Source organism: Sphingomonas sp. SFZ2018-12 (assembly GCF_022496715.1).
Lineage (GTDB): Bacteria > Pseudomonadota > Alphaproteobacteria > Sphingomonadales > Sphingomonadaceae > Sphingomonas.
In genome coordinates this window covers 1-41,331 of the sequence record NZ_WTFM01000009.1, presented here as the reverse complement: position 1 = coordinate 41,331, position 41,331 = coordinate 1, and the positions used below count along the sequence as shown (strand labels likewise).

Annotated in this window: 45 protein-coding genes; 28 read left to right on the top strand and 17 right to left on the bottom strand. The window is 66.6% G+C overall.

The window, feature by feature from the left end; translation table 11 throughout:
• Window positions 1-187: 187 nt before the first annotated feature.
• Window positions 188-1,306 carry a CaiB/BaiF CoA-transferase family protein gene (locus GO308_RS18220; protein ID WP_203311540.1) on the bottom strand — a complete coding sequence of 373 codons (1,119 nt, stop codon included), beginning with the start codon at window positions 1,304-1,306 and terminating at the stop codon, window positions 188-190.
• 237 nt (window positions 1,307-1,543) lie between these two features.
• Here GO308_RS18220 and GO308_RS18215 point away from each other — a divergent pair, with 237 nt between their 5' ends.
• The 6 genes from GO308_RS18215 (at window position 1,544) to GO308_RS18190 (ending at window position 9,603) form a co-directional block, all read left to right on the top strand.
• Window positions 1,544-3,091 carry an AMP-binding protein gene (locus tag GO308_RS18215; RefSeq protein ID WP_205492644.1) on the top strand — a complete coding sequence of 516 codons (1,548 nt, stop codon included), beginning with the start codon at window positions 1,544-1,546 and terminating at the stop codon, window positions 3,089-3,091.
• Window positions 3,088-3,927, top strand: coding sequence for an enoyl-CoA hydratase/isomerase family protein (locus GO308_RS18210; protein ID WP_238941211.1), 840 nt, complete (start codon window positions 3,088-3,090; stop codon window positions 3,925-3,927). The genes GO308_RS18215 and GO308_RS18210 overlap by 4 nt, the downstream gene beginning before the upstream one ends.
• Window positions 3,924-5,162, top strand: coding sequence for a thiolase family protein (locus GO308_RS18205; RefSeq protein WP_203311539.1), 1,239 nt, complete (start codon window positions 3,924-3,926; stop codon window positions 5,160-5,162). Before GO308_RS18210 ends, GO308_RS18205 begins: the two co-directional genes overlap by 4 nt.
• Before the next feature lie 12 nt (window positions 5,163-5,174).
• Window positions 5,175-6,320, top strand: a complete 1,146-nt coding sequence (locus GO308_RS18200; protein WP_203311538.1) for an acyl-CoA dehydrogenase family protein — start codon at window positions 5,175-5,177, stop codon at window positions 6,318-6,320.
• Between the two features lie 13 nt (window positions 6,321-6,333).
• Window positions 6,334-7,230: an SDR family oxidoreductase gene (locus GO308_RS18195; RefSeq protein WP_203311537.1), complete on the top strand. Its 897-nt coding sequence runs from the start codon at window positions 6,334-6,336 to the stop codon at window positions 7,228-7,230.
• Window positions 7,231-7,344: 114 nt separating this feature from the next.
• Window positions 7,345-9,603 carry a TonB-dependent receptor gene (locus GO308_RS18190; protein WP_238941210.1) on the top strand — a complete coding sequence of 753 codons (2,259 nt, stop codon included), beginning with the start codon at window positions 7,345-7,347 and terminating at the stop codon, window positions 9,601-9,603.
• Here GO308_RS18190 and GO308_RS18185 read toward each other — a convergent pair.
• Window positions 9,600-10,529: a LysR family transcriptional regulator gene (locus tag GO308_RS18185; RefSeq protein ID WP_203311536.1), complete on the bottom strand. Its 930-nt coding sequence runs from the start codon at window positions 10,527-10,529 to the stop codon at window positions 9,600-9,602. The two genes, GO308_RS18190 and GO308_RS18185, sit on opposite strands and share 4 nt — an antisense overlap.
• 154 nt (window positions 10,530-10,683) lie before the next feature.
• Here GO308_RS18185 and GO308_RS18180 point away from each other — a divergent pair, with 154 nt between their 5' ends.
• The 4 genes from GO308_RS18180 to GO308_RS18165 all read left to right on the top strand — a co-directional run bounded on the left by GO308_RS18180 (window position 10,684) and on the right by GO308_RS18165 (window position 14,490).
• On the top strand, window positions 10,684-11,586 hold the full coding sequence (locus GO308_RS18180) for a LysR family transcriptional regulator (RefSeq protein ID WP_203311535.1): 903 nt from the start codon (window positions 10,684-10,686) through the stop codon (window positions 11,584-11,586).
• 140 nt (window positions 11,587-11,726) lie between these two features.
• Complete coding sequence (locus GO308_RS18175) at window positions 11,727-13,196, top strand: aldehyde dehydrogenase family protein (RefSeq protein ID WP_203311534.1); 1,470 nt, start codon at window positions 11,727-11,729, stop codon at window positions 13,194-13,196.
• Between the two features lie 114 nt (window positions 13,197-13,310).
• Window positions 13,311-13,499 carry a hypothetical protein gene (locus tag GO308_RS18170; protein ID WP_203311533.1) on the top strand — a complete coding sequence of 63 codons (189 nt, stop codon included), beginning with the start codon at window positions 13,311-13,313 and terminating at the stop codon, window positions 13,497-13,499.
• 25 nt (window positions 13,500-13,524) lie between these two features.
• Window positions 13,525-14,490, top strand: coding sequence for a Dyp-type peroxidase (locus GO308_RS18165; protein WP_203311532.1), 966 nt, complete (start codon window positions 13,525-13,527; stop codon window positions 14,488-14,490).
• On the opposite strand, the gene GO308_RS18160 is transcribed toward GO308_RS18165, so the two are convergent.
• Window positions 14,487-14,912, bottom strand: a complete 426-nt coding sequence (locus tag GO308_RS18160; RefSeq protein ID WP_203311531.1) for a hypothetical protein — start codon at window positions 14,910-14,912, stop codon at window positions 14,487-14,489. The two genes, GO308_RS18165 and GO308_RS18160, sit on opposite strands and share 4 nt — an antisense overlap.
• 27 nt (window positions 14,913-14,939) lie before the next feature.
• Window positions 14,940-15,437: a phospholipase D-like domain-containing protein gene (locus tag GO308_RS18155; RefSeq protein ID WP_203311530.1), complete on the bottom strand. Its 498-nt coding sequence runs from the start codon at window positions 15,435-15,437 to the stop codon at window positions 14,940-14,942.
• A 116-nt stretch (window positions 15,438-15,553) separates the two neighbouring features.
• Between GO308_RS18155 and GO308_RS18150 the strand changes: the two genes are divergently transcribed.
• The 6 genes from GO308_RS18150 to GO308_RS18125 all read left to right on the top strand — a co-directional run bounded on the left by GO308_RS18150 (window position 15,554) and on the right by GO308_RS18125 (window position 19,281).
• Window positions 15,554-16,444 (top strand): prolyl oligopeptidase family serine peptidase, encoded by an 891-nt coding sequence (locus GO308_RS18150; protein WP_203311529.1) that lies wholly within the window; start codon window positions 15,554-15,556, stop codon window positions 16,442-16,444.
• Window positions 16,445-16,485: 41 nt separating this feature from the next.
• A complete protein-coding gene (locus GO308_RS18145; protein WP_203311528.1) occupies window positions 16,486-16,899 on the top strand; it encodes a hypothetical protein in 414 nt (137 codons plus the stop codon).
• Window positions 16,900-17,001: 102 nt separating this feature from the next.
• Window positions 17,002-17,526, top strand: coding sequence for a hypothetical protein (locus GO308_RS18140; RefSeq protein WP_085811202.1), 525 nt, complete (start codon window positions 17,002-17,004; stop codon window positions 17,524-17,526).
• A 176-nt stretch (window positions 17,527-17,702) separates the two neighbouring features.
• The gene (locus GO308_RS18135; protein WP_018251376.1) at window positions 17,703-17,978 is read left to right on the top strand and encodes a metal/formaldehyde-sensitive transcriptional repressor; all 276 of its coding nucleotides are present in this window, start codon (window positions 17,703-17,705) and stop codon (window positions 17,976-17,978) included.
• 11 nt (window positions 17,979-17,989) lie between these two features.
• Window positions 17,990-18,931 carry a CDF family Co(II)/Ni(II) efflux transporter DmeF gene (gene dmeF, locus GO308_RS18130; protein WP_018251375.1) on the top strand — a complete coding sequence of 314 codons (942 nt, stop codon included), beginning with the start codon at window positions 17,990-17,992 and terminating at the stop codon, window positions 18,929-18,931.
• A complete protein-coding gene (locus GO308_RS18125; RefSeq protein WP_018251374.1) occupies window positions 18,931-19,281 on the top strand; it encodes a DUF3147 family protein in 351 nt (116 codons plus the stop codon). The genes dmeF and GO308_RS18125 overlap by 1 nt, the downstream gene beginning before the upstream one ends.
• On the opposite strand, the gene chrA is transcribed toward GO308_RS18125, so the two are convergent.
• Window positions 19,278-20,681 (bottom strand): chromate efflux transporter, encoded by a 1,404-nt coding sequence (gene chrA, locus GO308_RS18120; RefSeq protein ID WP_037477237.1) that lies wholly within the window; start codon window positions 20,679-20,681, stop codon window positions 19,278-19,280. The two genes, GO308_RS18125 and chrA, sit on opposite strands and share 4 nt — an antisense overlap.
• A gap of 2 nt (window positions 20,682-20,683) precedes the next feature.
• Window positions 20,684-21,634 (bottom strand): chromate resistance protein ChrB domain-containing protein, encoded by a 951-nt coding sequence (locus GO308_RS18115; RefSeq protein WP_018251372.1) that lies wholly within the window; start codon window positions 21,632-21,634, stop codon window positions 20,684-20,686.
• Window positions 21,635-21,728: 94 nt separating this feature from the next.
• Between GO308_RS18115 and GO308_RS18690 the strand changes: the two genes are divergently transcribed.
• From GO308_RS18690 to GO308_RS18105, 3 genes are all read left to right on the top strand, one after another.
• Window positions 21,729-21,851 carry a hypothetical protein gene (locus tag GO308_RS18690; protein WP_267903937.1) on the top strand — a complete coding sequence of 41 codons (123 nt, stop codon included), beginning with the start codon at window positions 21,729-21,731 and terminating at the stop codon, window positions 21,849-21,851.
• Window positions 21,852-21,867: 16 nt separating this feature from the next.
• Complete coding sequence (locus GO308_RS18110; RefSeq protein WP_018251370.1) at window positions 21,868-22,767, top strand: DUF1259 domain-containing protein; 900 nt, start codon at window positions 21,868-21,870, stop codon at window positions 22,765-22,767.
• Window positions 22,768-22,988: 221 nt separating this feature from the next.
• Window positions 22,989-23,360 carry a Rap1a/Tai family immunity protein gene (locus GO308_RS18105; RefSeq protein WP_126002749.1) on the top strand — a complete coding sequence of 124 codons (372 nt, stop codon included), beginning with the start codon at window positions 22,989-22,991 and terminating at the stop codon, window positions 23,358-23,360.
• A gap of 285 nt (window positions 23,361-23,645) precedes the next feature.
• On the opposite strand, the gene GO308_RS18100 is transcribed toward GO308_RS18105, so the two are convergent.
• From GO308_RS18100 to traA, 5 genes are read right to left on the bottom strand one after another with little or no spacing between them, the layout of a single operon-like run.
• Window positions 23,646-24,479 (bottom strand): Eco29kI family restriction endonuclease, encoded by an 834-nt coding sequence (locus GO308_RS18100; protein ID WP_018251380.1) that lies wholly within the window; start codon window positions 24,477-24,479, stop codon window positions 23,646-23,648.
• Window positions 24,476-25,663, bottom strand: a complete 1,188-nt coding sequence (locus GO308_RS18095; RefSeq protein WP_229668350.1) for a DNA cytosine methyltransferase — start codon at window positions 25,661-25,663, stop codon at window positions 24,476-24,478. The genes GO308_RS18100 and GO308_RS18095 overlap by 4 nt, the downstream gene beginning before the upstream one ends.
• Window positions 25,629-26,072: a DNA mismatch endonuclease Vsr gene (vsr, locus tag GO308_RS18090; RefSeq protein WP_020493517.1), complete on the bottom strand. Its 444-nt coding sequence runs from the start codon at window positions 26,070-26,072 to the stop codon at window positions 25,629-25,631. The genes GO308_RS18095 and vsr overlap by 35 nt, the downstream gene beginning before the upstream one ends.
• Before the next feature lies 1 nt (window position 26,073).
• Window positions 26,074-26,772 (bottom strand): DUF6118 family protein, encoded by a 699-nt coding sequence (locus GO308_RS18085; protein ID WP_018251383.1) that lies wholly within the window; start codon window positions 26,770-26,772, stop codon window positions 26,074-26,076.
• 12 nt (window positions 26,773-26,784) lie between these two features.
• Window positions 26,785-29,697: a Ti-type conjugative transfer relaxase TraA gene (traA, locus tag GO308_RS18080; RefSeq protein ID WP_026189171.1), complete on the bottom strand. Its 2,913-nt coding sequence runs from the start codon at window positions 29,695-29,697 to the stop codon at window positions 26,785-26,787.
• A 171-nt stretch (window positions 29,698-29,868) separates the two neighbouring features.
• On the opposite strand from traA, the gene traD reads away from it, so the two are divergent.
• Genes traD through GO308_RS18060 form a run of 4 tightly spaced genes read left to right on the top strand, consistent with a single transcriptional unit; the run spans window position 29,869 to window position 32,267 of the window.
• Entirely contained in the window at window positions 29,869-30,195 is a 327-nt protein-coding gene (traD, locus tag GO308_RS18075; protein ID WP_081614895.1) for a conjugal transfer protein TraD, read from the top strand.
• Between the two features lie 16 nt (window positions 30,196-30,211).
• A complete protein-coding gene (locus tag GO308_RS18070) occupies window positions 30,212-30,439 on the top strand; it encodes a conjugal transfer protein TraD (RefSeq protein WP_026189172.1) in 228 nt (75 codons plus the stop codon).
• Window positions 30,436-30,720, top strand: a complete 285-nt coding sequence (locus GO308_RS18065; RefSeq protein ID WP_018251386.1) for a hypothetical protein — start codon at window positions 30,436-30,438, stop codon at window positions 30,718-30,720. Before GO308_RS18070 ends, GO308_RS18065 begins: the two co-directional genes overlap by 4 nt.
• Window positions 30,720-32,267, top strand: coding sequence for a type IV secretory system conjugative DNA transfer family protein (locus GO308_RS18060; protein ID WP_133497067.1), 1,548 nt, complete (start codon window positions 30,720-30,722; stop codon window positions 32,265-32,267). The genes GO308_RS18065 and GO308_RS18060 overlap by 1 nt, the downstream gene beginning before the upstream one ends.
• A 526-nt stretch (window positions 32,268-32,793) precedes the next feature.
• On the opposite strand, the gene GO308_RS18055 is transcribed toward GO308_RS18060, so the two are convergent.
• The 5 genes from GO308_RS18055 to GO308_RS18035 are packed head-to-tail and all read right to left on the bottom strand — an operon-like array spanning window position 32,794 to window position 36,048.
• Window positions 32,794-33,747 (bottom strand): replication initiator protein A, encoded by a 954-nt coding sequence (locus GO308_RS18055; RefSeq protein ID WP_018251363.1) that lies wholly within the window; start codon window positions 33,745-33,747, stop codon window positions 32,794-32,796.
• Window positions 33,748-33,801: 54 nt separating this feature from the next.
• Window positions 33,802-34,098: a ribbon-helix-helix domain-containing protein gene (locus GO308_RS18050; protein ID WP_126002747.1), complete on the bottom strand. Its 297-nt coding sequence runs from the start codon at window positions 34,096-34,098 to the stop codon at window positions 33,802-33,804.
• 2 nt (window positions 34,099-34,100) lie between these two features.
• Window positions 34,101-34,748 carry a ParA family protein gene (locus GO308_RS18045; protein WP_018251365.1) on the bottom strand — a complete coding sequence of 216 codons (648 nt, stop codon included), beginning with the start codon at window positions 34,746-34,748 and terminating at the stop codon, window positions 34,101-34,103.
• A 44-nt stretch (window positions 34,749-34,792) separates the two neighbouring features.
• A complete protein-coding gene (locus tag GO308_RS18040; RefSeq protein ID WP_018251366.1) occupies window positions 34,793-35,434 on the bottom strand; it encodes a histidine phosphatase family protein in 642 nt (213 codons plus the stop codon).
• Window positions 35,431-36,048, bottom strand: coding sequence for a recombinase family protein (locus tag GO308_RS18035; protein ID WP_018251367.1), 618 nt, complete (start codon window positions 36,046-36,048; stop codon window positions 35,431-35,433). Before GO308_RS18035 ends, GO308_RS18040 begins: the two co-directional genes overlap by 4 nt.
• Before the next feature lie 248 nt (window positions 36,049-36,296).
• Here GO308_RS18035 and GO308_RS18030 point away from each other — a divergent pair, with 248 nt between their 5' ends.
• A complete protein-coding gene (locus GO308_RS18030) occupies window positions 36,297-37,460 on the top strand; it encodes a transposase (protein ID WP_240886401.1) in 1,164 nt (387 codons plus the stop codon).
• Complete coding sequence (locus tag GO308_RS18025) at window positions 37,400-37,669, top strand: transposase (protein ID WP_240886400.1); 270 nt, start codon at window positions 37,400-37,402, stop codon at window positions 37,667-37,669. The genes GO308_RS18030 and GO308_RS18025 overlap by 61 nt, the downstream gene beginning before the upstream one ends.
• 6 nt (window positions 37,670-37,675) lie before the next feature.
• Here GO308_RS18025 and GO308_RS18020 read toward each other — a convergent pair whose 3' ends face one another.
• The gene (locus GO308_RS18020) at window positions 37,676-38,242 is read right to left on the bottom strand and encodes a recombinase family protein (RefSeq protein ID WP_004212894.1); all 567 of its coding nucleotides are present in this window, start codon (window positions 38,240-38,242) and stop codon (window positions 37,676-37,678) included.
• A gap of 224 nt (window positions 38,243-38,466) precedes the next feature.
• On the opposite strand from GO308_RS18020, the gene GO308_RS18015 reads away from it, so the two are divergent.
• The 3 genes from GO308_RS18015 to GO308_RS18005 all read left to right on the top strand — a co-directional run bounded on the left by GO308_RS18015 (window position 38,467) and on the right by GO308_RS18005 (window position 41,288).
• Window positions 38,467-39,087: a TetR/AcrR family transcriptional regulator gene (locus GO308_RS18015; protein ID WP_062623214.1), complete on the top strand. Its 621-nt coding sequence runs from the start codon at window positions 38,467-38,469 to the stop codon at window positions 39,085-39,087.
• 81 nt (window positions 39,088-39,168) lie between these two features.
• Window positions 39,169-40,764 carry an FAD-dependent monooxygenase gene (locus GO308_RS18010; RefSeq protein ID WP_240886399.1) on the top strand — a complete coding sequence of 532 codons (1,596 nt, stop codon included), beginning with the start codon at window positions 39,169-39,171 and terminating at the stop codon, window positions 40,762-40,764.
• Window positions 40,765-40,793: 29 nt separating this feature from the next.
• Window positions 40,794-41,288, top strand: a complete 495-nt coding sequence (locus tag GO308_RS18005) for a hypothetical protein (protein ID WP_203311541.1) — start codon at window positions 40,794-40,796, stop codon at window positions 41,286-41,288.
• The last annotated feature ends 43 nt before the right edge of the window (window positions 41,289-41,331 follow it).

Sequence of the window (41,331 nt, the reverse complement as noted above, 5' to 3'; positions counted from 1 at the left end):
GGCGGGATCGGCGCGCATGGCCCCGACGCCGCGCCCGCCACATCGGGCGCGCCACCGCCGTGTCCCGTTCATCGCAGAACCTGACGAGGTTCCGGACACGCGAGAATCGCGCCTCGCTCCCCCCCCCAAGCGCGCTTTCCGCAACGCGGGACCATAGGCAGCCAGCAGCCGGCCGCCCTCGAAGCCGTCAGGGTCGGCTCCGCAGATCCCGCCATTCACGTATGATTGCACCCGGCCGGGACTCGCTGACGGAACGTGTGCTTGACATGGCAGATGTCGTCACCGAAAACCGTGGCGCGGGCACTGCCTGGAGCACGCCGTCGATGCTCCGGTAGATCTGCCGACCGGCCATATGGGCATGAGATGCGGCCTCGTCCGGGTCGAGCACGGGCGCGAAGCAGGCGTCGGTTCCTTCCAGCAGCGCCGACCATTCATCACGGGTGCGTTGCCGGAACAGCGCCTCGAAACGCCGCCTGAGATCGGGCCAGCGCGCCGGATCGTAACCATCGGCGAAATCGGCATCGTCGGCGAGTCCCAGCTTCTCACGGAGCAGCGCATGGAATTTCGGTTCGAGCGAGCCGACCGAGACGAACCGGTCGTCCGCGCAGCGATAGGTCGCGTACCAGTGCGGCCCGTCGAGGATGCTGCGGCCCCGCTCGCTGACGAAATGGCCCGCCGCCTTCAGGCTGAGCAGCAGGTTCATCAGATGGGCGCTGCCGTCGACGATCGCGGCATCGACCACCTGTCCCCGGCCGGTCGAACGCGCGCTCAGGATCGCGGCGAGCAGGCCGACCGCGAGATAGAGCGCGCCGCCACCGAGATCGCCGACCAGGCTGGGAGGGGCCACCGGCGGCGTGCCGGGCTGGCCGGCGTACCAGAGCGCGCCTGACAGCGCGATATAGTTGATGTCGTGCCCGGCGGCCTGCGCCAGCGGACCGTCCTGTCCCCAGCCCGTCATCCGCCCGAACACCAGCGCCGGATTGCGGGCGAGGCAGACGTCGGGACCGAGGCCCAGCCGTTCCATCACCCCGGGCCGCATCCCCTCGATCAGGGCGTCGCCATGCTCGATGAGGTCGAGGACCGCTGCCACGCCGTCGGGCTGTTTCAGGTCGAGCTGGATGAACCGCTTGCCGCGGTCGAGAATCGACGCGCTGCCGAGATCGAGTGCGTCGGGATCGGGCGCGGGCCGGCCCACGACGACGACGTCGGCACCAAGATCGGCAAGCAGCATGCCGCAGAACGGCGCGGGACCGATCCCGGCAATCTCGACGATCCGCACGCCCGCGAGCGGCCCGTGATCCCTCATGCGCCATCCTCTCCCTTGATAGGCTCCAGGCCGGATCGTGGCACGATTCCGTGTCGGCCGAACATGAAGAACAGGAATATCGCGCGACCGAAATGCATTGGACAAGTCGGCCGCGCTTTCCGATCTACGCTCAATAAAATGCCGGTTACGGCGTGCGTGGAGAGGCCCGATGGCGCATATCCTGACCTGCCCGATCTGCCGTGTGCAACCCCGCGCCGCTGCCGCTCGGGAGCATGGATGATGGAGCTGCGCACCCAGCTTCGACGCGCGGCCGCCTATTTCGCGAACCGCGAGGCGCTGGTCCACGGCGATCGTCGCTTCACCTTCGCCGAAGCGTGGTCGCGCGGGGTGCGGCTGGCGAACGCGCTGGCCGATGCCGGCCTCCAGCCCGGCGACAGGGTCGCGACGCTCGAGAAGAATTCGGTCGAGGCGGTCGATATCTTTCTTGCCGCGGCGATCGGCAACTTCGTTCGTGTGCCGCTTTATGCGCGAAACCGGCGCGAGTCCCACGATCACATGATGCGTCACACCGGATGCCGCGTGGCGCTGGTCGACGAGGCGCTGTTGCCTGAGATCGCCGGGCTGGACTCGGAGGTGCCGGGCCTCGACCGCCTGATCGTGCGTGATGCGCGCTACGAAAACTGGCTCGCGCAGGCATCGGACATCGATCCCGATCCGGCGATCGCGCCCGACGACATCCTTGTCATCCGTCACACCGGCGGCACCACTGGCGCGCCGAAGGGCGTAGCCTATACCCATCGTTCCTGGATGACGATCTGCGGCGGATTCCAGGCGGTCGGCCCACGACCGGAACCGGGCGCGACGGTATTGCACGTAGGCCCGCTGTCGCACGCCTCGGGCTTCATGTTCTCGCCCTATTGGGCGATCGGCGGGCGCAACGTCATGATGGAGGCGTTCGACCCTGAAGGCTTCCTCGATATTCTACAGCGGGAGGAGGTCGGTTACGCATTCGTCGCCCCGACGATGCTCAACGCCGTCGTCCATCACGGCAACCCGCATGGGCATGCCTTTCCGAAGCTGAAGTGCCTGCTCAGCGCCTCAGCCCCGATCTCGGAGGCGACGCTACGCAAGTCTTGCGAGATCTTCGGCGACGAGGTGCTACACTCGGCGTACGGACAGACCGAGATATTGCCCGTCACGTCACTCGGGCCGAGAGAATGGTTCGGCCGGACCGAAGGGTCGACACCGCTTCAGTCGGTGGGTCGGGCGATGCCGTTCGTCGATCTGGAGATCCGCGATGCGGACGGGCGCGTGCTCGGACCCGACGAGCCGGGAGAGATCGTCGCAAGGTTCGAGAACGGCCAGATGCAGGGCTTCTGGAACGATCCCGAGGAGACCGCGCAGCGCATGGTCGACGGCTGGGTGAAGACCGGCGACGTCGGCCGGATCGACGCCAACGGCTTCCTCTATCTGCTCGATCGCGCCAACGACCTGATCGTGTCGGGCGGGTACAATATCTACCCCGCCGAGATCGAGAACGTGATCGCCGATCACCCGCTGGTGATCGCCGCCGCCGTGTTCGGCATCCCGCACGAGAAATGGGGGGAGACGCCGCTCGCGCGGGTCGTCGTCGCGCCGGGCACGGTGATCTCCGAACAGGAGATCACCGATCTCGTCAGCCGGCGGCTGGGGTCGTTCAAGAAGCCCGGGCAGGTCGTCTTCACCACCGATCCTCTGCCGCTGAGCAACGTCGGCAAGGTGCTGAGGTCGAAGCTGCGCGAGCCCTATTGGGCCGGCCATGCCAGCCGGATTTCGGGCGCATGACCGCCGACCGTCCCGCCGCATCCCCCGTCACCCCCATGGAACATGCCATCCCGTTCGAGACCATTGTCGTCGAAAAGCGCGGCCCCGCCTGCTGGGTGTGGCTCAACCGCCCGGCGGCGCTGAACAGCCTGACGCTCGAAATGGCGCATGAGCTGGAGGCGGCGATCACGGCCGCCGAGGCCGACCCGGCGGTGCGATCGGTAGTGGTCACCGGGGCAGGACGCGCATTCTGCGCGGGTGCCGATCTTGCGGCGCTCCATGCGCATGGCGGATCGATCGCCGCGCCGCTGGGCGACTTTCTCGCCGAGCTGGGCCGTGTCTTCACGCGGATCGAAGCCTCGCCCCTGCCGACGATCGCATTGGTCAACGGGCTGGCGCTGGCCGGCGGACTGGAACTCGTCCTGTGCTGCGATCTCGTGGTCGCCGCCGACAGCGCGCGATTTGGCGATGCTCACGCGAACTACGGACTGCTGCCCGGCGGCGGCGGCTCGATCCGCCTGCCGCGCAAGATCGGCCCGGCGCGCGCGGCCTGGTTGATGATGACGGGGGAGTTCTTGCCCGCGGCGGACATGGAGCGCGCGGGGCTGGTGAGCCGGATCGTGCCGGGCGACGCGCTGGTCGAGACGGCGCAATCCTTGGTCGAGACGCTCGCCACCAAGAGCTCGCTCGGGCTGGCACGCATGAAGGAACTGGCCGCGATCGCCGACGGCTGTTCGCTGGAGGAAGGCCTGCGCCGCGAACTGGAGATCGTCGCCGACTACGCCACCTCGCACGACCTGCAGGAGGGGCTGACGGCCTTCGCTGAAAAGCGCCAACCGGAGTTCACGGGACAATGAGCGACATCTTCATCGCCGGCGTCGGCATGACGCAGTTCGGCAAGCAGCTCGATCGCAGCCTGAAAGGTCTGTCGGGCGATGCCGTGGCGCAGGCGTTCGCCGATGCCGGCTGCGGGCCGGCGGATATCGACGCGGTGTTCTTCGGCAATTGCGTCCAGGGCCATATGGAAGGGCAGGACATGATCCGCGGCGAGCTGGTGGCGCGCGCGGTCGGCATCCAGGGCGTGCCCGTCGTCAACGTCGAGAACGCCTGCGCCACCGCCTCGACCGCGGTGCACATGGCGAGTGCCTATGTCCGCTCGGGCGCGGTCGATGTCGTGCTGGCGCTGGGCGCGGAAAAGATGTGCTCGCCCGACAAGGCGCTGATGTTCAGCGCGTTCGACGGCGCGTGGGACGTGCATGAGACGGCGCGCAACCGCGATATCCTGCTGGCGATGGGAGAAGGCGTCGCCGTGCCGGAGGGATCGGTATCGACGCAGCCCTACAGCGTCTTCATGGACATCTATGCCGCGATGTCGCGCGCGCACATGAAGACCTACGGCTCGACGCAGGCGCAGATCGCGGCGGTCTCCGCGAAGAACCACATGCATTCGGTCAGCAACCCGCTGGCGCAGTACCGGATACCCTACACCGTGGAGGCGGTGCTGGCGGCGCCGCCGATCGTCTTTCCGCTGACGCTGCCGATGTGCTCGCCGATCAGCGACGGGGCGGCGGCCGCGGTGATCTGCAACGCCGCCGGGCTGCGCAAGCTGACCGCTTCCGGCGGGCGGGCGATCCGCATCCTCGCCTCGGTGTTGCAGACGAGCTCGGAACGCAGCCCGTATGATTACGACCGGCACGTCACCCGGCTCGCCGCCACGCGCGCCTATGCGGCGGCGGGGGTCGATCCGGCGGATGTCGATGTCGCGGAAGTGCACGACGCGACCGCGATGGGCGAGATCATCGAGATCGAGGCGCTGGGCCTCGTGCCACCCGGCGAGGGCGGCGTCGCGGCGGAGCGCGGCGATACCGTCATCGGCGGCCGCATTCCGGTGAACCCGTCGGGTGGCCTCGAATGCAAGGGCCACCCGATCGGCGCGACCGGCCTCGGCCAGATCTACGAACTGGTCGCGCAATTGCGCGGCGAGGCGGGCGCGCGGCAGGTGGACGGCGCCCGGATCGCGGTCGCGCAGAACGGCGGCGGGGTGCTGGGGGTGGAGGAGGCCGTGGTCGCGGTCACCGTCCTCGGCCGATAGGGAGCGAAGAGCATGGATTTCCTGCCCGGTGACGAACAGCGGATGGCCGTCGAGAGCGTCCGCCGCTTCCTCGACGACAAGCTCGAACCCGAGATCCGCGCGCATGGCCCCGGCTTCATCCCGCGCGACCTGATGCGGCGATGGACCGGCGAGCTGACCCGGTTCGGCCACATCGCGGCGCCGCACGACGAGGAATGGGGCGGCCTCGACATGGGGTGGCTGACGCATCTCATGATCTTCGAGGAAATCGTCTATTCCTCGCTCGACGTCGCCATTCCGGGCTTCATCAACGCGGTCGGTGCCGAGCTGATCCGGCGCAGCGCCTCGCCCGAACTCCAGCGGCGCTACCTGCCCGGCCTGATCGCGGGCGAGCTGTTCGTCTCGATGGGCATTTCCGAACCCGATGTCGGCTCGGACGTGGCGGCCGTGAAGACGCGCGCGGTGCGCGACGGCGACCATTGGGTCATCAACGGCGAGAAGACGTGGATCACCAACGGCGCCTATTCGGACGTGCTCGTCTGCACCTGCCGCACCGGCGAAAACGAGATCAGCCATATCCTGATCGACCGCGCCGAAAGCCCGTACGAGGTGCGCGACATCGAGAAGATGGCGCTGAACGGCCAGTCGACCGCGCAGATCTTCCTCACCGACTGCCGCGTGCCGGTCGGCAACATGCTGGGCCAGCCCGGCGACGGGCTGCGCAACACGCTGAAGGTGTTCGAGATCGCGCGCTGCCACATGGCGATGTGGAGCATCGGCATCGCCCGTCGCGCGCTGGACGAGGCGATCGCCTACGCGAAGGAGCGCACGCAGCATGGCCGCAAGATCGCCGGGCATCAGCTCATCGCCGAGAAGCTCGCCACCATGGCGACGCAGATCGACGCCGCGCGGCTGCTGACGCACCGCGCGATCTCGCTGGTCGATGCCGGCGTCCGTGCGGAAACCGAATGCGCCATGGCCAAATGGTATGCGACCGAAATGGCGATCGGCGTGACCCGCGACGCGCTCCAGATCCACGGCGGCAACGGCGTGACGCGCGAGTTCATCGTCGAGCGGCTGGTGCGGGAGGCGATCATCTGCCCGATCCCCGACGGCACGACCGAGATCCAGAAGCTCATCATCTCGCGCGCGCTGACCGGCGTCGGCGCGTTCCGCTGACGGGAGCACGATCATGACCGAAGAACTTCGCTACGACGGCCGCGTCGTGATCGTCACCGGGGCGGGCGGCGGGCTGGGGCGCCAGCATGCGCTGATGTTCGGCGCGCGGGGTGCGCGCGTCGTCGTCAACGATCTGGGCGGGGGACAAACCGGCGGCGGAGGTTCGTCCGCCGCCGCCGACAAGGTGGTGGAGGAAATCCGCGCCGCCGGGGGAGAGGCGGTCGCGAACCACGATTCCGTCACCGATGGCGCGCGTGTCGTCGCGACCGCGCTCGACGCGTTCGGCACGGTCGATGTCGTCGTCAACAACGCCGGCATCCTGCGCGACGTCAGCTTCCACAAGATGACCGATCAGGACTGGGAGCTGCTGCAGGACATCCACCTGAACGGCACGTGCGCCGTCACCCGGGCGGCGTGGCCGGTGCTGCGCGAGAAGGGCTATGGCCGGATCGTGATGACCACCTCGGCGGCGGGCATCTACGGCAATTTCGGCCAGGCGAACTATGCGGCGGCGAAGCTCGGCATCGTCGGCCTCGCCAACGCGCTGGCGGAGGAGGGGCGAGCCAAAAACATCCATGTCAACACGATCGCGCCGATCGCGGCGTCGCGGATGACCGAGACGGTGTTCCCGAAGGAACTGCTCGATCGTCTGCGACCCGAAGCGATCAGCCCGCTGGTCGGCTGGCTGGCACATGAGGCCTGCGCGGAAACCAAGGGCCTGTTCGAGGTCGGTGCCGGCTATATCGCGAAGCTGCGCTGGGAGCGTTCGCACGGCCATCGTTTCGGTGGCACGACCGATTTCACACCCGACGATGTGGCGCGTCACTGGGCCGGGATCACCGACTTTACCGACGCCGAGCACCCAACCACGATGAACGAAAGCCTGACCGCCGTTCAGCGGACGGCATGACGACGATCCAGGACATGAGCCGAGGGAATAGATCGCCCGCGCATTGAATTGGACGGCGCGCACGAGGCAGGTGATCCTGCCTCGACAAAAATACAGACAATATGGAGAGGGGCTATGAAATACTGGCTGCTGACGTCTGCCGCCTTGGTTTCGGCAGGGCCGGCACATGCGCAAGAGGCGCCGGCACCGACTGCCGCCGAAGCCGGACCACAGGGGCAAGCGCCTGCGCAGACCGGGGCCGATGCTCCCGCGCCACCGGCGGCCCGGACGCCTGCACCGGCGGGAACCGCAGCGCCTGCATCGAGCGCCACCGAAGCACTGTCCGAAGACATCGTCGTGACCGCCACCAAGAAGGGTTATGGGGAGAGCGTGCAGAACGTGCCGGTCGCGGTGACGGCGTTCGGCGAGGCTCAGCTCGACGCGAAGTTCGTCCAGAACCTTCAGAGCCTCAGCTACGACGTGCCCAACGTGCAGCTCGACGGCGTTGGGACCGCGCCGGGATATGCCAATTTCACCATTCGCGGTCTCGGCATCAACAGCACCATCCCGTCTATTGATCCCACCGTCGGCGTCTTCGTCGACGGCATCTATCTGGGCATCAACGCGGGCGTCGTGCTCGATAACTTCGACCTCGAGGGGGTGGAGGTGTTGCGCGGACCGCAGGGGCTGCTGTTCGGCCGCAACGTGACGGGCGGCGCGGTGGTGATGCGTACGACACGTCCGAGCTTCACGTTCCGCGCCAACGCCAAGGCTTCGGTCGAGACCGGCCTGAAGAAGACCGTCAGCGGTATGGTGACGGGGCCGCTGATCGACGACGTGCTGGCGGCCAAGCTGGCGGTCTATTACAGCGACGACGACGGCTGGTTCCGTAATCGCTTCGACGGTCGGAGTTTTGGCAGGTCGCGCGACATCATTGTCCGCCCCGCGCTCTCCGTCAAAGGCGGGGACGATTTCCGCATGGACATCCGCTACGAACACGGCGACGTCGATGGAGACGGGGCGCCGGTCCAGAGTCACGCGGTACTCCCGCGTGACACGTTCGCGCTGTCGATTGATTTTCCGGGCTTCTACAAGGCGATCTGGAACCAGGCGATCGTCGAAACCAATGTCGATGTCGGCTTTGGCGACGGTGTCATCACGAACATCTCGGGCTACCGCCAGTTCCGCTCGAGAACCGCGACCGACATCGATGGCACGCCGCAGTCATTCTTCAACGGTTTCTTCAACATCGCTCAGAAACAGCTCAGTAACGAGCTGCGCTATGCCGGTAAGTTCGGCTCTGTGGAAGTGACGACCGGCCTGTATTATTTTACACAGGATCTGGCCTATGCCGAGCGGCGCAACCTTCTCGGCAACAGCCGCATCGTTTCGGGGGGCGGGACTCAGGACCAGACGACATGGGGCATCTTTGCGTCCGCCGACTGGCATTTCGCGGACACGCTGACGTTCAATCTCGGTGGTCGCTATAGCTGGGAGCGCAAGGCCGTGCGCATCTCGACCCTGCGTGCCGACGGCTGCGACCTCGACACGCTGCGCTGCGCGACGAACTTCGTCGACAGCAACGACTGGAAGAGCTTCACACCGAAGGTCGGGCTGCAATGGAAGCCCGATGACCAGACGCAGGTCTATGGCTTGTATACGCGTGGCTTCCGCAGCGGTGGCTATAACCTGCGCAACACCGATCTTGGCGTGCCGCCCGGCCCCTTCGATCAGGAGGTCCAGGACAGTTTCGAGATCGGGACGAAGAAGCAGTTCGGACGCAGCCGGCTGAACCTGGCAGCCTTTCATAACCGGATGAAGGACCTCCAGCGCGAGATCAACCTGCCCGGCCCGCTGGGCGTCAGCCAGGTGATCCGCAACACCGCCGACGCGACGATCCAGGGCGTGGAGGCGGAGGGTCAGTTCTTCATCCTGCCCAACCTCGTCCTGTCCGGGCAGCTCGGCTATGTTCACGGCCAGTATCGCAACGTCCGCTTCGACATCAGCGGCGACGGCGTCATCAACGGCATCGATCGCGACCTGAAGCTGCCGCGGCTGTCACCCTGGACTTATGGCGCCGGGCTGACCTACGATCAGGCGCTGGGCGCGCTGGGGAGCGCGACCGCACGCGTGGATTTCACCCATCGCGACACCGCCCGGTTCACCGACAACAATGTCGGCTTTCTGCCTGCTGCGGACATGCTCGATGCGAGCCTCACCTATAACGCCGCGAGCCGCAAATGGCGCCTCTCGGCCTACGCCCGCAACTTGCTGAACGAAGTGACTTATGGTGGCGATACGCCGCTCACCGTCGCGTTCGGCGGACCGGGCGCCAGCCTGTCGCCGCTTAACAAGGGGAGGGTCATCGGCGGCGAGTTCGCGCTGAACTTCTAGCCGTTCGTCGCCGGCGCCTCGCTCCGCGGCGCCGGCGTCCAGGCCTCGCGGACGCGGGCGATCAGATCCCGCGCTGCCGGCTTGATCGGCCAGCGCGCGCGGGCGGCATAGGCCAGCACCAGCGGCTCCAGCAGTCCGGTATCGGGCAGCGCGACGAACCCATCGCGGAACCAGCGGCCGGCGGTGAAGGCTTTGGCCACCAGCCCGACGGTGTCGGTCGCGGCGACGATCTGCCGCGCCAGCGGGAAATAGTCGGTCATGTGCACCCGATCCTCCGGGCGCTGACCGTCCTGCTCGTAGAGTTGCTGGATGATCGGCGTATAGGGTTCGGACGACGACGGCACGACGAAATCGAACTGCGTCAGCGCCCGCTTGTCGATCGAATGCCTTGTCAGGATCGGGTGCTCCCTGCGCACGAACGGAAGGATCTCGATCGTCGCGATGCGATCGCACTTGAACTGCGGCCAGCCGGAAAACGCGGCCTCCAGCCCGAATGCGACGTCGATGTCACCGCGCGACAGCAACTGCACCGCCCGCTCGCTGTTACCGGAGACGGTTTCGAAGCGCACGCCGGCATGTCGTTTCAGGAGCGCGATCGCCGGCCCCGTCATCAGCCAGTCGATCGATCCGGGGAAAAGGCCGATGCGAAGCTGCCCCGCGAACGGGTCGGCGCCCCGGTCGCGCTCGCCGAACAGGTCTGCGGCATCCGCCAGCAGCCGTGCCGCCCGGTCGATGAAATCGCGACCCTCCGGCGTCATCGCCACGCCGCGCGACGTCCGGTTGAAGATCGCGAAGCCGAGTTGCTGCTCCAGATCGGCGACGCTCTTGGTGATCGCCGACTGCGTAACCCCGACCGCCTTGGACGCACCCGAGAAAGACCCGACGCGGGCCACGGCCACCGCATATCTCAGACGGGAATCCAGCACGGACGGATTCTACGCCGGCCCCGTCTCGTCGCGCAACAGGTCGACACCGTGGCCGGCGCCCCGAAGCGTCGTCGCCGTGCAACGCCGCGCCCCAGGCCGGTGCCCGGGATGATCGGAACATGGCCACGCCGCGGGATTGCCTTAGACTGGCGTGATGCGCGATCTGACCCCGCTCATCATCTTCGCCCGCGTCGCCGATATGGCGAGCTTCACCAGGGCCGCCGAAAGCCTCGGAATGCACAAGGGGCGTGTGTCCACCGCGGTGCGTGACCTGGAAGCGACGGTCGGCGTCCGGTTGCTCCATCGCACCACGCGTGCGGTTCATCTGACCGACGACGGTCGCGCTTTCCATGCGCGTGCCATGGAATTGCTCGCCGAGGCGGAAGGTCTGGACGCCATGTTCACGCAGCACGGCGGCACGGTGCGCGGCCGGTTGCGCGTCGATGTGCCGACCGAACTGGCCCGCGCGATGCTGATCCCGGCGCTGCCGGCGCTGCTCGCCGCCCATCCCGGACTGGAACTTGAAATATCCAGCACCGATCGGCGCGTCGATATCGTGCAGGAAGGGTTCGATGGCGTGTTGCGGGTCGGGACGATCGGCGACGACAATCTGATCGCACGGCCGCTCGGCGCGCTGCGCATGGTGAACGCCGCCAGTCCCGCCTATCTCGCGCGATATGGCACACCCCTGACGCCGGACGATCTCGTCCGTCAGGGCCATCGGATCGTGCATTATGCACCAGCTCTGGGGACGAGGAGCTTCGGTTGGGAATATCCCGACGGCGACGGCTATGCGACCCTCGGCCTGCCGGGTGACGTCAGCGTCAACAATGTCCAGACGTATCATGCCGCCGGGCTGGCGGGCATCGGGCTGATCCAGGCGGGTCTCGCAGCGATGCAGCCGCTCTTCGACAGTGGCGAGATGGTCGAAATCCTGTCTGCCTATCCGCCGGAACCGTTGCCGGTCTGGTTCGTGGTGGCCCACCGCCGCAATCTGTCGGCCAAGATGCGCGCGTTTCTGGTCTGGGTCGAAACCACGATGCAGCCCTACCTCTGACCGGATTGTTTCTGGCATCAATAACAGTGCGTTTTTCGTCCGCCGGTTTATCGCGAAGGCGGGGAACAGTATTTCCTTCGTCACGGCAGGATCCGATCGGTTCGATCGACGGCGTCCGCCAGACGGAAGGAAACGGTTTCATGGCCATCAACCACCAACAGCTGCTGATCGCTGGCGCATGGACGCCGGCGTCGGACGGCGCGACCTATGAATCGCTTGACCCCTATTCGGGCGAACCGGCGACCCGTGCCGCCGCCGCGACCGTCGCGGATGTCGATCGCGCCGCCGACGCCGCGCACAAGGCGTTCGCCGGCTGGGCCGCGCTGCCGCCCAGCCGGCGCCGCGCCTATCTGCTCGCCGCCGCCGACGCGCTGGAAGCGCGCAAGGACGAGATCAGCGCCGCCGTCACCGCCGAGATGGGCGGCCCGGCCGCCTGGGGCGAATACAATGCCCGGATCATGGAGGAGAAGCTGCGCTACGCCGCCGGCGCCGCCTATGAGGGGCTGACCGGCGAGGTGATCCCGTCGGAAAATACGAACCGCACCAGCGTCGCGATCCGCAAGCCGGCCGGCGTCGTGGTCAGCATCGTGCCGTGGAACGCGCCGGTTCTCCTGATGGCCGCCTCGGTCCCCGCCGCACTGATCCTCGGCAACACCGTCGTCATCAAGGCGTCGGAGCAGACCCCGCGCACCCACGGCCTGGTCGCCCAGTGCTTCGAGGATGCGGGCTTCCCGGCCGGCGTCGTCAATTTCATCACCAACGCGCCCAAGGACGGGCCGGCGATCGTCGATGCGCTGATCGCGCACCCGGCCGTGCGGCGCATCCACTTCACGGGATCGACCAGGGTCGGCAAGATCATCGCGGAGAAAGCGGCGAAATATCTGAAGCGGGTGGTGCTGGAACTGGGCGGCAAGGCGCCGTTCATCGTCCTGAAGGACGCCGACCTCGATCGCGCGGTCAATGCCGCGGTGTTCGGCTCGTTCGCCAATTCGGGCCAGGGCTGCATGTCGACCGAGCGGATCATCGTCGAGCGTCCCATCGCCGAGGAGTTCACCCGCCGGCTGGCGGCCGCGGCAAAGAAGCTCAAGGTCGGCGACCCGCGCGCGAGCGACACCATCCTCGGCCCCGTCATCAACGATGCGTCGGTCGGGCACCTGACCGGGCTGGTCGACGACGCGGTGGCCAAGGGTGCCGGGCTGCTCGCCGGCGGCACCGTGCAGGGCCGCTGCTTCGCCGCCACCGTGCTGGCCGGCGTGACCGCGGACATGCGCGTCTTCCGCGAGGAATCGTTCGGTCCGTTCGCCTCGATCGTCACGGTCGATAGCGCGGAGGAGGCGCTGCGCGTCGCCAACGACAACGATTACGGCCTGACCGGCGCGATCTTCAGCCGCGACGTGACGTTGGCACTCGACATGGCGAAGCGGCTCGACACCGGCATGGCGCACATCAACGCGGTGACGCTCGACGACGAAGCGCAGGCGCCGTTCGGCGGCGTGAAGGACAGCGGCTACGGTCGATCGGGTGCGATGGTCGGGCTGGAGGAACTGACCGAGATCCAGTGGATCACGATCGAAGGAACGCAGGCACCGCGCTATCCGTTCGGGGAATAGCTCGAACGCTTGCGACCCCTTCCGCGCCGGCGCATCTCTTGCCAACGCGCATGGCGGGATCGATACCGGCCCTCAAGGCAATGGCGCACGCGCGGCATATTCGGGAGACGTCACATGGCGAAACCGGCAATCGTTCCCGCTCACGGCTTCCGGGGCGAAGCGGCGCCTTGGGCCAACCCGGAAATGTCGGGCCGGATGGACGCGCGCAAGACCATCCGCCTCGACGCGAGCCATGCTTCGCTGGCCTTTCGGCGCGACGCGGTGACGGGCCTGATCGACGATGCCGCCAGCGCCTTGTCCTGACACACAAGCGACGAATGGACGAACGATGACCGGACAGACCTGGGAGCGTGTGCCGATCGACGCGCAGAGCGTCGAGGCGCCGCTGTCGCAGGCGGCAGTGTTCCTCGTGGTGGCGGTCGAGCCGGACGATCGGGCGCTGGCGCACGTGCGCGAGACGCTGGCGACGGTCGACGACCTCATCAAGACGGTGGGCTTTCGCGATCTGGCCGGCCGGTTGTCGTGCGTGGTCGGCGTGGGCCATGACATCTGGAGGCGACTTGCGAAGACCGCACAGATGCCGGCGGAGCTGCATCCGTTCAAACCGATCGTGGGCGCCAAGCATCAGGCTCCCGCCACGCCGGGCGATCTGTTGTTCCATATCCGCGCTGAGCGGGTCGATCTGTGTTTCGAGTTCGAACGGCTGCTGCTGGCGGCGCTCGGTGAGGCGGTGCGGGTCGTGGATGCTGTGTCCGGGTTCCGCTATTTCGACGCACGCGACCTGCTCGGTTTCGTCGATGGCACCGCCAATCCCGCCGGTCACGACATTCCGGCCGCCGCGCTGGTAGGCGAGGAAGACCCGGATTTCGCCGGCGGCAGCTATGTCGTGGTGCAGAAATACCTGCACGACATGACGGGCTGGAACGCGGCGGGAGCAAGCGCACAGGAAGAGATCATCGGCCGGACCAAGGTCGATAACGTCGAGCTCCCCGATGCCGGCGCGGACGCGCAGAAATCGCACAAGACCCTCAGCACGATCGTCGATGAGGATGGCACCGAGCACGACATCCTGCGCGACAACATGCCGTACGGCGATCCCGCGCGCGGCGAGTTCGGCACCTATTTCATCGGCTATTCGCGACGCCTTTGGGTGATCGAGAAGATGCTCGAGCGGATGTTCGTCGGCGATCCGCCCGGCCGCCATGACCGGCTGCTGGACTTTTCCACGCCGAAGACGGGGACGACATTCTTCGCGCCGTCGCGGCGTGTCCTCACCGGGCTGTGCGGCGGCTAACCGCGATGGTCGGCGACGATCGCCTCGCCTAGCGTCAGGGTTTCGGCGATCAGTGCTGGCGCGACGGGCGGCGCACCTGTCGTGTCCGCCATCCCGATGATGGTCTTGCACAGCGTGTGAAAGCGCACGATCCGCTCGGCATCCTGTTCGTCGAGACTGCCCAGATGCGCGCTCAGCGCGTCGTAAACCGCCGCCAGTTCGCCGTGATAGGTGAGCGGAAAGATCGCGATGGGGCCGTCCGCTGTGCCGGCCTTGCCGAACTGCAGGTCGAGCAGATGGCGAAGCACGGCGACCTCGGCGACCAGGCCGGTCATCATCGCGCGCCGCGTTTGACGCGACGAGCGCCGGGCGAGCAGGTAATGCCCCACGCCGCCCGCCAGCGATCCCACCAGCGCCGCGACGATCGCCGTTACGTTCACCATCGACCGGTCTCTCTTGCACCCGCCACGTCAGAACACCGCCGCGATCATCGTCAGCAGATTATCGACGAACCGTCGCGGCAGCGAACGCGCCGCGATGCCGCCGTGGTCGATCTCGATCGCATCCGCGAGCCACGCGCGCTGATGCGCGGCGACCCGTTCGGCGAGGTCGGTTGAATCGAACAGGATGTTGTTCTCGAAATTGAGGTCGAGGCTGCGGCGGTCCATGTTGGCGGAACCGACCAGCCCGAGCGATCCGTCGGCGATCAGCGTCTTGGCGTGGAGCAGGCCGCCGCGATATTCGAAGATGCGCACGCCGGCCTTCGCCAGCACCGGGTAATAGGCTCGGCTGATCGCGCCGACGATGCGGTTGTCGTTGCGGCGGGGGAAGATGATACGCAGCGCGACCCCCCGCCGCGCCGCCGCCACGATTGCGCCGATCAGCGGCGGATCGGGGGCGAAATAGGGCGTGGTGATCGTCACCGTCTCGCGCGCAGCCGCCAGCACGGCGACGAACAGATCGGTCATGGTCCCGCGCGACGACAGAGGCCCCGTCCCGACCGCGATGGCCGGAAAGCCGTCGGGCAGCGGCGACGGCGGCGGCTTACATTCCGCACGCCGACCACCGGGTCGAGGCGGTCGAGGTGCGGTTCGGCGATACCACCGTGCCCGGCTGGTTCCACCTGCCCCCCGGCTATGCCGAGGGCACTAAGCTGCCCTGCCTCGTCATGGTCAGCGGCATGGACGCGTTCAAGGAGTTGCAGATCGGCGGCTCGGCCGACCGCTTCCTGCGCCGCGGCTTTGCGATTCTGATGCTCGACGGCCCCGGCCAGGGCACGTGCCTCACCCGCGGCATCTGGTACGATCCCGACCGTCAGGGCGCGCTGGGCACGAGCGCGTTCGACGCCGCGGCGGCTCGGCCGGAGGTGGACCCCGAGCGGATCATGATGTGGGGCCTGTCGTTCGGTAGTTTCTGGGCGACGCAGATGGCGGCGGCGGAGCCGCGCTTCGCGGCACTGGCGGTGATGTACACCAACTTCCAGCCGCGCAACTGGGCGATCTTCCAGATGGCGGCGCCCACGTTCCGGCAGCGCTTCATGTACATGACGGGCTCCGCCGACGAGGAGGCGCTGGAGCGGATCATGGACCGGATGGACGTGTTCCGGATCAGCCGCGAGCTCAAGATGCCGTGTTTCGTCATGTCGGGCGAGGACGACTCGCTGACCGATGCGGCCTGCACGATCGAGCATCTGAACAACGTCCCGGGGCCCAAGACGCTGGTGATGTATGCTGGCGAGGAGCACGGCATGGGCGGCTCGCGCTCATCGCAGCTCGGCACGCCGTTCTTCCCGCTGATCGCCGACTGGCTCGCCGACCGCGCCGCGGGCAAGCCGCTGGAGTCGACCTACAACGTCGTCGATACGCTGGGGCAGATGCACTCAGAGCCTTGGGGCGAAGCCCGCGTCCACCAGCATGGCGCGCCGCTCGGCGTCGACCAGCTCTGGTCCGACGAGCCGCCGGTCGGACTGGCCTAAGCTAGCGCTTTCCGTACCGCCAGCATCGGGAGAGAACCGCCATGACCATTCGCGTCCTGCAAACCGGCCTTCATCCGGAGCGCGTCGATTTCGATACGCCCGAGTTCAAGCGATTCGAGGGGTTGACTGAGGACAAGCTGCGGCAGGCGAACGACGGCAACGTCGCCATGCTGCGCCAGGCGGGCTTCGAGGTCGTCAACGTCCTCATCAGGAACGGCGATACGCCCGAGGATGTCGTCGGCAGGGCCGTGGAACAGGGACCGTTCGACGCCCTGCTGATCGGCGCGGGGGTGCGGCTCGTCGCCGACAACACGCTGCTGTTCGAGGGGCTGGTGAACCTACTCCACGCCGCTTACCCGAACGCACGTTTCGTGTTCAACCAGGCGGCGGTCACATCGCCCGACGATATAAACCGCTGGTTCGAAGGCCCCGAAGCCAAAGCGCCGTTGCGTTAGCCGTTCCCACAACAGCGTGTTTGGGTGAGTTTCGGGAACGGGTTCTCTTTCCCGATCAACCATCGTTTGCGAGACCCTTGATCGGCAGTTACGATCGCAGCGATGGTCAATGTCTGGCTGCTCTTCCCACTTAGTGCTCTCGCGATGGCCGGCTGCTCGCCCGACCCTGCTCCCCAACAAAGGGTCACGGGAAGTGACGCTGCGGTAGCTGGTTGGCCGCATCAACCGACCCATGGCCGGTTCCTTATCGAGAATTGCTGCACGCTTCGGCTCGCTGCCGATGCCCGGTTCACTCAGGGGCAGGGCATTGACTCCATCATCCACGATGTATCGGGGCCAGGTTACGTGCTGAGTATCGTCTTCGGCCCGTATGATAGCGGCAAACCCCTGCTCGGCTATCAGGTTGAGAGTAAGCGCATCATTGATGGCGTAGAACTGAGCGCCTTCCGATGGGCTGATCCAACGCGTGATCCCCCAGAGGGGAAGTTGCTTTGGCTTGCGCAGGTGGGCGGGGGAATCGTCGGCGGTGTGGAACACACGCCTTGGGGCTTAAGGATGAAGGCCGATTGCACAACTCCGACCGCTTGCGGTGACAGCGCGGCGCTGGTTGGGACGATCCGCTTCTAACCTTCCCGCTTCTTGATCCCATGCGAGACGGGATCGCAAGACCTTAGGGTGTCATTCCGCCCTCAACCGTACCCGGCCGCGAGCGGCGCATTTTTCAACAGCCCCGGCCGTTTTCTGAACAGCGGTAATGCGCCGGGTTGTTCTTGCGATCTGCCCGGCATAGGGGAGGGGGGTATATGGCTCATCTCTCCGGTTCCAACGCCGACCTGATCGCACGCGTGCGTCGTATCGCCGGCCAAGTCGGGGCCGTCGAACGCGGCCTCACGTCAGGCGACTCCTGCGCGACGGTTCTGCACTTGGTCGCGGCCGTCCGCGGCGCGGTGAACGGGCTGATGGACGAAATTATCGCCGAACACCTGGAAGCGCACGTTGCTCGGTCGGGGCTGACGGACGAGGAGCGCGCCCACGGAGCCGACGAGCTGCTGGCGGTGATCCGCCGTTACGCCAAGTAGGATTGTGCTCGATGCCTACCGCTTCCGAAATCGACCGCTTTGCCCACGATCACGTTTTCCTGGGCAGCTCGCACGACGAGAACGCCCGCCGAACCCTGTGGGTGGTCGCACTCACAGCCGTGATGATGGTCGGCGAAATCATCGCCGGATACCTGACCGGCTCGATGGCGCTGCTCGCGGACGGGTTCCACATGGCGACGCACGCCGGCGCGCTCTCGGTCGCTGCGGCGGCTTATGCGTATGCCAAGCGTCACGCGCGCAACCCGGCCTATAGCTTCGGCACCGGCAAGGTTGGCGACCTCGCCGGTTTCGCCTCGGCCATGGTGCTCGGCCTGATCGCGCTCGGGATCGGGGTGGAATCGGTGCTGCGCCTGTTTCAGCCCATCACGGTCGCATTCGGGGAGGCCACGATCATTGCCGTCGTCGGCCTAGGTGTGAACATCGCCAGCGCCTTTCTGCTCTCGAGCGGTCACCACCATCACGGGCACGGGCCCGGGCACGATCATCACCACGGGCACGATCATGCGCACGCCCACGGCTCTCACGGCGGCGACAACAACCTCCGCTCGGCCTATGTTCATGTCCTCGCCGACGCGCTCACCTCGGTCCTCGCCATCGCGGCGCTGCTCGCCGGCCGGTATCTCGGCTGGGTCTGGATGGACCCGGTCATGGGGATCGTCGGCGCGGTCGTCATCGCCCGCTGGTCATGGAGCCTGATGCGCGACACGGCCGCCGTCCTGCTCGATCGCACCGACGCGCATGTCGCCGACGAGGTGCGCGAGCTGGTCGAAGCTCCCGGCGACGCCCGAGTGACCGACCTGCACGTCTGGAAGGTCGGACCGGAAGCGCACGCGGCGATCGTCAGCGTCGCCGGCGTTCGGAATGGCGAGCTGGTCCGCCAGCGGCTCGCGCCGGTTCACGAGCTGGCGCACCTCACGGTCGAGGTGCGCTGATGCTCTACCTGCTTCTCAAGGCCGGCATATCGGCCGTCATCATCGTCGCCGTGTCGGAGATCGCCAAGCGCAGCCCCGGTTTCGGCGCGCTGATCGCCTCGCTCCCGCTCGTCTCGGTGCTGGGCATGATCTGGCTCTGGCGCGACACGCACGATCGGGCGCGCATGGCGGCCCATGCCGGCGCGACCTTCTGGTACGTGCTGCCGTCCTTGCCGATGTTCCTACTCATTGCGGCGATGCTCAACCGCGGCGCGCCGTTCTGGCTGGCGCTCGCCTCGGGGTGTCTCCTCACGGTTGCGCTCTACCTCGCGATGACGTGGGTGGGGCCGCGCTTCGGGCTCCAGCTCTAAGCGAGCCCGGACAAGCGAAGCGCGACGCCCGCCGCAGCGCACGCGCCTAAGGTCGGGATCACGCCCGACTTGAACCGGAACATCGCGACCAGGGCCGCGACGGTCAACGCTAGCGCGGCCGGGTCGAGGGTGGACAACACCGGCACGTCCAGCGTCCTGCCGGCGATCGGCAGGGCGCGGACTTGGTGAAACAGGGTGTGGAGCGCGAACCACACCGCCAGATTGAGCACCACGCCGACCACGGCTGCGGTGATGGCGGCGAGCGCGGCCGACAGCGCCTTGTTACCGCGCAGCTTCTCGATGAACGGCGCGCCCAGGAAGATCCAGAGGAAGCAAGGCACGAACGTCACCCAGGTCGTGAGCAAGCCCCCCAAGGTGGCGGCGAGCAGCGGGGGCAAGCCGGTCGCTTGCCGGAACGCGCCCATGAAGCCGACGAACTGCGTCACGATGATCAGCGGCCCCGGCGTCGTCTCCGCCATGCCAAGTCCGTCCAGCATCTCGCCGGGACGAAGCCAGCCGTAGTTTTCGACGGCCTGCTGAGCGACATAGGCGAGCACGGCGTAAGCGCCCCCGAACGTCACCACCGCCATCTTGGAGAAGAACAGCGCGATCTGCGTGAACACATTGCCCGGTCCGACTGACGCGAGCAGCGCCGCAATCGGCGCGAGCCACAGCGCGAGGAGCGCACCGCTGATCCGGAGCGACCATGCGAGGCTGGGGCGGGCGTGGTCGGGGACGTGCTCGCCAAGCGCGGTTTCGGCATCGCGGACGATCTTGCCGCCCGATGCACCGTGGCTGCCCCCGCCCATGAAGGCGGGGTGGCGTGCGCGCCCGCCAAGGAAGCCGGCGATGGCGGCCGCAAGAATGATGATCGGGAAAGGAACGCCAAGGAAGAAGATCGCCACGAACGATGCCGCCGCGATCCCGCGCATGACGTTGTTCTTCAGCGCGCGCGAGCCGATGCGCACGACGGCCTGAAGCACGATCGCGAGCACGGCGGCCTTCAAGCCGAAGAACAGCGCCTCAACAAAGGGGACGTTGCCGAACAGCGCATAGACCCAGCTCAGCGCCATGATCGCGACCAGGCCGGGGAGCACGAACAGCGCGCCAGCGACAAGCCCGCCCTTGGTCTTGTGGAGCAGCCAGCCGATGTAGATGGCGAGCTGCTGCGCCTCGGGGCCGGGCAGCAACATGCAATAGTTGAGCGCGTGAAGGAACCGCTCCTCGCCGATCCATCGCCGCTCCTCGACCAGCACGCGGTGCATCATCGCGATCTGGCCGGCCGGGCCGCCGAAGCTTAAGGCGGCAACCTTGGCCCAGACCCGCAGCGCTTCGCCGAAGGGGATGCCGTGATCCCGCGGGCTCGGGCCTGCGATCGGCGCGGTCGCGGTCGCCTCCATCGTCATTCTCCTCGTCGCCTGGTGAAGTGGGCGTAGAAGCCGTCGAGCGCGCCCGCGCCTCGCGCGAGCCGGTCGGGGTCGTCGGGCGTGGCGGCGCATATCCCCTCGATCAGCGCGCTGACGCCGGCCGTCTCCGGCCGGCCGAACTTGTCGTCGGCGATGTCGAGGTCGTGGATGATCTCCGACAGCGCGACGAGCGCCGGGTCGCCGTCGAGCCCTCGGCGGAACACCAGCGTCTCGAAGGTGCAGCGGTCGCCTTCGTGCGTGAACTCGGCGTCCGCCATGTCGAAGCGCAGCTCGCCGGGCTCGGGGGCGTAACCCTTGCCCTCCACGAACTTGAAGGTCGCGTCCGGGTCGATGAAGCGCCGGATCAACCACGCTGACGCGATGCGGTCGACGTGGATGTGGACGCGCGTGACCCAAGTGCGCCCGCGAAGCTCGGCCTGGGCCAGCTCGGGCGCGCCCGGCCCGGTCACGTCGGGGTGCTGGCCCGCCCGGGCTTCCGCCGGGGCAAGCGCCGCCTCGGCCGTTTGCCGCCCGTGCGCGCCGAAGAAGTCGATCGCGGCGATCTCGTCCAGCCGGCGGCGCAACCGGCGAACCTCGCCGGGGGGAACATACTCGCCTTCCGCCAAGGTCCGCGCCTCGCGCGCCAGCTCCTCGTAATCGGCATCGCGCGCCGCGTCGAAAGTTCCGCGAAGCTCGGGGTCACCGATGCCACCTACCAGCCGCGCCTCTAGGATCAGCGCCTCGCCGCCATTGTCGGCAATCTCGCGGTGCAAATCCTCGAACAGCGCGCGAGTGTCGGCGCGGTTGGGGAGCGCGTGGACCGCGTTCTTGAGCGGCGCGGCCCCGATCGCCTGCAAACGCCGCCACACCTTCACCCGCAAATAGGCGGGCTTGGCGGGAAGCTGCGGGATCAACAGCAACCAAGGGCTGGGTTCGGCGTTCGTCATAACTGTATCATCCGGATTTTGGAGTGTAACGGTTGCATCATCGTTCATGCAACCATAGACATACTTGGGTTGGCGAACGCGCGAGGAGAGGGCGATGTCACGTCTGACCGGGACCATGCTGGCGCTGCTCGTCTCGGGCGGGATCGCTCCTACCGCGGCGCACGCGCAGCGCGGGGAGACCGTCGCGTTGCGCGAAGCCTATCCGTGCCGGCGCTGATGATAGGAGAGATTGGATGATGAAACCCCTTCTGGCCGGCGTTCTCGCCGCGCTCGCCGCCCCGGCCTGGGCCGCGCCCGACTGGAACAAGGTCGATGCTGCGCTCGGCCGACCGGGCACCGAACAGGCGGGCGGTGTCCATCGCTACGGCTTCCCGCGCTCCGACCTGCACGTCACTCTCGACGGCGTGGCGATCAAGCCAGCACTGGCGCTCGGCTCCTGGGCGGCGTTCCAGCCGATGGGTGACGACACTATGGTGATGGGCGACCTGGTGCTGACGCACGAGGAGGTGAACCCGGTGATAAGCCGCCTCTTGGCCGGCGGCTTCACGATCACCGCGCTCCACAATCACCTGCTGCGCTCCGCGCCCGCCACCATGTACCTGCACATCGCCGGGCATGGCGACCCGGTGAAGCTCGCGACCGCGTTGCGCGCCGCGCTGGCGGAAAGCCGCACCCCGCTCGCCGCGCCGTCCAGGGACTCGCAACCGCCCTCAGCCGGGGCCGGCAGCTCGCCGCCCGTCGATCTCAACACGGCCGCACTTGACGGCGTGATGGGGGCCAAGGGCAAGCCGAATGGCGGCGTCCTCCAATACAGCTTCCCGCGCGCGGAAAGGTTGATGGATGCCGGTATGGTCACGCCGCCCACGATGGGAACCGCGACCGCGATCAACTTCCAGCCGACCGGGGGCGGCAAGGCCGCGATCACCGGCGATTTCGTGCTGGTAGCGAGCGAGGTCGATCCGGTCATGCGCGCGCTGCGCGCCAGCGGGATCGAAGTTACGGCACTGCACAATCACATGCTGAACGACGAGCCGCGCCTGTTCTTCATGCACTTTTGGGCGAACCAGGATGCAGCCAAGCTCGCCCGCGGCCTGCGCGCTGCCCTTGACAAAATGAACCTGCAACGAAGCTGACGATCAGGCGATCGGCTTTTCGGGCCGTCATCGCCGCCCGACCCCGACCACGGCCCGATGGGCAACTGGAACAGCGCTGGCAAGACAGTCGAGCTGTTCGTGACGCCCGAAGGCCAGGTGCTCGGTAGCGAGGAATGAAAATGCGATTGAGGCGTGTCAGCACCTTAAGCTCGGACGCGCCCCTTCACCCGGCCCAGCCGGGTTCGGAAAGGACGAAAACGGTGAAACGTGCAACCATGATCTTGGCGCTGATGGGGGCGGTCGCTCCTCATGCTCCGGCGCTGGCGCAAACCAAACAGTCGGACATGCAAGGTGCCGCGCTTCTCGCGAGCTGCCGCGCCGCGGAGCAGAGGTGTGGAGCATATCTCCAAGGCGTGCTGGACATGATGATCGTCGCGCGAAAGGCCGAGTGCGGCGCGCCGCGCGATGATCGTGCGGCCTTGCGTGCGGCCTATCTGCGCTGGGCGGAACGGGACAGCTATTTTCAGAGTGTCCACATGGTCGCGGGGGCCGAACAGGCCTTGAGTTCGGCTTGGCCGTGTCCGGGGCATGCGGCTGAAAGGCCAACCGCTGATCGGGCGCCAGCGCATTAACGTGGTTCACGCCATGGACGCGGCGGAGATTGACTTGGCCTTGAATGCGGGCGGGATCACGGAAGTTGTCAGCAGACACGGGGTCGGCCGCTACCTGGCCCTTGCAGATGGCAACCAACTCATCGACATCATGGTCGGCGAGGCTATGTCCTGTAGCTAACCGACGAAGCGCGTCACGCTGCCAGCCAGGACTATCCTCCGACCAAGTGACGATGTTCGCGAGTGCCTGTGCTTCGCTCATTGTTGTGATCGCCCCTTCGATCTCCCCCAATTGGGTTCTGTTGATTACACCTGACGCAGTTCGTCCAAAAAGCTGGTCAGCACATGCTCAAGGTCCGGAAATACCGGGTGCTCCTCAAAATGCCGGCTTAGCTCCGTCTCGATCGTTGCCGGCGATTTGGCATCTTCCTTGGACTTTTCCGCCCATTTCCGGCCGGGATGGAGCGTGTCCCACGGCGAGCGCTTATTGGCTCGGGTGGTCGCGTCATCTCCATGCTTGCCCAAGCCATAGAGTATGCTCGTCTCGCTGTTCCAAATCGGCCGGAACAGATGGATCATGTAATCCTCGGCCGCCGTTTCCCAGCCGCTCTGAACGACCAGCGATCGGAACTGAAAGTCGGCAAGGTCGAGCGTGGTGATGGCCGTACCGATGTTCTTACGGTGGTCTGAAAGACGCCCACAAAGCCGCGGCCCCTGCTCCAGCGGGGTACGGGCATTGTTGATCGCGGGCGCGGCCTGGCCGACGTAGATTGGCGTCTCGCTTCCGCTGATGGGCGCATACAGCGGAAATGGGCCGTTGTAGTAGATGGCGTAGATGCCGGAGCCATAGAAGCGCGGTATCTCGGCCAACGGGTGACGCTGCTGCGCGACCAGCGCGAGCGAGACGAACCGCCCCACCACCTTGGGATTGCTGGGATCAAACACCGCCGAAGGCTGCCGGATCGGGTCCAGCGTGTTCAGAAAAGAGCCTAGCTCCTCGATGACACCCCGGATTTCCTTCTCAAGCGTCCGTCGCCGCGGCGCCGACAGGGTGGTCGAGGTCGTCTGTTCGATGAGCTGGTCGAGATTCGCGCGCAGTTCGGCGATCGGCGACGGCGCGGGTGTGGGTTTACGGCTCATGCGGCGGTCAAATGCCTCGCCACGTTCTCTCCAACGGCCTGCGCGAGCTTCACCGGGACGGCGTTGCCGAGCTGGCGCATGGACTCGGTCCATGAGCCATGAAAGCGGTACTTGTCAGGGAAGGTCTGTAGCCGGGCGCTCTCTCGGACGCTGAAATAGCGCACGCTTCCATCGGCGCGACGCAGCATGTTCTCGCCCCCCGGGACACCGTGGACGCCCGCCTTGAGCGTCTTGGCTGGTTCATCAAGCGGACTGCCAGTGTGGCCCACATAGCTGCGGGCGCCACCTTGGAATCGATGGTTGAGGCAGGCAGCCGCGAGTTCCGGCTGAAGCTCCGGATCAGGAAGGTCTCCAATCGCGTCCCGCACGGTCAGCCACGGCTTGTCCGCCGGCTTCTCCAACAGCGCCATGCCGCGGGCGCGGAAGCGTGGATCAAGCACCCGGTCGCGCTTGGCGATCTCGTGCCGCTCCCAATAGTCACCCGTTCGTACCTGCTCCCATAGCAACGCTTCGAGCGAGTGGGTTGCCTCCGGGAAGGACCATTCAATGCCAAGGTCCGCGCGGAAGCCGACGAACACGACACGCTCACGCCGTTGTGGCACCCCGTGATTGGCTGCGTTGAGCACCCGATACACGACGTTGTAACGCAGCTCGTCCGAACCGCCCTTGGCGGTGTGGTGACGCTCTAGGCGCGCCATGTGCTCCATCCACGTCTCGCCCGGCCGCAACGTGAGTTCGGGATAGGTGAGCTGGTGGACGATATGAGCAAGGTAGGTGGCGAAGCTCGCCCTGGTCAGCCCCTTCACGTTCTCAAACACGAACGCGCGCGGGCGCGTCTCGCGCACAACCCGGACAGCTTCCGGCCACATGTCGCGCGCGTCGGCATGTGCTCGATGCTTCCCGCCAAGGGAGAATGGCTGGCAAGGTGGTCCACCCGTCACAAGGTCGATCTTGCCTTCGTGCTGTCGAAAATCGACGGCTCGAATGTCACCCTCGGTCGGCAACGGCCAATGGCTAATACCACCCGCCTTTACCTTGCGGTTCTCTCGAATCGTATCGCAGCACCAGCGATCCCATTCGACCACCTGCATGGGACGGAATCCCGCCTTGCTGATCCCCATGCCCAGCCCGCCGGCGCCGGCGAATAGCTCAATGGCCCGCATGGGCGTTTCCTTGGTCGTCATCGAGAAATCCACGTATTTTGTTCTTCAAGTGTTCCGTTTGCCCGCATTCGCATTCCCAAACAACCAGCTCCCGCCAGCCCTTTCGGTCCAGCATCGCACGATTGCGCTCGTCTCGATCGCGGTTGCCCTCCAGCTTCGGTCCCCAGAAATCCTGCCGGGATTTTGGCATTCGCGCCAGTTTGCAATTCGGATCGGGATGACGATGCCAGAAACATCCGTGGACAAAGATGACTTTCTTCCGGCCGCGAAACACAAGGTCGGGGCTACCGGGTAGACGCTTGTCGTGAAGCCGATAGCGGTAGCCCATGCCATGCACGATGCGGCGCACCAGCATCTCGGGCTTGCTGTTCTTGCCCCGAATGCGGCTCATGCGCTCGGAGCGGCCTGCCGGGGTGAGAGTGTCCGCCACCCTAACGCCTCGCCTCGGGCTCGATCTTGATCGTGCAGCGCACCGCCTCTCGCGCCTTATCCGCGCGCTTCCGGCACGCCTCCAGCGCCTGCCGGTTAGCGGTGACGATCCGATCGCCTGCCGCGATGTTGGCGAAAGCGTCCGGCGCGCTGGCGCGCATGAGGTGCTGGCCGCCTTCCCACATCGGCAGGTCGAGCGAGCGCGCCGCCATCTTCTCCGGCCATTGCCAGCTCGCGGGCACGGCGCGGGCAACGATGCCGGCGAACACCGCCCACAACATCATCCCGACCACCACACCGCCGATCGCGCTCCACATCAGCCAGCGGTTCTGCTCGTCGCCCCGGCGCGCTGATACGACGTAGCCGTGAAGCTGGCGGGTCACGTCCTCCAGGCCGGTGCGCGCCGTGGCGATCGTCTGCCGGTCTTCCTGGCGCGCCGTGCTCGCCGCTGCGGTGATCCGTCCCGCCAACTGTTCGGGCGTCATCGCCAGCATAGGGCTTTTGACCAGCATATCGACGCGCTGCGCGGTGGCGGTGATATTGTTAGCGATGACGCCCAGCGTCTCGGAATAGTCGGGCGGCTCGGGCACCTCCATGCGCTCGGCCGTCAGACGCTCGACGGCACGGCGCATCAGCGTCACCTCGGCGCGCAGCTCCTGGAACGCCTGCGCGGCTTCACTCGGCCCTTCCTCATCCGCCATCACGTCTTCCCCTTATCGGCTCATGCCCCTGTCGCGCTCGCGGCCGATCCCGATCGACTGCTCCAGCGATCTCTCGATGCTTCGGCCGCGCTCCAGTTTTAGCTCCAGCTCGGGCGCACGGCGCTCCAGCGCCTTCGCCAGCTCGGGGTCGCGGCGTAGCCCCTCGGCCATCACACCCATGCGCGTGGTAGCCTTTTCCACCCGCGCCTGGTCGCCGCCTGCCCGCTCGCGCGCCAGCCCACGCCAGCTCTCCACGAACCGGTCAGCGCGCGCGCCGGGGTCGAGCCGCACCCGGCGCTCCTCGGCCATCGCGCGCACCGCACCGCCTGTGTTGCCCCCGGCCGCCTGCCCGATCAGCCCGGGATCGCGACGGAACGCGGAAGCGAGATCGCGCGCGCCATCAGGCCGCACCTGATCCAGCGCCTCGCCGGCGCGGCGCAACGCGCTCTCCTGATGCGGCAGCACCGGCAGATCCTGCGCGCGCATCCGGCCTATATCGGCAGACGCCCGCGCATAGCGTTCAATTGCCCTGGCCTGGTCCGGCTTGCCGCCGATCGCCGCCTCGGTGCGATCCGGGGTAGGTGCCTTCTCCGGCGTGGCGGCAGGCTTGGGCCGAAAACCCGCGAACATATCCTTGGCCTTGTCGCGGACCTGATGGACGATTTCCCGCGCCCGCTCGGGCCAGCGTATCTCCCGCCGCTCGGCGAAGCTGCGCGCCCTGTCCTCATCGGACGGCACGGCATAGTCGCCGGCCATGTCCTTGGCGCGGTCGCGTGACAGCGTGCGGGCAAGCTTCGCCAAGTCGGCGAAGTCGTCACGGCCATAGTGGAGCTGCACCCCGTCACGGTGCCGCGACATGCCGACATAGGCGCTGTGCCGGTCCATGCCCGGCGTCGCGAGGAGGTGCGCGCGATCGACAGTCACGCCCTGCGACTTGTGGAAGGTAGCGGCATAGCCGTGATCGACCGCGGCGTAGTCCTTGAGGTCGAACGCAGCGTGCCCACCCCCGTCGAGCCGTACCGCCATGTGCCCGCCATCGATCCGCTCCAACGTGCCCAGCGTGCCGTTCTTCACGCCAAGCGAGCGCTCGTTGCGCAGGAACATGATGCGGTCGCCGGCCGCGAAGTCGCGCGCGCCCCGATCGACGGTGACGCCAACGTCCTCGCCCAGCCCGCCCGACGCGCGCACCCGTCCGCGCGCCTCCTGGTTCAGCTCGCGCACCTCGGCATTGGTGTGGGTGAGGATGATGCGCGTCTGGTCGGGATCAGCCTGGCGCTGGCGATCCCAGCCTTCCACCAGCTCGGCGCGGGCCTGCTCGCGCGTATCGGCCGCGTGGACCATGCCGCAGTCGCCATAGGCGTGGATCGCCTCGCCCGTGCGGCCGGTCGCCAGTGCCCGCGTCGCGTCCTTCTGCCAGCCTTCACGCTGTCGGCGAACCTCGGTGATTTCGGCCGCGCCGTGCGCTTCGGCGATCGACCGGAACGCCGCGCCGGCTTCGATCGCCTGCAACTGCTCGGGATCGCCCACCAGCACCACCTTGGCGCCCGCGTCGCGGGCACGGGACAGCACCCGCTCCATCTGGCGGGTGCCGATCATGCCCGCCTCGTCCAGCACCAGCACGTCGTTGCGCGTGAGCTGGTCGCGGCCCTGTGCCCAACCATGTTCAAGGCTGGCGATGGTGCGGGACCGGATACCTGATCCGCCCTCCAGATTCTCGGCCGCGATCCCGGACAGGGCGGCGCCGCGCACCTGATAGCCCTCGCGCTCCCAAGCCTCGCGCGCAACGCCCAGCATCGCCGACTTGCCCGTGCCGGCATAGCCGATGACCGACGCCAGCCCGCGGCCCTCGGTGATATGGTCGAAGGCATCGCGCTGCTCGCCCGACAGGACCAGCCCGCGTCCTTCCGCAGCCTCCAGAGCGCCGGCACGGTGCCGGTCGGACACACCATGCGCGTCGCGCCGCGCCAGCTCGTCGCCGGCTTTCTCCAGACGCGCCTCGGTCGCAATCATCTCGCGGGACGTGAACCGCTCCTGGTCGCGCCCGTCTTTGCCCAATGCCACCAGCTCGGGACTGGCCCGCACCGCCGCCATCACCTGGTCGAACTGCTCCTTGCCATCCGAATGACGGAAGGCGAACGCAGCAAGATCGCGGGTGGTGAAGGTCGCCTGTTGCCGTGTGATGCCGTCGAGCGCGATGCGCGGGTCGGCCGCGATCTTCTCGCCATTCTCCCGCGCGATGCGCCGGTGATCCTCGGCACGCTCGGCGTCCTCGCCGCGGTCGAGCCGGCGCATTCCTGCCGGGCCGATCTTGTGCTGCGGCTCCAGCGCAATGCCCTGGTCTTCATAGGAACGGTGGTCGATCCGCCCCTCCAGCCCCAGCTCCGCCATGCGCTCGTTGACATGCGCCGCCCACGCTTCGCGCCAGCCCTTCAACAGCTCGGTCGAGTTCCAGTCCCGGACCTTCTTGCCGAACCCCTCCTGCCCAACTTCGCGCATCGCCAGCATGACATGCGCGTGCGGCTTCGGGCTGCCATCCTTGGCCTTGTCCCAATGCACGTTGAGGTCGGCGACCATCCCGCGCTTCACGAACTCCTTCTCCACGAAGTCACGAGCGAGCTGCACGCCCTGCTTCTCGTTCATCTCGCGCGGGATCGAAAACTCTACCTCACGCGCCAGTTGCGCGTCCTTGCGCTTCTCTCCTGCCTCCACCTCGTTCCACAGCGTCGTCCGATCCAACAGGCGCTCCGGTGCGTCCTTCGGCAGCAGCACTTCGGAGTGGATGACGCCCGCCTTGTTGGAGAAGTCGTGGCTGCGTCCAAGCCGCGCATCGTGCAGCTCGGATGCGGAGCGATAGGCAGCGGACGCAACGGCGCTGGAGCCGTTCGCACGGCTGATGACCTTGGCGCTGAAATGATAGATCGCCATCGCGACCGGCATGATGCACTTCTTAGCGCACGTCGGCAACGACGTATAAGCGCGCACTCATGATCTGCTTCGCATCTCCTGATTGACTCGGTGCTGGCTGTTGATGTGGGTTGCCCTCCCCTATAGGTTTGCTAGGCTGCTGCGGTCAAAAACGCGGAGAAAGGAAGCACCATGCGCAAGGTGCGGGACTATAACGCGGAGCTGAAAGCGCTGGAGGACAAGGCGCGTAGTCTGAAGGCGCGCCGGGTCGAACAACTCGGCCAGCTCGTCACCGCCACGGGTGCCGATTCACTCGACATGGAAACACTCGCCGGCGTGCTACTCGATGCCGTCGCCTCACAGAACGCGGAAGCGAAGGAGGCGTGGCGATCGAAGGGCGCGGCTTTCTTTCAGCGGCGCGGGCGCAAAGGTGGGCGAACTGCTGGCGGCAACCGTGACAGCGCTGGCACGCAACCAGGCGCTGATCCAGCGTCTGGAAGCGACACGGCGTCGGACTGATACGCGGGGCTGGGTCGTGCAACGGCGCGAACGCACCCGCCACCTGATCGAGCTGGGCGGCCTCGTCCAAAAGGCCGGTCTGGTCGATCTTGCTGATGACGATCGCGCGACCATTTACGGTGCGCTGCTCGAACTGGTCGGACGCGCTCGCGGCGATGATGCCAGCGATATGGTGGCGCTCTGGAAGCGACGCGGCAAGCGGGCCTTTGACGCGGAAGCGGAAGGCAAGGAGACGGTGGCATGACGACGCTCGACCTTGACGCTCTCCGGACGGAAGTTCGCGCGCTCGACTATGTACGCGGCACGCCTGCGGAAGCCGCGATGTGGCGCGAGGATGACGCGGACTCCCGCGCCAATCTCGCCATCGAGGGCATGGACCTGAACGCGGAGGATGAGGCGCTGTTCGACATGCTTCGCGACGAGGCCGTGCCCCCTCCCCTCGCCACGCAAATCATCCTCAAGCTCTACGATCATCCCAACGCCGATCCGGGGCTGGCGATCACGCCGCTGGAACGGGCCGGCTGATGCCCGGCCGGCGGATCAGCCCGCTGTTCGCGGTGCTCGTCGCCGCGGTCGTGCTGTTCGCCAGCCATAGCTGGCTCAAGGGCATCTTCGGTTATGGCGAGATTGCCACCGACATTCCGTTCCTGCTGGCCGGCGCGATCCTGTTCCTGGCCTGGCGCGTCAATCGCCGCGCCGCGAACCGGCGCAGCTCGCTGCTCGGCTCGGCCCGCTTCGGCGATCGGGGAGACGTGCGCCGGCTTGAGGGAAACGGGGATCTTCTGATCGGCCGCTCCATCGAAGGCGGCAAGCTGCTGCGCTACGACGGACCCGCCCATCTGCTGACGATGGCCCCTACCCGCTCAGGGAAAGGCGTCGGCACGATCATCCCCAACCTGCTCACGCTGGACCGCTCGGTGGTCTGCATCGACCCCAAGGGCGAGAATGCCCGCGTCACAGCCCGTGCGAGGGCCGCCAAGGGCGATGTGTGGTGCCTGGACCCCTTCGGCGTCTCGGGGCGCCCCACGGCCCGCTACAACCCTCTGGCGTGGCTTGATCCGACCAGCCCCGACTTGGCGGAGGATGCACAGACGATCGCCGATGCGCTGGTCCATGACGCACCGGGGCAATCGGGCGAGGCACACTGGAACGAGGAAGCCAAGGCGCTGATCGCCGGCGTGATCCTGCACACCGTCGTCCACGAGCCCCCTGCCCGCGTCACGCTGGCGACCGTGCGCGACAAGCTCACCCGCGATCCCGCCGGCTTCGCCACGCTGCTCGCCGACATGCAGGCCAGCACCAGCGCCGGCGGCCTCATCGCGCGCGCCGCCAATCGCCAGCTCGGCAAGTCGAACCGGGAGGCTGCGGGCGTGCTCTCCTCGGCGCAGCGCCACACCCACTTCATGGACAGCCCGCGCCTGGTGGACAGCACCTCGGCATCCGACTTCCGGTTCGCGGACCTGAAGGAGCGGCCGGGTACCGTGTTCCTGTGCCTCCCGCCCGATCGGCTCGACACCTATGCGCGCTGGCTGCGGCTGCTGGTCGGGCAGGCCGTCACCGACATGGCGCGATCCCCTGCCCGCCCGGCAAGCCCGGTGCTGTTCCTGCTCGATGAGTTCGCAGCCCTCGGCCGACTGGAGCCGGTGGAACGTGCGATGGGGCTGATGGCGGGTTATGGCCTCCAGCTCTGGCCGATCCTTCAGGACATGCACCAGCTCCGCGCGCTCTATGGCGAACGCGCCGGCACCTTCCTGTCCAATGCCGGCGTGGTCCAGACATTCGGGGTCAACGATCATGCGACGGCCGACATGCTCTCGCGCACGATCGGCGACACCACGATCGAATATGAGACCGCCAGCACGTCACAGAAAACGAGCTGGTTCGACAGCCCGGACCATTCCACCAGCGTCAGCGGCCACGTCGCCGCGCGCAGGCTGGTGACACCGGACGAAATCATGCGGATGCCCGCCGACACCCTTCTGCTGCTGCGGCAGGGCGAACGCCCGCTCTGGGCGAAGAAAATCCGCTATTACGATCAGCGCGAGTTCGCCCGCCTGTTCGATCCGGCGTGATCGTACACACCGGCAAGGTGCAACGGTGAGCTTTGGGATATCGCCTGACCTGCCCTGTCCGCCGGGCCTAACGCTGACAGGCACACACCGCCCGATCCGCTTTGCTTCTCCTGGAAGCCTGCGGCCGATAGGCCGCCCTTGTGACGGCGATAGCCGGCACGAAACAAAGGCGCATTGGCCCGTAGGGTCAATTCCGCAATGTCTTCGAGCTATCCGGGTGCGGAGTGCTGGTGGGTTAAGAGATTCTGTTAAATAGGAATCGTTAAGAAGGTTAAGGCTGGAAAATGGGCCAAAAAACCCACGTTTCCTGCGGCCTTCCGGGAACCCCCGGTGTGTGATCCCACGTGATTCGGTGTGTGATCCCACGATAGTAGGGTGTGTGATCCCACGACGCTTCGGTGTGTGATCCCACGACAATTTAAGTTCGATCTAGACTGTGAATACGGCTGCCTGACTATGTGTGGAGCGCCAGCTTGGAGCGCCTATGAGTTTCCTCGTGGCACCCCGGTGTGTGAAACCACGATAGTCAGCGCCCGCGAGCGAGCTTGTCCATAAGATCGTCCACCTCGGCCGCGCGGCGTCGATCGGCTTCGACTCGGCTCCGCCGCTCTTGCTCGGCCTCCAACCTAGCGGCCAGCGCCAGTGCCTCGGCTTCGCCGCGTAGGCGGAACAACACGGCAGGGCTGCCGTCTGCCGTGGCTGCCATCTCCATAGTGTAATCGGGAAGCTGGTCGGCCTCCACGACTTTGCGAAGCATCCTGTTGAACTCCTTGGGCTTGCTGTCGCTGCCGGTTTTGTCGCGCAGCACCTCCACCCGGCACGTCCACCCACCCTTTTGGTTGCCGGCATGTTTGCGTGCGATGCGGTACAAGGCGCGCTCTAGCCCGCCAGTCAGCAGGAAATAGTCCTGGTGCATGGTGAGCAGCGACCGCTCTCCCATGATGCCCTCATAGACCCAGTCCGATAGGGTGATTGTCATGCCCCGGGGCTGATCCGTGTCGGGGTCCACCTCCAGCGTCCACTTGTCGAGCCAATTGAAGCCGGCCTTGGTGCGCCGCTTCGGCGCACGGATAGACGTCGATATGGAGGTCGTCTGAAGCCGCTGGAGCGCGGCTTGCAACTCCTGATAGGCCCGGCCGCTAGTGTCGCGCTTGATCGCCCTTAGCAGGTCATAGGACGTGGTTCTAAGCGTCCGCGGAAGATCGTTGACCCCCTGCTCCCGCATCCGGTTGAGTGTCGAGGCTGCCCATATGAGAATATCGGCGTCCCATATCGTCGCCATGCCATATGCCGGGATCGCCTCGATCTTCACCCACGTTTCGCCATCCGGACTGCTATATTCGATCGGCTTCACCCGCTTGCGCTTCTGAAGCGAGAAGAACGGCCGCTCCATCGTCTCCCGCTGGTCCTTCAGCGGAAGATCGCCCATCAGCGGGATAAACAGGTCGAACTCAGGATTAGGGTTCGGGCGTTTGGTCATGCAGCATCAATCCTGCCATCCTGCACACTTGGGGATGTGCAGGTGTGCACACTATCACGCACGGCCAAATTGCCGATCAGCATCGTACTTGGCGACCAGTTCGCTGATCGCTTCGGCGAGAAGGTCCTGATGGCTGCGCCTCGTTCGTGCCGCCAAGACCCGGAAGGCCTCGGCCGTGGGGTCCGCCGGGTCGAAATAGGCACCGAGATGGTATTTGCCTGGCCGCTTCCCGCTCGATCGGGCGCTGCTCGCCGACGACACCGGAGTTGCGATCGGCGAATTATCCGCCTCTGCCTCGCGACGGGTTTGTGGCGCCACTGCCGGGGCCAACAGAGATGTCCGCTTCGCCATGTTCAAGCCTTCACGTTTGCAGGTGTGCAATTTATCAAATCATCAAGGAGGTGCTTCTGCAAGGCTGCAACCTCTTGGGCAGCCTTGCCTTTTGGCTCATGCTCGATGACGCCCAACCCGTAGGGCCAAGCTGCACGATAGGCGCTACGCTCTCGTAGAACGGTGCGCGCAACCCGGAGGCCGGTCGCTTCGGCAAGTGTCCGCGCGTCGTCCAGCAATGTGGACGCAGTTGGGGGAGCGGCGTTCAGCACAACAACGCCTGCCCGCCCGGTGCTGGTGATGAGTTGGGCAGTCCGCTTGATCGCATCCAGGTCGATAAGCGAGGGACGGCAAGGGATCACCACGAGGTCCGCGCGCTGGGCTGCGGCTGCGGCTTCCGCACCGGCAGCCGGTGGCGTGTCGATGATGGTCAGAGCAAACCCGTTTGCTTCGGCAGCATCTATCGCTTGGTCGAGCCGGCGCGCGCTGATCGGCTCCACATGGGGCAGCTCGGCCTCACGCCGTTCGCTCCACGCCGTTGCGCTTTCCTGCGGATCAAGGTCAAACAGCGCCGTCCTGATCCCGGCCGCCTGAGCGGCGACCGCAAGATTTACTGCCAGCGTCGTTTTACCGACTCCGCCCTTTTGCGCTGCAAGTGTGATAATCTGCACGTGTGCACACCTTCATTTCTGATACTGTGACGTTATGCACAATATCAGAATGGCACAACCCTGCTGTGACTCGCGCCCGGTGGTTCGTGGCTCCAACCTGCATCCGATAATGCGAAGTGCACCAGCTCCGCGTTGCCGATCGCAGGCGGCTCACCCTTTCGCCAGAAGCCCAGCATCTTGCCACGATCGTCCAGCGTGCTTTCTGTCACGACCGCACGCACCGCCTGGATGAACTGCCCGTGGCTGAACACATAGGCGAGGCCGGGGGAGGGCAGGGCGGCAAGCCGTGCCAGCACCGCTTCAGCACGGCGAAGCAATGCCCCGAAGCTCTCCGCACCCTCCCCGTCGCAATAGGCGGGATCGGCGTCGGTCCAGTACCGCTCCAGATGGGGCATTCGCTCGCTGCTGCGTGTGCCGTTCCACTGGGAGGGCTGGAGATAGGTAAACTCCTCGATCGGCCACACCTCCACCGGGACGACCGGAAAGCGCTGGATCGTCGCCTCGGCCGTCTGACGGGTGCGAAGATAGGGAGAGGTCACGATCAGGCTGGGCGTCTCGGTCCAAGCCCGCGCTACCTCCCGCGCCTGACGCCATCCCAGCTCGGTCAGCTCGATGGATGCGAGGTCATGGCAGGGCACGCCGGCGTTGCCGGTGCTCTGCCCGTGACGGATGAATACGGCCCTCATGCCGCCGCCTCCTTGTCCGCCAGCTCCCGCAATCCCTTGTAGAGCGTCGTGCGGCTCACGCCGTACCTTTCGGCTACGGCTGTCACGGTCGCGTCGGGGTCGGTCAACAGCAACCGGGCTTCGCGGAGCTGCCGGGAGGTGAGGGCAGGGGGGCGCCCGCCCATGCGTCCGCGGGCGCGCCCTGCCGCCAGACCGGCACGGGTACGTTCGCCGATAAGGTGGCGCTCGAAGTCAGCGAGGCTGGCGAAGATATTGAACACCAACTTGCCTGATGCCGTGGTCGTGTCGATCGCCTCGGTGACGCTCTCAAACGCGATGCCGCGGCTTGCCAGCTCGTTCACTGTCGCGATCAGGTCCGGGAGCGATCGGCCAAGCCGGTCGAGCCGCCACACCACCAGCGTGTCGCCGGCACGCAAGGCCTTCATCGCCTGCGCCAGCTCGGGCCGGTCGGCGTGCTTGCCGGATGCGTGCTCCGAATAGATCGGCTCGCATCCCTTGGCGCGCAGCACGTCAAGTTGCGGAGCGAGGTCCTGGTCGGCGGTGGACACGCGCGCATATCCGATCCGACGTGTGCCAGCCTGGCCGGGCAGGGGGGTGGCAGCCATGTTCAACATTCAACCTGCGACAGGGGTTTTCTGATCGCAGTTTTTCGCACGGGTTATTGAACAATTCAATGCCGCGAAACGCCAGCTTTCCTGCTGCTGCCGATGGTGTGCATCAAACGGCCGGGGCTGTTGAAAAAGGCCGGGTGATCCGATCGCGCTCCTGACGGGTTCCCTGCTTCGACACATCGGGAGCAGCGGCCATGATGGGTGAGCAACAGCGAGGCGGCAAGGCCGCAAGTTGGCGGGCGCTGGGAGCGATGATCCCCGCCGATCACATCCTACGCAGGATAGACGGGCTGATCGACCTGGGCGAACTGCGCGATGCGCTCGCCCCGCACTACAGTCACCGTGGGCGTCCCTCGATCGCGCCCGAATTGCTGGTTCGCATGGCGATGATCGCTCGCCTCTATGGCATCACGTCGGAGCGCCGGCTGTGCGAGGAAGTCCGCTTCAACCTCGCCTACCGCTGGTTCTGCCGATTGCCGCTCGATGCGCCCGTGCCGCACCACTCAACGTTCAGCAAGAACCGGCATGGCCGCTTCCGCGATGCCGGCATCTTTCGCATCCTGTTCGAGCAGACGGTGCGGCGCTGCGCCAACGCGGGGCTGATTGCCCACAAGGATGCCGCAATTGACGCGTCGTTCGTCGCCGCTGATGCAAGCTGGCAGCGCAAGATGCGGGACGCCGACATGGCCGCGCCCCGGCTTCCCCGCCCGGTTTGTGAATGGCTGGCGGATCAGGCCAATGCTCCACCGCAGGATTATGGCGTACCGCGTGGCAAGCCGGCCGAGGTGTCACGCACCGATCCGGCGTCGGCGTGGTCGGCGCGCACGGCGCGGGGGCGGTTCGGCTATGCCTTCAATGTGCTGATCGACACGCCGGGAGGGGTGGCGATCGATGTGGAGGCCAGTCCCGCCCGCTTCGCAGCGGAAGTCGATGCGGGGCGGACCATGCTGGCACGGGCCGACGATCGGTTCGGCTACCGGCCAAAGCGTGTCGCGGCCGATACCGCCTATGGTAGCGCCGCGTTCCTGGCGTTCGTCACCGATCGCGGCACCATCCCGCATATCCCGGTGCTGGAACGATCCGAACAGACCAAGGGCAAATTCCCCCGCGAAGCCTTCCGCTATGAACGGGAGCAGGACCGCTATGTCTGCCCCGCTGGGAAGACACTACCCTTTCGCGGTGCCGATCGTCGGGCCGGCTTCCTCCGATACAGCGCCAGTCCCGCCGATTGCCGCGCCTGTTACCTCAAACTGAAATGCACCGCAGGCAGCAACAGGTCGGTGACGCACAGCGAACACGAGGACGTGCGCGAGCTGGTGCGCGGCGAAATGCAGACGCCCCTATTCAAGCGGCGATGCGGCTGCGTCGGAGCGTCGAGCGGGTGTTTGCCGATGCCAAGGGTAAGCGGGGGCTAACCCGTTTGCACCTTCGCGGCCTGCGCGGTGCCGAGGAAGAGTTTTTGTTGGGCGCGGCCATTGCCAATCTGGTGCTATTGGCCCGTCCTGACGCACGACCGGCACGGACCCGCCGCCCGCCCCCGCCCCCGGTGCCGGAACGGATCGACCACATGGCCCGGATCAGCCGGGGCCGGTTTGAGCAATCCTACTACGCGACGATCTTCTGAGACCGATTAGCCGGGTTCGCGCTCGGCCGCAGGGAAGTGGCGATAGAAGGTGGAACGGCCGACCTGGAGCAGCTTTGCGACCTTCGCCGGTTTGTCGCCGGCCTTGAGCAGCTTGCGGGCTGTGTCGAGCATGTCGGGCGTCATGACCGACTTGCGGCCTCCACCCGTGCCGCCCTTTGCCCGTGCCGCTGCCAAACCGGCAATCGTCCGTTCCTTTATCAGTTCGCGCTCCATCTCCGCGACGGAAGCGAGGATATGGAACAGCAGCCGGCCTGATGGGGTGGCCGTGTCGAACCCGTCCGTCAGCGATCGGAAATCTATCTTGCGAGCGGACAAGTCTGCCGCCAGTTCGATCAGGCCCCCGATCGATCGGCCAAGGCGATCGAGCTTCCATATCACCAGCGTGTCACCGGCCCGCACGAAGTTGAGAGCTTCGGTCAGACCGGGCCGGTTCAGCTTCGCGCCGCTCACCTTGTCGGTGAACAGCTTTTCGCAGCCGGCCTTGGTCAGCGCGTCGGTTTGTAGCGTCAGGTCCTGATCGGAGGTCGAGACACGCGCATAACCAACCAGCATGAGTCCCGTTATCCCATCTCAAACAGCGAATTTCGAGACTCATATTTCGGGAACATATTTTGGGAAAGCCCTTGGCGGGGATACGGCGGAATTTTGTGTCGGTGACAGTCGTCCCGTTGGAGGTTCCTTTGCGGGAAGGCAGCCACGTACGGCCGGAGTTCCGTGGGTAGGTAAGAAGGTTGTGAGCTTTCGACGGGGGAAGCGGGATCGTGTAAGCCTAGCGTATGGACGAGGAGCAACCACCTTCAAAGGAACCCCGTCGCCGTGATCGCGCCAGGAGCGAGGCGGCCCTGCTGGATGCCGCGCAGGCGGAGTTCAGCATCCACGGCTTCAAGGCCACGACCACCCGCGCCATCGCGGCGCGGGCGGGCTGTTCGGAAGGGCTGATCCAGAACTATTTCGGCGGCAAGGAAGGGCTGCTGATGGCGGTGATGCGCGCCGGGGCGGACGAGCAGGCTGCCATGCGCGACACCGGCTTCTTCGATCGGCCCCGTGCGTCCAGCGCCGAGGCGGAAGTGCGCGAACTCCTCGACTTCATCACCGGCGCCATGCGCCGGCTCGCGCCTCGCCTACGCATCCTGTTCGATCGGGTGCTGCTGGATGCGGGGTTCGCCCGCCGCTTCGCCGACATGACGCCGCGGCGCACCCTCGTTGCGTCGGTCGCGGACCGGCTGCGCCGCGAGTGGCCGGCCACGTCCGATCCGGACCGGACCGCCGACGCAATCGTCTCGTTCGGCTTCGAGCTGGGATTCGTTCACCCGGAACTGCTTGGTCGCGACGAGCAGCAGGTCACCGCGTTCGCGGCCCATTACGCCTCCTTGATCGCGCCGGCACTAAGGATGTAACTTTACTGACTGATTGATCAGTTATATGGTCAGCCGTCTTCGAAAGGGCTGATCGTGACGGCAGACGTGATCTCGTGCGACGTGCTGGTGATCGGCGCCGGGCCGACCGGCCTGATGGCGAGCTACCTACTGCGCCGCTGCGGCGTCGATGTCCGGGTGATCGACAAGCGCGCTGAGCCTTCGGCCGAGTCGCGGGCTGGCGTCATGTCGTCGCGCTCGGTCGAGCTGTTCGCCTCGCTGGGGCTCGCGGACCGGGTGTTCGCGCACGGCGTGCCCAACAGCGACTTTGACATCTTCGTCGGCGGCAAGCGCGCCGGGGGCTTCCACTTCGATCACGCCCATGCCGACGACACGCCATACCGCTTCATCACCATGATCCCGCAGGCCGGGACGGAAGCGGTGCTGATCGAGGCGCTGACCGATGCCGGCCTGGTGGTGGACCGCAGTGTAGAGGCCAAGAGCTTCCGCGATGACGGCGATGCGGTCGTCGTGGAGGCGGCCGGGGCGGACGGCTCGCCTCTGACGTTCCGGGCGCGCTACCTGCTCGGCGCGGATGGCGCGCACAGCTTGGTCCGCCACCAGCTCGGCCTGTCATTCGAGGGGGCGAAATACCCGCAGGCGTTCCTGCTCGGTGACGTGCAGGTCGACTGGGACCTGCCGGAAAAGCGCTTCCGCGTCTTCCTCAACGGCGATCGGCTCGGGCTGTACGTGCCGTTCCAGGGGCAGGGCGCGGCGCGGGTGATGACCACCGACCTCGACCCGCAGCCGACGCAGGATCAGGCCTGGTCGCATCTCGACCTCGCCGACCTCCAGGCCGGGTTCGCGGAGGCGGCGGTGCGGCCGGTGCGGCTGCACGATCCGGTGTGGCTGACCCGCTTCTCGTCGCAGCACCGGGTTGTGGACCGCTACCGCGTCGGTCGCGTGTTCGTCGCGGGCGATGCCGCGCACATCCATTCGCCGGCCGGCGGTCAGGGCATGAACACCGGGCTCCAGGACGCGGCCAACCTCGCCTGGAAGCTGGCGGCGGTGCTGAAGGGCGATGCCGGCGACGCGCTGCTCGACAGCTACGAGGCCGAGCGGCTGCCCGTCGCGCACCACGTCCTCGAACTGTCCGACCGCATGTTCGACATCAGCGCCTCGCAGACCGGCTGGCGCGCGAAGCTGCGCGATGCGCTCGCGCCGCTGGTGATCGGTCCCGCCTCGCAGCTCGACCGGGTGCAGACGCTCGCCTTCCGCGCGCTGTCGCAGATCGACGTCGGCTATGCCGAGCCCGGCGCGGCCAGGGACGGCAAGGCCGGTCCGCAGGCTGGCGAGCGTGCGCCCGATGCGCCGCTACGCCGGGGCCGAGACCTGTTTGATCTGATCGCGGGCTACGGTTTCACCGCGCTCGCTTTGTCGCGCAAGCGGCTCGATGCGGAGACGGCCGACCGGCTCGCGGCCGGGCTCGATGCGATGCCCGGCGTAACGCCCCGCATCGCCGCGCGGCTCGACATGCCGGCGCACCCGCGGGTGGAGCGAGTCGAGCGCGCCGAGCTGTTCGCGGCCTACGGCCTTCATGCCGACGACGCGCAGGCGCTGCTGCTCGTGCGGCCGGACGGCTTCGTCGCCTGGCGAGGCGACGGCCTCGACACGACCGCCTGCCAGGCTGCGCTTCACCAGCTGCTGCACGCCGCCTGACCTCTTCCGACCGCCAACGGAGTTCCACCATGCCCACCGTTCCGTTCACGACCCAGGCGCGCGTCCAACGCTTCAAGGATCAGCGCTGGCTGATCGACAAGATCGTAGAGCTGGCCGGTCCCGAGTTCGACCAGACGCGCCTCCACTACTACGCCGCGCCGATGAGTTCCGATTGGGCCGGCGGCGTGATGGGGCTCGCCGGCCAGATCAAGCGCTATGACGACATGACCCGCGAGTTCGCGCGCCTCGCCCGGCGCTACGAGCTTCAGGCGATGGCCGCCGACAGCCAAGGGCACCACGTCACCGCCAGCGACGGCTTCTTCGCCGCTTCGGTGATGTACGGCGCGGCGCAATGGCCGATCTTCGAGAACACCGACCTCAACTACGCGCTCGAGCGCAAGAAGACCGAGTGCTACCAGGCCGCGCCCACCGAACGCTCGGGCGGGATCGGCGCGCATGGCCCCGACGCCGCGCCCGCCACATCGGGCGCGCCACCGCCGTGTCCCGTTCATCGCAGAACCTGACGAGGTTCCGGACACGCGAGAATCGCGCCTCGCTCCCCCCCCC

Excerpts from the sequence above, each read along its gene's own strand:
- GO308_RS18085 (WP_018251383.1), bottom strand. The coding sequence starts at position 26,772 with ATGGCGGATGAGGAAGGGCCGAGTGAAGCCGCGCAGGCGTTCCAGGAG.
- GO308_RS18035 (WP_018251367.1), bottom strand. The coding sequence starts at position 36,048 with ATGTTGAACATGGCTGCCACCCCCCTGCCCGGCCAGGCTGGCACACGT.
- GO308_RS18215 (WP_205492644.1), top strand. The coding sequence starts at position 1,544 with ATGATGGAGCTGCGCACCCAGCTTCGACGCGCGGCCGCCTATTTCGCG.
- GO308_RS18220 (WP_203311540.1), bottom strand. The coding sequence starts at position 1,306 with ATGAGGGATCACGGGCCGCTCGCGGGCGTGCGGATCGTCGAGATTGCC.
- GO308_RS18190 (WP_238941210.1), top strand. The coding sequence starts at position 7,345 with ATGAAATACTGGCTGCTGACGTCTGCCGCCTTGGTTTCGGCAGGGCCG.
- GO308_RS18165 (WP_203311532.1), top strand. The coding sequence starts at position 13,525 with ATGACCGGACAGACCTGGGAGCGTGTGCCGATCGACGCGCAGAGCGTC.
- GO308_RS18140 (WP_085811202.1), top strand. The coding sequence starts at position 17,002 with ATGGTCAATGTCTGGCTGCTCTTCCCACTTAGTGCTCTCGCGATGGCC.
- traA (WP_026189171.1), bottom strand. The coding sequence starts at position 29,697 with ATGGCGATCTATCATTTCAGCGCCAAGGTCATCAGCCGTGCGAACGGC.
- GO308_RS18210 (WP_238941211.1), top strand. The coding sequence starts at position 3,088 with ATGACCGCCGACCGTCCCGCCGCATCCCCCGTCACCCCCATGGAACAT.
- GO308_RS18135 (WP_018251376.1), top strand. The coding sequence starts at position 17,703 with ATGGCTCATCTCTCCGGTTCCAACGCCGACCTGATCGCACGCGTGCGT.
- GO308_RS18690 (WP_267903937.1), top strand. The coding sequence starts at position 21,729 with ATGTCACGTCTGACCGGGACCATGCTGGCGCTGCTCGTCTCGGGCGGG.
- GO308_RS18175 (WP_203311534.1), top strand. The coding sequence starts at position 11,727 with ATGGCCATCAACCACCAACAGCTGCTGATCGCTGGCGCATGGACGCCG.
- GO308_RS18040 (WP_018251366.1), bottom strand. The coding sequence starts at position 35,434 with ATGAGGGCCGTATTCATCCGTCACGGGCAGAGCACCGGCAACGCCGGC.
- GO308_RS18160 (WP_203311531.1), bottom strand. The coding sequence starts at position 14,912 with ATGGTGAACGTAACGGCGATCGTCGCGGCGCTGGTGGGATCGCTGGCG.
- GO308_RS18020 (WP_004212894.1), bottom strand. The coding sequence starts at position 38,242 with ATGCTGGTTGGTTATGCGCGTGTCTCGACCTCCGATCAGGACCTGACG.
- GO308_RS18100 (WP_018251380.1), bottom strand. The coding sequence starts at position 24,479 with ATGAGCCGTAAACCCACACCCGCGCCGTCGCCGATCGCCGAACTGCGC.
- GO308_RS18145 (WP_203311528.1), top strand. The coding sequence starts at position 16,486 with ATGACCATTCGCGTCCTGCAAACCGGCCTTCATCCGGAGCGCGTCGAT.
- GO308_RS18125 (WP_018251374.1), top strand. The coding sequence starts at position 18,931 with ATGCTCTACCTGCTTCTCAAGGCCGGCATATCGGCCGTCATCATCGTC.
- GO308_RS18015 (WP_062623214.1), top strand. The coding sequence starts at position 38,467 with ATGGACGAGGAGCAACCACCTTCAAAGGAACCCCGTCGCCGTGATCGC.
- GO308_RS18205 (WP_203311539.1), top strand. The coding sequence starts at position 3,924 with ATGAGCGACATCTTCATCGCCGGCGTCGGCATGACGCAGTTCGGCAAG.
- GO308_RS18005 (WP_203311541.1), top strand. The coding sequence starts at position 40,794 with ATGCCCACCGTTCCGTTCACGACCCAGGCGCGCGTCCAACGCTTCAAG.
- GO308_RS18060 (WP_133497067.1), top strand. The coding sequence starts at position 30,720 with ATGCCCGGCCGGCGGATCAGCCCGCTGTTCGCGGTGCTCGTCGCCGCG.
- chrA (WP_037477237.1), bottom strand. The coding sequence starts at position 20,681 with ATGGAGGCGACCGCGACCGCGCCGATCGCAGGCCCGAGCCCGCGGGAT.
- GO308_RS18095 (WP_229668350.1), bottom strand. The coding sequence starts at position 25,663 with ATGACGACCAAGGAAACGCCCATGCGGGCCATTGAGCTATTCGCCGGC.
- GO308_RS18050 (WP_126002747.1), bottom strand. The coding sequence starts at position 34,098 with ATGGCGAAGCGGACATCTCTGTTGGCCCCGGCAGTGGCGCCACAAACC.
- GO308_RS18195 (WP_203311537.1), top strand. The coding sequence starts at position 6,334 with ATGACCGAAGAACTTCGCTACGACGGCCGCGTCGTGATCGTCACCGGG.
- traD (WP_081614895.1), top strand. The coding sequence starts at position 29,869 with ATGCGCAAGGTGCGGGACTATAACGCGGAGCTGAAAGCGCTGGAGGAC.
- GO308_RS18055 (WP_018251363.1), bottom strand. The coding sequence starts at position 33,747 with ATGACCAAACGCCCGAACCCTAATCCTGAGTTCGACCTGTTTATCCCG.
- GO308_RS18065 (WP_018251386.1), top strand. The coding sequence starts at position 30,436 with ATGACGACGCTCGACCTTGACGCTCTCCGGACGGAAGTTCGCGCGCTC.
- GO308_RS18025 (WP_240886400.1), top strand. The coding sequence starts at position 37,400 with ATGCGGCTGCGTCGGAGCGTCGAGCGGGTGTTTGCCGATGCCAAGGGT.
- dmeF (WP_018251375.1), top strand. The coding sequence starts at position 17,990 with ATGCCTACCGCTTCCGAAATCGACCGCTTTGCCCACGATCACGTTTTC.
- GO308_RS18115 (WP_018251372.1), bottom strand. The coding sequence starts at position 21,634 with ATGACGAACGCCGAACCCAGCCCTTGGTTGCTGTTGATCCCGCAGCTT.
- GO308_RS18170 (WP_203311533.1), top strand. The coding sequence starts at position 13,311 with ATGGCGAAACCGGCAATCGTTCCCGCTCACGGCTTCCGGGGCGAAGCG.
- GO308_RS18110 (WP_018251370.1), top strand. The coding sequence starts at position 21,868 with ATGATGAAACCCCTTCTGGCCGGCGTTCTCGCCGCGCTCGCCGCCCCG.
- GO308_RS18180 (WP_203311535.1), top strand. The coding sequence starts at position 10,684 with ATGCGCGATCTGACCCCGCTCATCATCTTCGCCCGCGTCGCCGATATG.
- GO308_RS18030 (WP_240886401.1), top strand. The coding sequence starts at position 36,297 with ATGATCCCCGCCGATCACATCCTACGCAGGATAGACGGGCTGATCGAC.
- GO308_RS18155 (WP_203311530.1), bottom strand. The coding sequence starts at position 15,437 with ATGACCGATCTGTTCGTCGCCGTGCTGGCGGCTGCGCGCGAGACGGTG.
- GO308_RS18200 (WP_203311538.1), top strand. The coding sequence starts at position 5,175 with ATGGATTTCCTGCCCGGTGACGAACAGCGGATGGCCGTCGAGAGCGTC.